Here is a 57,671-nt window from a genome sequence, read left to right on the forward strand (position 1 = left end):
CTCCGTCGATGCGGCGCAGAACCTCACGGTCGCGCTCCGGCATAGCCTCACTTATGCGCCGAAGTTCGTCGCGGTCGATCCGGCGGCGTCGCTTGTCCGGTTGCAGGACTCGGGCGCTCTCCGTCGACATCGTCGGCGGAGTATTCGTCCCCTGAGCGCGTACAGATTCACGACTGACCTGAGATGTCGGCGAAACGGCGGATGAGCCGGCCGGAATGGCGGGTGGAATGCCCTGTCCTGGGGTGTAACTAGTCATGACGTACCCCCTTCCGTGTCGGATCGCTTGGTGCGACCGAAGGATTCACGGACGGTGCGGCGTTCGGTCAGTGACAGCAAATCGGCTTCGACCTCGCTGAGCGGCTGGCCGTAGCGCTCGCGGGAGCGCCGTCGGATTGATGCGGCTGACCGGACAGGGTCGGGCATCTTCGTGGTGGTGACACTCACCCACGGGCCAGGCGTGTTCTGGTGCAGGATCTGGGCGTACGCCTGGAAGGCCGGGAGCGTCTCGAAGTCGGCGGGTTCGAGCTGACCGCTGGTGAGACTGGCGAACTCGCGGGCGTCAGGGTGACTTAGCTGGAAGGGCGATGCGCGTTCTGGCGTTTGCAGTAACGGCTTCGCGAATCGACTTGGGAAGTTGACCGAGGTGCTGGTGCGCCAGGGTGTAGCCGATGCCGAGCCCGCATGCTTGCGCCAGTGCGTCACCGATGTCGCCTGGGAGCCGAAGGTAGTCTTGGACTTCGTCGATCAAGATGGTGACCGGGTGCCGAGACTGCGGTGACTGAGCGGCTCGAGCGAGGGTCGCGGTCCACAGTTGCGAGACGATCAGGGACCCGAGCAGTGCGGCAGCTTCGGGGCCGATCTTGCCCTTCTCCAGACTGACCAGCAGGATGCGGCGCTTAGTGAACACGTCGGACAGATCGAATTTGGGACGGCGCTGGCCGAGGATGCCCCGCAGGCCGGGACGGAGCAGGATCGGTCGCACTCGGCGCAGCAGCGGCGCGGTGGCCTGAGCCTGCTCGTTGTCGCTGAGGCTCTCCCACCATGCCCAGAACCCACCGAGCCCCATCGGGTCCTCGCGGGCCACTCGACCGACGATCGAACGCCGAAAGCCGGGATTGGTGAGTAGCAGCGGCAACATGGCGATCGAGGCGTCACCACGTCGGGCGAGCGTCAGGAGGCTGGCGTGTAGGACATCTTGCGTGCGTGGTCCCCACGCGTCGGCCCACAGCGAGTGGAAGACGCCGAGGATGGTGTCGGCCGCGAGGTCTGGATCGGTCGCACCGACCAGGCCGTTAATGCCGATGGGCGCCGGGTCGGTGGCGTCGACGACGGCGATGTCGTCGAGACGTGATTCGTCGGCACGCTGCAATATGTCGTCGATCAGGTCGCCCTTGGGGTCGATCACGACAAGTCCGCGTCCTGCCGCAATATCTGCCAGCGCAAATTGGCCGAGCAGGTTTGATTTACCCACGCCGGTCGGGCCGGTGATGGCGATGCCGGACAGCGAGTCACGAACCGAGATAGCAATTGGTCGCTCCGGCCGTGCGGTCGATACCCCGACGGCGCGGCCCTCCTTCGGCGTGCTGGCGGAGGTGGGAAGTAGCTTCGGATGTCGCGACGGCACTCCGGGAAGCGGCGCGGCGTCGCGGTGCGCGATGGGCCACGCGGTCAGCGCCACGACCTCACTGACGCTCAGCGTCGTCGTCCAGAACCACGGTGCACGCGCGCGGTCGAATGACGTAGTGGCCATACGGCTGGCAGTGAGCTGGGCGGACGGGGCGTTGAGTCCGCGAATTGCGGCGATGACGCGTTCCGCCAGGTGTCGGGCTCGGTCGTCGTCTGCGGCTGTTGCCGCGACGCGGATGGCGCAGCCGAACCGGAACTCGCGGAGCTTGGCGACGGCGAGCGTGCGGTCTCCGCCGCGGAGCTGCTGAGGCGGCAGCTGGGGGGTCTTGCGCGGTCCGAGTATCACCTGGAGGTAGACGCTTTCATGCCGACCGGCGACCGCCAGCGCACCGAGGACTCCCCGCGTCACCGATTCAGTGGATTCATGTGCGAGTGAGCCCTCGATCGCAGACCGTGACCGGACGCGGACCTTCGTGGCCACATCGGCGCGCGGCCCGGCTGGGAGGGGATGTGGCTCGTCGACGACGAGGCCGGGAAGATGGGTGCGCAACACCTCGATCACCTGGTGGCGGTGGCGCACCGGCATCCCGATCCGCCACCGCACGTGTCGATTGCTGCCGAACGTCTCGATGACGATCTGCGGCTGCCCGCTGAGTCCTGCCAGAGCGACCACGGCGGCGTGGGCGGCCTCGATCGATAGCGGAGCGGGGATCGACAAGGTGACAAAGACCAGCCGGGTGGCCTCATTCATGGTCGGTCTCCTGGCGCTCCGCGCGTCGTTCGACCTGTTCCTGTGCTTCTTTCTCGGCCTGTGCGACGGCAATAGCAACTACCGTGCGGGCGATCCGTCCCAGGTCGGGGTCGGATCGAAGTTGGCCGCGAATCCGTAGCTGCCGATTTCTCCCACGCTTTAGCGGTTGCGATGTGCGCGAGTGTTTTTTGGACATAGTGAATACACCCTCCTTTCGGTGGTTAGCTGATAAATTTGAATGGCGATTGGTGTGCTGCATTTATGCAGCGGCCATGGCCTTACTATGAGCTGCACGAATGCAGCAGTCAATATGCCCGGCGCATTCCACAACACCGGCTGGAACTCGTTCGGACCTGAATTACCAGCGGCGAAAATGTCGATAAATGAGCGTGAAAGATCCGCCGATAATCGCAACGGTTGCGATGGTGATGCAGAGCGGTACCCAGATCGCTTGCAGGATGTAGATCGCACCGTAGAGCGCCATGGCGCTGACGAATACAGCGAGACAGGCGTTGAGCAGCCGGCCCCCGAGCCCACCGGGATCGCCACTCACGACGACCCCCGGCGGATCTCACGCAGGATGCCCTGCTCGAACCCGTAGCGCTGACACTCCAGATCGAACAGTTCCTGATCGGCCGGAAACCGACGGGCCACCGCGTTGATAATCACCTGGCCGAGTGTGTCGGCCTTCAGGAAGGCGTACTCCAGGCTGTGCGGGCCGAATCCCTCTCGCTCCAGTTCGGACAGGTGCCACAAGGCCAGCTCATACTCATCAGGGAGCGAGAAGCTGAGGCCGCGTTCGACATGCGTCACGTCGTGCACGAATCGCCAGGCGAAGTTGGCGTCGGGTGACGTCAGGATCACCGAGGCCGAGTTCTCCGACGACACCGGCAACGACTCGCCCGACTCCACAGAACGGGCGTGCGCGGCGCACAGGTCCGGATACGTTGACGGCGCGTCCGGCTGTGGCGTCCATGCGAAGCCGCACTCCCGAGCTATAGCCTTCGCGGTAGTGCACACCCAGCGAGTCAGGCTCCGCCTAGCCTGATCGATCTGCTCTGTCGAGATGTAGTCGGACTGAACTCCGAGCGTTACGACCTCGAGATCAGCTGTCGTCATGGCTGGCCTCCTCGCCCGACGCACTGTGCGCACTGGCAGAAGATGCCGTGCGGTGCGGCCGCTTCGGTCATCTGCTGGATTGCGGACGAGGTGAGACGGTTCATCCGCGCCTCGGCTTGGCGGCGCTCTCGCCTGACGCGGGCAATCTCGATCTGGCGGTCGGACTCGTCGCAGATGTCGATGAGGAATCCGACGAGATACAGCGTCGCTAGGATCGCGGCTGCGGCCACCAGAATGATCACGAACGTGGTCATCGCCGGTTCACCGCCCGACCCGTGTCAGCGACGATCTGGCCGATACCGACGGCGGTCATGGTCTTGATGAAGTCGAGATCGCCGGACGCTGCCGGTGCCGCCAGTGCGAGCTGTTGCTGCATCTGTGACACCAGTGCGACCTGCTGCATGGCGTACGCGCCAGCTCGAGCGACGGCATCGATCCGTGCCTGCTGAACCTCACCGGCCGCCGCTACACGAGCGGTACTCACCTCGGTCGAGTGATTGATGGCCGCGAGGTCGCGGGCAACCTGGCGCGACAGTGCTCGGCCACCCAACCAGGTATTGCTGACGCCTGTAGCCGAAGTTGTGAAACGGTCAATCTCAGTCATGCTGTCTCCGTTCGGGTTTGGGGCAAATCCGCTGACCACCCTCTACCTCTAGGTTTGCGCAAAACGCGCCGTACTTTTCGGCTGAGAACTGGGCAGTTGCCGGGCAAAATGGGGTCATGCCGGAATCGAGCCTTCGTGATCGCCTCGTCGTTGACTTGAAGGTCGTGCGGCGGCGTGGATTGCACAGGCTGGTGGACTACATCGACGACGTGCCCGCACTACGCGAAGTGGCCGTGCAGACCACCGGTGCAGACAACGCGGAGCATGTCGAGAACCTGCTCCGCAGCGTGTACAAGATGCGGAGTGAAGGAGCGCAGGGAACGGCAATCGGCATCTTGCTTGGGCTTGAGCAGGGACGCAGAGGAGCCAATCCGACGGTTCTCCGCGAAGCCGCAGCCACGCGATTGGGCTATCACTCGGTCGACACGTTTCGGAAACAGCCCGAAGCGAACGCGCTGCTTACCTTTGCGAGTTTGATTGAGACATATAGCCTCGAGTATCAAAATTCGTCACAACCTGAGGATTACAAAATCAATATCGCGTTGAATGCGATTAAGGAGCTCACACTGACTGAATACGCCGAGTTGATTCGGCGACTACAGGCGTGGTTCAAGGAAAACGGTCGTGGGTTCTACGACACCTAGGGCTGCGCTCAGTGCCTGGCCAGGCAGTGTCCTCCGAGTGACGGAATGAGGCTGATCACGCCGTGTCCGCTCCGTGGTGTCCGACTGGTTTGACATGCTATCCGTGCGGCGGCGAACCACTCAGTGATTCTTCGCACATTTGTTCGAACTAGTGGTAAAATGGCATCAGATGCCTGGAAGAAGCGAAGGTAGACCAGCTGTGGCACTCAAGAAGTCGGACCTCTACTCATCCCTGTGGGCAAGTTGCGACCAGCTTCGAGGCGGCATGGATGCCTCGCAGTACAAGGATTACATCCTGACCTTGCTGTTCGTGAAGTACGTCTCCGACAAGGCGAAGGCTGATTCGGCCAGCCTGATCGACGTGCCAGAAGGCGGATCGTTCGACGACATGCTGGCCGCGAAGAACGACAAGGAGATTGGCGACAAGTTCAACAAGATTATCGCCAAGCTCGCCGACGCCAACGATCTGCGTAACGTCATCGATCTAGCCGACTTCAACGACGAGGAGAAGCTTGGCAAGGGCAAGGAGATGGTGGATCGCCTCTCCAAGCTTGTCACGATCTTCAATGACCTCGATTTCCGAGGCTCACGTGCTGAGGGTGACGACCTGCTCGGTGACGCCTACGAGTACCTCATGCGCCACTTCGCCACAGAGTCCGGCAAGAGCAAAGGCCAGTTCTATACCCCAGCCGAAGTGTCGCGCATCCTCGCCAAGGTCGTCGGCATCGGTGCAAGCACCCGACAGGATCAGACGGTCTACGACCCGGCCTGTGGGTCCGGCTCGCTCCTGCTCAAGGCAGCAGCCGAGGCACCGCGAGGCATGTCGATCTACGGCCAGGAGAAGGACAACGCCACCTGGGCACTGTCCAAGATGAACATGATCCTGCACGGTAACGAGATTGCCGAAATCTACAAGGGCGACACCATCACGAGTCCGCAGACGGTCGCGGGTAGTCACCTCAAGACCTTCGACTTCGTGGTCATGAACCCGCCGTTCTCGGTGAAATCATGGAACAACGGCCTCGAACACGACTACAACCGCTTCGAGTACGGCCGCCCGCCAGAGAAGAACGGCGACTACGCGTTCCTGCTCCACGCACTGACATCACTCAAGAGCGCCGGCAAGGGGGCGATCATCCTCCCGCATGGTGTCCTGTTCCGCGGCCACGCCGAAGCTGGCATCCGTAAGCGCCTACTGCAGCACGGGTTCATCAAGGGCATCATCGGCTTGCCCGCCAACCTGTTTTATGGCACGGGCATCCCCGCCTGCATCGTGATCCTCGATAAGGAAAACGCGGTCGGACGTACCGGTGTGTTCATGATCGACGCGTCCAAAGGCTTCATCAAGGACGGCAACAAAAACCGCCTCCGGAGCCAAGACATCCACAAAATCGTCGACACCTTCAACAACCAACGGGAGGACGATCGCTACTCGCGCATGGTGCCGATGAGCGAGATCGCTGATCCGAAGAACGACTACAACCTCAACATTCCGCGCTACATCGACTCCTCTGAGCCAGAAGACCTACAGGACCTGCACGCACACCTCCACGGCGGCATCCCAGATCGCGACCTTGACCTACTCGATGACTACTGGAAGGCATTCCCGCAGCTCCGCGCGCAGCTTTTCCGGCCGAATCGCCCTGGCTACTGGGATCTGACCATCGACGTCAGCGCCGTGCAGCAGGCCATCCTCGACGCCCCCGGCTTCCACAAGCTGCGTGACGAGGCCAGAGGCATCGTCGACGACTGGTTCGCTTCGCATCGCGACGCATTGGCCGGCATCACCGCCGACACGAAACCGAATGAACTCATCACTACCATCGGCGACGACCTACTGGCACGCTTCAAATCGATGCCACTGCTCGACGAGTACGACGTTTACGAGCAGCTCATGAACTACTGGCACGACACGATGCACGACGACGTCTACCTAATCATGGCCGACGGCTGGCTGAACGCCGCCAAGCCGCGCAAGACCATCGAGGACAAGGAGCGCAAGCTCTCCGAAACCCCCGATCTTGTTGTCGGCTCCGGTCGCAGCGCAACCAAGTACAAGATGGACCTCATCCCGCCAGCGCTCATCGTGGCCCGCTACTTTTCCGACGAGCAGGCCAAGGTCGATGAACTCACCGCTGCCGCCGAAGAAACCACCCGCGCCGTCGATGAGTATGTCGAGGAACATACTGTCGAAGACGGACTCCTCGCCGACGCCATGGAAGACGACAAGATCACCAAGGCGCTCGTCGCCGCGCGACTGAAGGCCATCAAGACCAGCGGCGATCCCGCCGAAATCAAGGCACTCCAGCACGCCACCAGGCTGTACAACGCCGAAGCTGCAGCCAAGAAGGCCGTCAAGGACGCACAAGGCGACCTCGACCTCGCCACGCTCAAGAAGTACGGCAACCTCACCGAGAAGGACGTCAAGACACTTGTTCTCGGCGACAAGTGGCGGGAGACAGTTGTGCGCCGTGTTGCCGCTGAGGCCGAATCACTGACGCTTCACCTGGTCGCACGTATCCGGCAACTCGGAGAGAGATACGACGACACTGTAAATCGGCTAGATATCGAGCTAGAAAGACTAGATGCCAAAATCATTGGGCACCTTGCAGCCATGGGGGTTCAGGCGTGATGACTTCAGCCTGGCGGCAGGTGGGCCTTGGTGATGCTGTCGAATTCCTTGATTCAAAACGTCGACCCGTTAGGGTCGGAGATCGCGCCAAGATGCGAGGGTCGATTCCATACTACGGAGCATCGGGAGTTGTCGATCATGTAAACCAGTATCTATTCGATGAGGATCTCATCCTCCTCGGTGAAGACGGGGAGAATATCCTCAGTCGAGTGGTTCCATTAGCTTTCAAGGTCTCCGGTAAATGCTGGGTTAATAACCATGCCCACGTACTGCGTCCGCGTAGCGACTTCGATATCGACTTCTTAACGGCGTACCTGGAAAGCCTCGACTACTCGGGATTGAATACGGGAACGGCTCAACCAAAACTCAATAAACAGTCGTGCCTGTCCGTCCAGGTTGCAAAACCTCCCCTGGAAGAGCAGAGACGTATTGCCGAGGCACTGTCGGATACCGACGGTCAAATCACCGCTCTCGAACGCCTCATTACCAAGAAGCAGGCGATCAAGCGGGGCATGATGCAGCAACTCCTCACCGGCCGCACCCGCCTGCCAGGATTCGCTGACGAGTGGACTGACATTCGACTGGGCGACCACGTGAGCTACGTGAAAACTGTTGCACTCTCGCGAGCTCAACTTGACGCGAAGTCGCCACTAAAGTATCTCCACTATGGCGACATTCATACTCGGTCTTCTGTACTGCTTGACGCGGTAGCGGAAGAGATGCCGCGTGCAAGCGCCCTCCTTGCTGGACGTGCAGGTCAATTACGATGCGGTGACCTCGTATTTGCGGACGCTTCGGAGGATCCGGCAGGAGTCGGCAAGTCGGTCGAGATCGTGGACGTTCCCAGTGGTGGCGTTGTTCCGGGTCTCCACACAATCGCCGCACGTTTCGATAAGTCCGTGCTTGCCGACGGGTTTAAGGCATACTTGCAGTTCATTCCAGCATTTCGTGAGCAGTTGCTACGTCTAGCAGCCGGAACGAAGGTGCTCGCAACTACTCGATCGTATATTTCGAGCGTCATTTTGACGCTCCCCGACGTTACTGAGCAGAAGGCAATCGCCGAGGTACTGCATGACTCCGAGCGAGAGATCGACGCCCTCCGCATTCGGCTCTCCAAAGCTCGCGACATGAAGACCGGCATGATGCAGCAGCTCCTGACCGGCCGCACCCGGCTGCCTGTCGAGGTCTCGTCATGAGTGATGTGGGTCAGATCGAGCGCAAAGCGCAGGATCGCGTAGTCAGACTGTTCCGCGAACAGCTCGGCTATGAGTATCTTGGCAACTGGGAAGGCCGCGCTGGAAACTCGAACATCGAGCGGCAGTTGTTGATCCAGAATCTTAAGGCTCGTGATTACGACGACAATCTGATTAACCGCGCCGTCGAGAAGCTCGATAAGGCTGCCGCTGTGGGCGCTGGTCACGACCTGTACGAAGCCAACAAGGATGTCTATAGCCTGCTTCGCTACGGGGTAAAGGTACAGCCGGGCGCCGGTGAGAGGTCTGAGACAGTCTGGCTCGTCGACTGGGCCACGCCTGAGGCGAACCATTTCGCCCTCGCCGAAGAGGTCACGATCACCGGGGAGCACACCAAGCGCCCCGACATCGTGCTCTACGTCAACGGTCTCGCGCTGGGCACGCTCGAACTCAAGCGGTCGAAAGTCGCAGTCTCCGAGGGCATTCGGCAGACAATTGGCAACCAAGACAAGCAGTTCATCCGCTCATTCTTCTCAACCGTCCAGTTCGTCTTCGCCGGCAATGACGTCGAGGGACTGCGCTACGGCGTGATCGACACGCCCGAGAAGTACTGGCTGGAGTGGAAGGAGCCCTCTGACGTCGAGGACCCGCTCGATCGAGCGCTACTGCAACTGTGCAGCAAGGATCGGTTCCTGGAACTCGTTCACGACTTCATCGTCTTCGATGCGGGTGTCAAGAAAGGTCCGCGCCACAACCAATACTTCGGCGTGAGGGCTGCGCAGGAGCGTATCGCCAAGCGCGAGGGCGGCATCATCTGGCACACCCAGGGCTCGGGTAAGAGCCTAACGATGGTGTGGCTGGCCAAGTGGATTCGGGAGCATCAGGACGATGCGAGGGTTCTGCTGATCACCGACCGCACCGAGTTGGACGACCAGATCGAGGGCGTCTTCAACGGTGTCAGTGAGCAGATCTATCGCACCAAGAGCGGCTCAGACCTGATCGGGACTCTCAACACCTCCGAGGAATGGCTGATCTGCTCGCTGGTGCACAAGTTCCGCGGCGCAGATACAGACGCCTCGGACGACGACGCGACCACAGACTTCATCAAAGAGCTGAATGCCAAGCTACCGAAGGACTTCAAGGCCAAGGGCAACATCTTCGTCTTTGTCGATGAGGCGCACCGCACCCAGTCGGGCAAGATGCACACCGCCATGAAGGAACTGCTCCCGGGCGCGATGTTCATCGGCTTCACCGGCACGCCACTACTGAAGGCAGACAAGGCCACCAGTATCGAGACCTTCGGCTCGTTCATCCACACCTACAAGTTCGACGACGCAGTAAAAGACGGCGTGGTACTCGATTTGCAGTACGAGGCTCGCAACATCGATCAAGACCTCACGTCGCCCGACAAGGTCGACAAGTGGTTCGAAGCCAAGACCAAAGGTATGACCGACCTGTCGAAGGCCGAGCTCAAGAAGCGCTGGGGCACAATGCAAAAGGTTGTATCTAGCGAGCCGCGTGCTCGTCAGATCGTTGACGACATCCTGATGGACATGGAGACTAAGCCCCGCCTGATGGACAAGCGTGGCAACGCCATGCTAGTCGGTTCGTCGATCTACCAGGCGTGCAAGTTCTATGAGCTGTTCAACGCCACCGACCTCAAAGGCAAGTGCGCGATCGTCACCAGCTACATCCCGAACGCCAGCGACATCTCTAAAGAAGACTCCGGCGAAGGCAAGACCGAGAAGCTACGCCAGTATGACATCTACCGTCGCATGCTGGCTGACTACTTCGGTGAGTCCGAAGACGCTGCGATGGGCAAAGTCGAGCAGTTCGAAAAAGAAGTCAAAGAACAGTTCGTCAAGCACCCTGGTCAGATGCGCCTGCTGATCGTGGTCGACAAGCTCCTGACAGGCTTCGACGCACCGAGCGCCACCTATCTCTACATCGACAAGAAGATGCGCGACCACGGCCTGTTCCAAGCGATTTGCCGCGTCAACCGCCTCGACGGCGAAGACAAAGACTACGGCTACATCGTCGACTACCAGGACCTCTTCAACTCACTCGAAGATGCCATCACCGACTACACGTCTGGTGCGCTGGACGGCTACGAGAAGAAGGACATCGACGGCCTGCTGAGCGACCGCATCGAGAAGTCGCGCGACGACCTCGACGATGCCCTTGAGCGCATCCGGGCACTCGTCGAGCCCGTGGCACCGCCGAAGGGCACCTTGCAGTATCAGCAGTACTTCTGTGCCAAGGACCAGGGCGACGCCGAGCAGCTTAAAGCCAACGAGCCGAAGCGCGTCGAGCTGTACAAAGCGGTGTCGGCGGTGTCCCGTGCCTACAGCAACCTCGCCAACGAGATGGCCGACGCCGGCTATAGCGAGGCCGAGGCTGCCGCGATCAAGACGGAGATCGCGCACTACGTCGACGTGCGTGCCGAGGTGAAGCTGGGCGCAGGCGAAGACATTGACTTCAAGCAGTACGAAGCTGGTATGCGCTACCTACTCGACACCTACATCCGGGCCGATGCCAGCGAAGTCGTATCCGAGTTCGAAAACACTGGCTTGGTCGATTTGATCGTCAAGCTCGGCGCAGGGGCAATCGACAAGCTGCCGCCAGGCATCAAGAAGGATCCCGAGGCGGTCGCTGAGACGATCACCAACAACATGCGCAAGGTGATCATCGACGAGCACGCCATGAACCCGAAGTACTACGACAAGATGAGCGAGCTACTCGACGCCATCATCGAACAGCGCCGCCAACAGGCCATCGATTACCAGGCGTACCTGGCAAAACTGCTGGAAGCCGCCAAGAAGCTTGGCACCGGTGAAGGTACCGGACACGACTACCCAGATTGGGTCAACGACGGCGCACGCAAGGCGCTCGTCGACTTCACCTGGCCCGACGTCGAGATCGCGCGCAGCCTGGATGAAGCTGTGCGGACGACGAAGCCCGATGCCTGGGTCGGTAACCCGCTCAAGGAGAAAGTCGTCAAGCGTGCGCTGCGCCGTACCCTGCCCAACGACTACGACGATGACAAGCTCGATGAGGTATTCAACCTAGTGAAGGCTCAAGATGAGTACCGCTAGCGCCTACCTCAGCATCCGAGGCATCGATGTCGACGTGATCTACAAAGACATCAAGAACCTGCACATCGGCGTCTACCCGCCGCTTGGTCGTGTCCGCGTCGCAGCACCGAAACGGCTCGACGACGACCAGGTGCGCCTCGCCGTAATTCAGAGACTTCCGTGGATCAAGCGCCAGCGTGAGCAGCTCAAAGCAGCACCGCGCCAGAGTGAGCGTGAGATGACGACCGGTGAGAGCCACTACGTATGGGGTGTTCGTAAGCGTCTGAAGGTTGTTGAGCGGCCCGGTCGTGCTCACTTCGAGCCAGATGGTGATCGACTCGTCCTCTACGTGCCACCTGGGACGGATGCCGAAAAGCGGCGCAGCTACCTCGACCAGTGGTACCGCGAACAGCTGCGACATGCCCTACCCGATGTGATCACCACCTGGGAGGGCAAGCTCGGCGTGACCGTCCCCAAGTGGTCGATTCGACGCATGAAGACCAAGTGGGGGTCATGCAACCGCGAAACCAGGCACATCTGGTTCAATGTCGAACTCGCCAAGAAGCACCCCGACTGCCTCGAATACATCGTCGTCCATGAAATGACGCACTACTTCGAGCGGAACCACGGGGAGCGGTTCACGACGCTGATGGATCAGCATCTGCCGGATTGGCGAAGTCGCCGAGATCAACTAAACGCTGCACCGCTTGGTGCGGAGGAGTGGGAATAGGTGCCAGTGACTGATCCATTGCCGGGTGCTCGTTGGGTGCGGGCGGCGCTTCAGGTAAATCCGTACGAATACAAAGGCAAGAATCAGCCATCGACGTCTTTTAGTTCGGAGGCTGATTACAACAATGCGCTGCTCGACGAATGTGAAGCGCTCGGGATCGGATTGATCGCAGTCACTGATCACTGGTGCGCTGAGAGCGCAGCGGGGCTAATTGTGGCTGCGGCCGAGCGTGGAATTGTTGCTCTCCCTGGATTCGAAGCCAACTCGTCAGAGGGGGTTCATATTCTGGTCATATTCGACGCCGGGACAAGTTGGGCAGAGATCAATGCTGCCATCGGAGTATGTGGATCGAAGCCCGGAACAGGGTCCGGCCCTGGATCGTGTAGTTACAAACATATTCTTGAGAAGATGGCGGAGCTGGGGGCGCTGGTTGTGCCCGCACACGCCAACGCAGATCCGAGTGGCCTCTTGTGCAGGATGAGTGGCCAATCTCTGGAGCAAATGATACTGCACCCGGAACTGAATGCTATCGGAATAAGTCCTGACCTTGCTGACGCAGTAAATCAAAACAAGATCACTTCAAATCAAAAGCCGTTCGAGCGAAAACATCGATTGGCGATCCTTCATGCTGACGATGTAATGGGTCCTTCTGATCTCAAGAAGCTTGGCGCGACGAGCTGGTACAAGATGAGCACGGATTCGCTGGAGAGCTTGAAGCACGCAATCCGGACACCCGAGACTCGGGTGAAGCTCAACGACCCCACGGCAGTTCCTCGCACGCTACTACGGGAGATCTCCTGGACGGGCGGATTTCTCGACGGGGTTACACTTCCGCTGTCGGAGGATTTGACTACGTTCATTGGTGGACGTGGTACGGGCAAGTCGACGGCGATCGAGAGTCTTCGATTTGCGCTCGGAATCGATCCGATTGGAAAGAAGGTTTCTGACGATTTCGAACTAATCGTACGAGATGTATTGAAATCGGGGACCATTGTTCGGGTTGTTGTCGAAACATCGGTGCCGACGCCGCAGAGGTACACCATCGAGCGGGTTGTGAACGAGCCGTCTGTTGTCAAGGATGCGAGCGGGACCGCCACTAATCAGAGGCCTCAGGACGTACTTCCGATAGTCGAAATCTATGGCCAACATGAGCTTGCCGAACTTGCGACGGATTCTGAACGTGTTGCCACAATGCTGCAGCGCTTTACCGGGTCAGATGGCCCTGATGAAGCGCATCAGAAGACACTGGCCGATCTTGCGGAAAATCGCGAGAAGCTGAACAAAGCTGACAACTCGAAGATGTTGCTCGAGGAGGAGTTGTCAGCGATGACGCGTCTCGAGGAGCAAGTTCGCCAGTACGACTCGACTGACGTGCCTACTAAGCTTGCTGATCAACAGAGGCTTGCCCATGATGAGGCGGTATTCACGGAGGCGTCGTCGCGACTTGGTGACATCCGAGCTGTCGTGGACACCATTGCTGACCCGCAGCTGGAAAACGGTCTAAATGCTCCGTATGAGGGAATTAACGACTCATCCCATAAGGCGATTTTGGATCGCGCAACAGCGGCAACATCGGAGCTTGCGTCGAAGCTTGCTGCGCTCGCGGCGCAGACTAAAATTGCGGTGAATGATGCTGAAGAAGCTGTACTGAAGGCGAAGGAAGACTGGATCAAGGCAGCTGCCGGGAAGCGCGAGGAGTACCAGGAGGTGCTTCGAGTCCTTCATGAGCAAGGTTTGGAGCCAGACAAGTTCGTCACTACGAAACAGAACCTTCAGACACTGAAGGCAAAAGTTCCACGACGGGAACAGATCGATGCGAGTATTCGTGATCTTAAGGCTGAGCGAGTTGTATTGCTGGGTGAGCTCCATGATCATGAGCAACGACAGAGGGAGCGACTCCGTGAGGCCGTTCGCTCCGCGAACAAAGCCACCGCAGGAGTCGTGATAGTGCAACCGGTACCGACACAACACCGGGATCACATCAAAGCTGTCGTGAACAAGTCCGTCACCGGTCAGCGCAACAACATCATGGCAGCCATCGATTCCGAAGACTTCTCGCCTAGGTCGTTTGTTGCAGCAGCACGCAAGGGTGCCGAAGATCTGGCCCACTTTGGAGTGAAAGGGGCCCAGGCGCATAGCGTGATCGATGGAGGAGAAGCGCTATTGCGCGAGCTGGAAGAGCTGAGTGTTGGCCTCGCTGTTGATGTGAAGCTAGACGTAGGCTTCGGCAGTGGGACACGTGACTACAAGAGCATGAGTCGGCTCTCGAAAGGTCAGAAGGCGACAGCTCTGCTGCTTCTGCTGCTCACGGGTTCGGAAGCCCCGCTCATCATCGACCAGCCGGAGGACGACCTAGACAACCGGTTCGTATATGACGGTATCGTCACGAATCTTCGGAGTCTAAAGGGCAAACGCCAGATCATCGCGAGTACGCACAATGCGAACGTTCCGGTTCTCGGTGACGCTGAGTTGATTGTGACTCTCGAAGGCGACGGCTATCACGGTTGGCCAGCCGAAGGCGGGATCGGATCACTTGACGACAAGAAGATTCGGTCCTATGCGGAAAACCTACTGGAGGGAGGCCCGGACGCATTCAACGCGCGACAGCACCTCTACGGGTTCTAGAGAGGCTTGGTTAGTATCGAGCACCGCGCGGCCGTAGCTCAGCGCCTTCGGTTCTTAATATGTTCAGGACGGTTGTGCGCCCAATTCCGAGTTCGCTTGCGACCGCCCTGCTCGGCAAGCCTCCCTCATAGAGCCGCACGACATCACGCCGCATCTGCTCGGTGATCCGCGATCGGAGACGTTGGTGTACCGATTGTTCCTGATCAGGGCGATGTTCGGCGGTTCCTGGGGTGTTGGCCTTGGCCCCAGCGAGGACTACGAGAACACCGACCCCCACCCGGGTGATCACATCACCGGGTGGGGGTCGGTGTATTCGGCCCGGTCCGCGTTGGCCGCGAGGACGGTCATTTCATCTGATGCGGCGGAACCTCGTCGTAGCTGACGGCATGGCCGCCGGACCGCTTGTGCCACCAGTACGTCAGCGCCCACAGGACCACGCCGAGCAACAGGAGCCAGCCGGCGATCACATACTGTTCGGGGTCACGGCCGGTGAACGGCAGGGTGAGGTAGCCGCACGTGATCGCGCCGACCACCGCGACGGGTGTGGAGGTCCGGAAGTGCTTGTGCTCCACCTTGTCCCGCCGCAGGACGAGGACCGATACGTTGACCACGGTGAACACCGCCAGCAACAGCAGCGCGGTGGTGCCACCGAGCAGTCCCACGACCGAACTATTCGGATCGGAGCTCACATAGGTGAGTAGTAGCAGGGCGATGACCGTGGTGAAGAGGACGGCCGCGAACGGCGTCCGGCGACCCGGGTGCACGTACGACAGGACCTTGGGCAGCACGCCTCGTTTGGCCATGCCGTAGAGCAACCGGCTGGCCATCATCATGTTGATCAGTGCGGTGTTGGCGACGGCGAACATCGAGATCCACGGCAGCAGGTCCGACATCGGGAAGTCCGGTGCCGCTGCCTGCACGACGTCGACGAGCGGCGTCTCGCTCTCGGCCAGCACGCCCACCGGCACGATCGCCACCGCGCAGATCGCGATGAGGACGTAGACGAGTGCGGTGATGCCGAGGCCGCTCAGCATCACCTTCGGGAAGATACGGGTCGGCTCCTTGCACTCCTCGGCCATGTTGACCGAATCCTCGAAACCGACGAGCGCGAAGAAGGCCAGCGAGGTCGCCGCGGTGACGGCGACGAAGGCGGTCTTGTCATCGGGACTCTCGAAGGCCACCACCGCATCCCAGTGTTCGGCGTTGCCGCCGACGATGAACCAGTACCCGATGAACAGCACGAGCAGCAGACCGGAGAGCTCCACCAGCGTCAGCACCACGTTGGTGCCGACGCCCTCGGCGACGCCGCGGAAGTTGATGAACATGACGAGCAGCAGGAAGCCGATGGCCACCGCGTACAGGGCCGGATTCGTGGCGTCGGGGGTGTCGCCGCTGAACGCGGTCAGCATGTTGACCGCGAAGGCACGAGACGCCGTCGTCGCCGATGTGATGCCCGAGCACATCACCGTGAACAGGACGATGAAGGTGACGAAGTGGATACCGAAGGCCTTGTGCACGTACAGCGCTGCGCCTGCGGCCTCCGGATACTTCGTCACGAGCTCGAGATACGAGAACGCGGTGAGCGTCGCGACGGTGAAGGCGATGAGGAAAGGTAGCCACGCCGCGCCCCCGACCTCGCCGGCCACCTGTCCGGTCAGCGCGTAGATGCCGGTGCCCAGGATGTCGCCGATGATGAACAGGAGCAGCAGCTTCGGACCGAGTACGCGTTTGAGTTCGGGCTGCTGTTCGGCATTCTTGCCGGTCTCCCCGGCATTTGTGCTGGCAGTCATGGGATCACGCTAGCCCTCGGATACCAGGGCCGCCGAGCGAATTGCGCCGGTCACCGCCGATTCGTCGGACGGGCCGATCCGGGGGTGGGAGGGGTCGGGGCGACGGGAGAGGGCGGGGTCGGGGGCGGTGGGAAGTGGGCCCAGCGCGTCTGTGCGAAACTATCGCCCATGAGCAACGGCACCCTGATCCTGATGCGTCACGGCGAGAGCGAATGGAATGCGTCCAACCAGTTCACCGGATGGGTGGACGTGGCGCTCACGGACAAGGGAAAGGCCGAGGCCGAGCGGGCCGGCGAACTGCTCGTCGAGCATGACCTCCTGCCCGACGTCCTGTACACCTCGGTTCTGCGACGCGCGATCTCGACGGCGCAGATCGCCCTCGACCGCGCCGACCGCCACTGGATTCCGGTGGTCCGCGACTGGCGTCTCAACGAGCGTCACTACGGTGCGCTCCAGGGCCTGAACAAGGCCGACACCCTGGAGAAGTACGGCCAGGAGCAGTTCATGCTGTGGCGTCGCAGCTACGACACCCCGCCGCCGGCCATCGAGCCCGACGCGAAGTACAGCCAGGTCGGCGATCCGCGGTACGCCGACCTCGACCAGGTGCCGCTGACCGAGTGCCTCAAGGACGTCGTGGCGCGCATGATCCCGTACTTCACCGAGACGATCGCCGCCGATCTCCGGGCGGGCAAGACCGTGCTCATCGCCGCACACGGCAACTCGCTGCGGGCGCTCGTGAAGTACCTCGACGACATCTCCGACGAGGACATCGCGGGCCTGAACATCCCGACCGGCAACCCGCTGCGCTACGACCTCGACGAGAACCTCAAGCCGCTGAATCCGGGTGGCACCTACCTGGACCCCGAGGCGGCTGCCGCCGGCGCGGCTGCCGTCGCGGCCCAGGGTCAGAAGTAGGCCTTCACGGCGGCGCGCCCGCCGTCCGGGAGGCCGTGCGAGGAGCGTGTAACATAATCGCGATAGCTTCTTTGGTGTGACCCGCGCTACATTAGACGCTATGGCGGATGTGGGCACCCTGCGGATCGATCATTCCCCCGCTCAGGAAAGGTATGAGGCGGTTCTCGTCTCTGATTCCTTCGGCGAGGACGAGGTCGTCGGCTATCTCGACTATGTCTCCGAGTACTACCAGGTCGTGCTGACCCACACCGTGATCCGTGAGCAGTACAGCGGGCATGGCTATGCGGGACAACTCGTTCGGTTCGTCCTCGAGGACATCCGGGCGAGCGGCAAGCAGGTGGTCCCGGTGTGTTCGTACGTTCAGCGTTTCATCGAGCGCCACCCGGAGTTCGCGGACATGGCGGTCCCGGTCCCGCAGTGACCTCGCGCCGGCGGCGGGGTCATCACCCGTCGACGGTCATCCGCGCCGACCGCCACCTCTTCGGCCAACGGCGCGTGAACAGCTGCCGAACAGCTGCGACCTATGTGCGACCGGAGTTGGTTCGGCCGTAAGCTGAGCGGGTGGCCGCCGCAATCTCAGCCGCGACGATCGCGTTCGTACTCGCGCTCATCCTCGGAGTCATGCTGGGCCGTCGACTCGACGCACCCCGGCGGTCCCGACGCCTCGCGCTCCGCTCATCGTCCAGCCGGGGACGTGCACCCGCGGAATTCCAGTGCTCTCCAGACGCTGCCCTGCCGGTTCCGGCCACCGACCGCGCGCTGGTGCCGCGGGCCGTGTCGGCATCCGCCGAGATCCGCGATTCCGACGTCGCGTCGACGACCGCCGACGGCCGCATGACCAAGGCCGGCCTGTTGAGCATGGTGGTCCGCCATTCGTCGACCGCCGTCGCGGTGGTCGACGAGTTCCGGGATGTCGTGATGTTCAACCAGCGGGCCGTCGAACTGGGCATCGTCCGCGAGATGCTGCTCGCCGACCCCGTCTGGGATGCGGTCAAGGACGTCCTCGACTCCCACGTCGATCACCACTTCGAGTTCAACCCGCCCACCTCGACCCTCGGCTTCGTCTCCACCGGCCGCACCCCGCGACCCATCGTCGAACACGTGCGGTGCCTCGCCAAGGTGGTGGCACAGGACGACGAGCGCTACGCCGTGGTCTACGGCCTCGACGACACCGAACACAAGCGTCTGGAGGCCACCCGGCGCGACTTCGTGGCGAACGTGTCGCACGAACTCAAGACGCCGGTCGGAGCCATCGGATTGCTGGCCGAGGCCCTCCTGGAATCAGCCGACGACGTCGAGTCGGTCCGGCACTTCGGGCAACGGGTGGTCGGGGAGACCAAACGCATGGGCAGGCTGGTGAGCGAGCTGCTGGCCCTGTCCCGCCTGCAGGAGGGCGACACCCCCGAGTTCACCCCGGTCGGTGTCGACGAACTGATCGACGACGCCCTCTCGGCGGCGACGCTGACGGCGGAGGCGGCGGCGATCGAACTGCGGTCCGACGACCCGATCGGCGCGACGATCCGCGGCGACCGGCTCCTGCTGCTGACCGCTCTCAACAACCTGATCACCAACGCCATCGCCTATTCGCCTCCGGACACCGTCGTCTCGATCAGCCGCCGCATCATCAAGATCGACGGCCGGCCCATGGTGGCGATCGCCGTGACCGACCGGGGCATCGGCATCGCGCGCGCCGACCAGCAGCGTGTCTTCGAACGGTTCTTCCGCGTCGACCAGGCGAGGTCGCGGATGACCGGTGGTACCGGACTGGGCCTGGCCATCGTCAAACACGTGGCCGCCAATCACGGCGGCACGATCAACCTGTGGAGCGAACCCGGTACGGGCTCCACCTTCACGCTGTGCATCCCCGAGGACCTCTCCGACATGGACTGGTCCACCGAGGATGGGGGGTCCAGGTGAGTCCCCACCATCTGCCGATCCGATCGGCCACCCCTGCGGTGACGACAACGAAGGAATCTGAGAGTTGACCCACGTGCTGATCGTCGAGGACGAGGAATCGCTGGCTGATCCGCTGGCGTTCCTACTGCGCAAGGAAGGGTTCGAGGCCAGCATCGTCAACGACGGTGCGCAGGCGCTGCCGACCTTCGACCGCGTGAGCCCCGACATCGTGCTCCTCGACCTGATGCTGCCCGGGATGTCGGGGACAGAGATCTGCAAGGCCCTACGGGCCCGGTCGAATGTGCCGGTGATCATGGTGACAGCCCGCGACACCGAGATCGACAAGGTCGTCGGCCTGGAACTCGGTGCCGACGACTACGTGACCAAGCCGTACTCGGCACGGGAACTCATCGCCCGCATCCGGGCGGTCCTGCGACGCGGGGGCGACACCGCCGAGGAGGACCTCGATCTCGGTGTCCTCGAGGCGGGCCCGGTCCGGATGGACGTCGAGCGTCATACCGTCGCGGTCAACGGTGAATCGATCACCATGCCGCTCAAGGAATTCGATCTCCTCGAATACCTTCTGCGCAATGCCGGCCGTGTGCTGACGCGCGGGCAGCTGATCGATCGCGTCTGGGGTGCCGACTACGTCGGCGACACCAAGACCCTGGACGTGCACGTGAAGCGCCTGCGCTCCAAGATCGAGCCGGACCCGGCCAACCCGAAACACCTCATCACCGTTCGCGGACTCGGATACAAACTGGAGGCCTGAGCCGGGTGCGCGGGGTGTCCCCGCGCACCCGTGTCACTCCGGCGGCTGCAGCTCGTATTTGACGTCGGTCTCGCGACGCGCGGTCGCGGCTGTTGTTGCCGGGTGAACGGCGATGAGCCCCAACCCGTTCCGGCGCCGGCATGCGGCCGCGAGGGCCTCGTAGGCGGCGGCGCCGATGAGCTCGGTCAGCTCGGGCGCATAGGACTCCCAGACCTGCTTCGCGCCGACGTGTGCGTCGGGCGATCCCGAGCAGTACCACTTGAGATCGTGCCCGCCCTCGCCCCAGCCACGGCGGTCGAACTCGGTGATCGTGGTCTGCAACACCTGGGTGCCGTCGGGACGTTCCACCCAGTCCTGCTCACGGCGCACCGGCAGCTGCCAGCACACGTCGGGCTTGACGGTGAGCGGCTCGAGGCCCTTGCGCAAGGCCATCGAGTGCAGTGCACAACCCACGCCGCCGGCGAAGCCCGGACGGTTCAGGAAGATGCACGCGCCCTTGTGAAGTCGCGTCTTCAGCGCGGGCTCGTCATCGAGGTCACCCTCCTCGAGGTAGCCCTTGGGGCCGAGTGGGTTCTTGCCGGAACCCTTGTTGTGGAACTGCCAGTCCTCGGGGGTGAGCATCGAGACGCCGTGGGCGAGACGTTTGCGGTCGTCGGAGTCGGACAGGTAGGCGCCGTGGCTACAGCAGCCGTCGGTCTCGCGTCCGGGCAGGATGCCCTGGCAGGCCGGGGTGCCGAAGACGCACGTCCAGTGCGACAGCAGCCAGGTCAGGTCGGCTCTGATGTGGTGTTCGGGATCGGCCGGATCGACGAATTCGTACCATTCGCGCGGAAAGTCGAGTTCGACCTCCGGGGCGGGGGTGATTCGTGGCGCGGACGGCGAGATGGCGGTCACGACCACAACGGTAGCCGGGATCGTGCCGCCACGACGCCTGCACTACCGTTGACGCGTGCGCTTAGGAGTTCTGGATGTGGGTAGCAACACTGTCCACCTCCTGGTGGTCGACGCCCATCGGGGCGGTCACCCGACCCCCATGAGTTCGACCAAGGCGGTTCTACGGCTGGCCGAACAGATCGACGACGACGGCCGGATGAGTGACAAGGCCGTGGCGAAGCTGATCGACTCGGTTGAGGAGTTCACCCACATCGCGGCCACCTCCGGATGCGAGCAGATGATGGCCTTCGCGACGTCGGCCGTCCGGGACGCCACCAACTCCGACGATCTGCTCGACGAGGTCGAGAGGTGCACCGGTGTGCGCATCGCGGTCCTGTCCGGCCGTGACGAGGCGCGGCTCACCTCACTTGCCGTCCGCCGCTGGCGCGGGTGGAGCGCGGGACGCATCCTCGCCCTCGACATCGGCGGCGGGTCCCTGGAGATGTCCAACGGCGTCGACGAGGAGCCCGATGTCGCGCTGTCGCTGCCCCTGGGCGCCGGCCGGCTGACGCGTGAGTGGCTGCCGGACGATCCACCGGACCGGCGTCGGATCGGTGTCCTGAGGGACTGGCTCGACGCGGAGTTGCGTGGACCGGCCAAGGAACTCCTCGGGCCCGGTTCACCAGACCTCTGTGTGGGCACCTCGAAGACCTTCCGCAGCCTCGCCCGACTCACCGGGGCCGCGCCGTCGAGCGCGGGACCCCGCGTTCGTCGCGAACTGACCACAGGTGGCCTTCGTCAGCTGATCTCCTTCATCTCCCGGATGACCCGCTCCGACCGCGCCGAGCTCGAAGGCGTCAGCGCCGATCGTGCCGGTCAGCTGGTTGCGGGGGCGCTCGTGGCGGAGGCGGCTATGCGGGCCTTCCAAGTCGATACACTGGAAATCTGTCCGTGGGCTCTGCGGGAGGGCGTCATCCTGCGTCGACTTGACGCGGAACCGGCCGACTCGTTCGAGCCCTCACAGACGACTGGCGCCCGTGGCGGCGTCGGCTGATCCGGTCTGCGATGCCCACGGGTGCGCGGGATGGGGGAGAAGGTCGACGGTGTGGTCCACGAGCGCCGAGAGTTACCCAAGCGGATGCGCTCGACCGGCATCCGGTGACGTTCGAGGACGGAGAGCCACTTCATGTCGAAGGATTCGGAACCCGAATCTCGACCCATTTCGGTATCGGAACTACTCGCCCGGTCGCAGGCGGCCGGCGGTACGACGCCGACCCGGCGTGACGGTCGGGGACGGCGGCGTGCGGGTCGCGACGGCTCGGTCTCGGTTTCCGAACTGACCGGAGAGATCCCGAAGATCAACGACGCGTCCGCACCGCAGGCCGACGAGAAGATCGCGCCCGCAGACAAGGGTGCGTCCGCGGAGGCCCGGGAGGCCGAGGCTCCGACGGTCGAGGCCCCGGAGGCCGAGCCCACCGAGGCGACCACCACCGAGGCCGAGGCCACCGAGACCACCGAGGCCGAGGCCACCGAGACCGCGACCCCGGCTGCGCCCGAATCCGCCGCGCCCGACGCGTCCGAGGCGAAGCCGACCGAGGCGAAGGCCTCGGAGCCGAAGGACACCGGGACCTCCGCCGACAAGACCGCATCCGGGCCCGCGACCCGCGGATGGAGCCCCACGGGCCGGTCGGGGACCGAGACCCCGGGCGGTCCGTTCCCACGGTCGGGGAATCCCGTTGCGCGTCGCGCCGCCGACGACCGCCCGGTCGCCGATCGGCCGCGCCCGGACCGGCCGTTCGCGCCGGGAGGTCGCACCGCCAGCGGGATGCCCGGCTTCGGCGCGACGCCGCCGGCCACCCGTGACTTCAGCTCGGACGCCGTGGCCCGCCGCATGAGTCCGCCGCGCGATTCGGAGCCCGTCGACGAGGAGTCGGCGAACGCGGTCACCGGGATCATCCCGATGGTGGACGGGGCCGATGGCGGCACCGACGAAGGTCTCGTCGTCGTCGAATCCGATGATGTGGTGACCCACGACCTGACCGAGGTCGACTCCGGTTCCGGACCGCGTGAGCGCGGTGACAGCGGGTTCTCCGACGTCATGGACTTCGACGCCTACCGCAACTTCGCCGACGTGGAAGGCGACGCCGGCCCCGGTGCACAGCCGACCGGTACGAGCAGGCTCAAAGGCGCCAAGGCGCTCGGCGGGCTCGCACGCAAGCTCTTCGGCCGGAAGGGGGCCGCCGCTGCCGTCGGTTCCGGGACCCAGGCCGGCACGTCGGCGGCCGAGGACACCGGCACGCGGTCCGTTCCGGGTGGCCGTGCGCGAGCCGCCGCGGCACGGGCACGCCGTGACGACGACAACCCGACCGAGATCATCGAGCCCATCGCGCCCCCGGAAGACGACTCCACGCGCGAGGACACCGCGCGGGACGAGACCCGGCCGGAGGAGACCCGACCCGAGGAAACAGAGGCCTGGCAGGCGTCGGCCCAGTGGTACGACACCGAGGCGTGGTCGGCGCCGGTCGTGGACGAAGAGGACAACCAGCAGGACGAGACGACCCCCGAACCGGCCGAGGGCTCCGAGGCGGTGGTCCTGTCCAAGCACGAGACCGCACGCGTGGAGGAGACCACTGATCTCGACGAGACCCCCGACGTCGTCGCCGACGGGTCGTCGGAGGAGACCGCCGCCATCTCGGCGGGCGCCGCGGACTCCGAGCAGGGCAAGGTCGAGAAGCCCGCGGTCGCCGGCAGCGAGGTCGGCGAACCGGAGGCTGGGGAGGAGCGGTCACCGGCCCTCGCCTGGCTCCTGATCCTCGGTCAGGCAGTCGTGGGTCTGCTGGTCGGCATCGGTCTGTTCTGGGGATTCACCGAGCTGTGGCGCTGGAACCCGTACTTCGCGCTGGTCCTCGCGGTGCTGGTGATCTTCGGGATCGTCACGCTCTCGCACGTCGTGCGGCGCACCAAGGACCTGGCGACGACGCTGCTCGCATTGGGCGTCGGGCTGTTGGTGACCATCGGTCCACTTGTGTTGCTGGCAACGTGACGTCGTCCGAGCCACCCCTTCTCCCCAGACCAGAGATACCCATCGGTCTGTCCACCGCCTCGGTCTACCCGCAGAACACCGAGGCGGCCTTCGCCTACGCGGCGGATCTCGGTTACGACGGGGTCGAGCTGATGGTCTGGGGCGACCCGGTCAGCCAGGACATTCGCCGCGTCGGATATCTGTCGGACCACTACCAGGTCCCGGTGTTGTCGATCCATGCCCCGTGCCTGCTGATCTCACAGCGCGTCTGGGGCCGGGACCCGGTGGTGAAACTGGCCCGATCGGTGCAGGCGGCCGAGGATCTGGGTGCCCCGACCGTGGTGGTGCACCCACCGTTCCGCTGGCAGCGCGGCTATGTGTCGGCCTTCGACGACCTCGTCGGCGAGCTCGAGGACGACAGCGGGGTCGCGATAGCCGTGGAGAACATGTTCCCGATGCGTGCCGACCGTTTCTTCGGATCACGTGAACCATCCGTGCGACGACTCCAGAAGCGGGGCGGTGGGCCCGGTCTCGCCGCGTCCGCATTCGGCAAGTCGATCGATCCCACCGACGACGGATACGCGAACTACACCCTCGACCTCTCGCACACCGCGACGGCCGGGGTGGACGCCCTCGATCTCCTCGATCGCATGGGACGCAACCTCAACCACCTCCATCTCGCCGACGGGCACGGTGCGGCGACCGACGAACACCTCATCCCCGGCGACGGTGGACAACCGTGTGCCGAGGTGTGCCGCCGGATCGCGGCGAGCGACTTCGCCGGTGCCGTGGTGCTGGAGGTCAGCACCGGCAGCGCCCGGACCAAGCCCGAGCGCGGTGCACTCCTGGCCCGTTCGCTAGATTTTGCGCGGCAGCATCTCAAACGGGAGCTGCACCCCGAGAGCGCCGGCCGGCGCAACAACTGACGCCGGAGATCGTCGCGTTGCGGTCTTCGCCGGCGTCGGGGTCGGCACGACGAAAGCGGGGACCATGACCAGCAAGATCACCGAGGTGCAGATCCTGACCGAGGTGGACCGCGGTGGTCCCGACGCCATCACGCTGCGTGCGCACATCGACGAGACCTTCACCATCGGACCCAAGGTGCACGGCGGCACCCTGCAGATGGTCGTGGCGAAGGCGGCGCGCACCGCACTCACCGCCCTCACCCCGTCCGACGACCCGAAAGTCGCGGATGCGTCCGCCGCGATGATCCCGGTCGCCATCGCCAGTGACTACCTGACCGCCCCGGACGCCGCGGACATCGATTTCGCGATCACCGTGCGCAAACGCGGCCGGACCGTGACGGTCCTGCACGTCGACGCGGTCCAGCAGGGTCGTACGGTCGTCTCCTCGTCGGTGACGATGGCGCGTCCCGACTCCGGGACCCCGCACCACTCCGGTCCGAACGTGCTCGACGGCACGCCAGTCGAACCGCCGTCGACCGGCATCCCCCTCGACGGTTCGCCGATCGCCGAGGTCAACCACCTCGGCGCGGCGATCGACCTGGTCCTCGACCCGGAGACGTTCCCGATCGTCCGCGGTGAGACCGGTGAGCCGCTCGTGCGCGGGTGGATCCGTCCGAAGGACGTCGATCCCGACGAATACTTCTCGGTCCTCGTCTGCGACATCTCGCCGCCGGTGGTCATGAATCTCGCGTTGTTCGGTTGGGCGCCGACCGTGCAGCTGACCACCTATGTCCGACGGCATCCGGCGCCCGGGTGGCTGCGCTTCGCCGCGACGAGTACCGAGGTCGGGCCCGGAATGTTCGAGGAGGATCATCTCGTGGTGGACTCGACCGGGACGGTTGTCGCCCAGTCCCGCCAATTGGCACTCATTCCCGCAGGAAGGTAGACATTCGTGACCGAACGCATCGCCATCATCGGTGGAGGCAAGATCGGGGAGGCGCTCCTGGCCGGCCTGATCGGCGCCGGAACCCCGACGAAGGATCTCGTCGTCGCGGAGAAACTCGAATCCCGGGCGTCCGAGATCGCCGACGAGTACGGGGTCCTGGTCACCGACGTGAAGACGGCCGCCGAATCCGCGCACTACGTCTTCCTGGCCATCAAGCCGGACGACGTCGACTCGGTGCTCCACATCCTCGCCTCGGCGGAGGACAACGCCGAGAGCGAACGCGTCACCGTGACCCTGGTGGCCGGCATCCCGCTGGAGCGCTACGAAAGCGCCCTACAGGCCGGTTCGCCGGTCATCCGTGTCATGCCCAACACCCCGATGCTGGTCAACGAGGCCATGTCCGCGGTCGCTGCCGGCCGCTACGTCGGCGAGGAGCAACTCCAGGCGGTCGTCAGACTCCTCAAGACCGTGGGGCGGGTGGCCGTGGTACCGGAGAAGCAGATGGACGCGGTCACCGCCGTGTCCGGGTCCGGACCCGCCTACGTCTTCCTGCTCGCCGAGGCGATGATCGACGCCGGTGTCGGGCTCGGACTCACCCGCGCCCAGGCGTCCGAGATGGCCATCCAGACCATCCGCGGTGCGGGGGTCCTGCTCAGCGATTCGGGTATGTCACCCGTCGACCTGCGGGCCGCGGTGACCTCTCCGGGCGGGACCACCGCCGAGGCGATCCGCGAGTTCGAGGCGAACGGTCTACGGCACGCCGTCTACCAGGCGACTCGCGCGTGCGCGGCCGCCAGCGCACGAGGCGGACGTCGAGTGGAAGTCGAGGGTTTGGCGTCGGGACACGCGGTTTCCGACACCCCATGAGTAGTGGTCGACAGGCAGCTAAACCCCAGCATGTTGGGGTCGAGTCACAGAAATCTCAGGAATCACGGCCCCTCACGTCGCTTTTTTCACATCTGCCACGCTAAGCTGCTTTAAGCACGTGCGTGTCTGATGTCCGCAGGAGGGGAAGCCTGCGGCCGCGACGCGTGCACCGGAGGTATGAGTGATCAATGGCACCTGCAGACACTCCTGGTGACAGGACGGCCTCGGTGAGCAACGCGACCTCTGGGTCGCAGTTCCTCACCGTCGCCGAGGTTGCGTCGCTGATGCGCGTTTCGAAGATGACCGTCTACCGTCTCGTCCACAACGGCGAACTGCCTGCGGTTCGGGTCGGACGCTCGTTCCGTGTGCACGCGAAAGCGGTGCACGACTACCTGGAGACGTCGTACTTCGACGCCGGATAGGTTCGGTCTCGGCTGACGCGCCGATCAGCAGTTTCACACAGCACTCCCGAGGGTGGCCCCGTCGCCGCCCCGGGAGTGTTGTGTCTGGAGCGGCTGTTCGCCTGTGCCGGCAGCCGGTTTCGCGCCGTCATTTCGGACACCGCGATTTCCTGATCCGACACACGGCCCGGTAGGCTCAGTGGTCGCGTACCTGGATGTACCGGTGAGCTCCTCGACCCGGGTCGTCGACGCCAGTCGACGATCACTGACGAAGCCGATCGAGTGCAGGCCAGGGTCGGTCAAGTTCATCAGTGTCAATCGTGAGGAAGCGCCCCGATGGGTTCAGTGATCAAGAAGCGCCGCAAGCGCATGTCGAAGAAGAAGCACCGCAAGCTGCTGCGTCGAACCCGGGTGCAGCGCCGCAAACTCGGCAAATAAGCACTCGCATGGCACCAGGACCCGCCTCGGCGGGTCCTTTTGCTGTTGCAGACCCGCCTCGGCGGGTCCTTTTGCTGTTGCAGACCTGCCTCGGCGGGTCCTTTTGCTGTTGCAGACCCGCCTCGGCGGGTCCTTGTGGTGTCCGGGGCTGTTGCCGCTGGGGTCTTTTGTCACACGAATGATGTGGTTTCGGGGTCGTTCGTCACCGATGACGCCGATCTCCGCCCCTCGGCGGGCTGAAACGGGTTGATGCCGTTAGCCTCGACGCCATGGCCGAATCCTCCGCAGTGCTACCTCGGGTCGTCCTGGTCACGGGAGCGTCGACTTTCCTGGGCGGGTATCTGGTCGCGCGGCTCGCAGCCAACCCACAGATCGAACGTGTGCTGGCCGTCGACTCCCGGGTGCCGCGCAAGGACCTGCTGCGCCGGATGGGGCGGGCGGAGTTCCTGCGCCTGGACATCCGGCGTCCCACGATCGCGAAGGCCCTGGCGTCGTATGGGGTCGACACGGTGGTGCACGCCGCCACGTCGATCGCCGACACCGCGCCGCACTCGGCGGCGATCAAGGAATTCAACGTTCTCGGCGCGATGCAGGTCTGCGCCGCCTGTCAGCGGACGCCGTCGGTGAAGCGTCTCGTGCTGCGGTCCACGGCGATGGTCTACGGGGCCAGTGCACACGACCCGTCGCACTTCTCGGAGGAGACCCGCGCGCGCCGCGAGCCCAAGCGCGGCTATGGCCGCGACCTCCTGGACGTGGAGGGCTACGTGCGCGGTCTCGGGCGCCGGCGCCAGGACATCGACATCACGATCGTGCGTCCGCAGGCGATGTTGGGTCCGCGGATCACCACGCGTATGGGTTCGTATCTGTCGGCGCCGGTGGTGCCGACGGTCCTCGGCTACCAGCCGCGTCTGCAGTTCCTGCACGAGGAGGATGCGCTCGCGGCGATGGAGCATGTCACCCTGGCGGGCAAGCCGGGCACGTTCAATCTCGCGGGCGAGGGCGTGGTGACGCTGACGCAGGCGATCCGTCGGCTCGGGCACATCGAACTACCGGTCCCGAGCGGTCTCCTCGCGCCGATCTCCGGCGTCTTCCAGGATCCGCGTTCGGCGAAGCTGCGTTCGTCGCAGACCGAATTCCTGACCTATGGCCGGGTGCTGGACACCACCAGGATGCGCACCGAACTGGGTTTCGTGCCGCGGTACACGACCATGGAAACCCTCGATGACTTCGTCGAACGCAGCGGCGTGACACCGGTGATCGGGTCCGACGCGTGGCGTGCGTTCGATCAGCGAGTCGTGTCTGCCGCACATCAACTCCAGTGAAATGCGAGACGAGATTTGTACGACGAGTTCCGGTCAAGGTGCGCAACGTCACTGCTACCTCTAGACTGGGTCATCAGACCCACACTGCGCGCAGGGGCAGCCACTCCACCGCGGGCGAGGGTGAGGACTTCGGGAACATGCCGGCGATCACGCGGGGAAGATCGTGGCCGTTCCCAGGTCCCGTTTCATGTCATCGACAACGCGGCGCTGCGTCTGTAGATCCGAAGGAATGGCCTGTGACGGAACGATTGCCAGTAGTTCAGGCAGCCCCGGTTCAAACCGTCGAGCGGGGGTTCGCCGACACACGGACGATCCTAGGAACAGGAACAAGGGGTGAGCGCCTTGGCAGGTAGCGGAGCGACAGATGCACGTACCGCGAAAGTCATACAGCTCTATGCGTCATCGTCGGGACCAGACGCCACCGCGGATCGCCGCGGTGCACGTGATTCCGGCCGTCGCCGACATCCGAGCCAGCAGACGCCCGAGCGGCGTGTGAAACACGGTGTCACGCAGGGAGATTCGACGGGCCTCGGTCATCCCAACACCGATGGATTCGGACGTCCGCCCGCGCGGGTGACCCCGATCAGCAGCGAGATCGCCCTGTCGGACGAGGCGCTCGGTGTCGAACACCGAGGGCCGTCGAAGTCGAGCCCGCTGTTCAGTCTCGGTGGCATTCGGAACGCCGTCGCCGACACCTTGACCTCCACCGCCGGCTTCATCCGCGAGCGGATGACAGGCGAGTACGAGGTCGACGAGTTCGGATTCGATCCCCATTTCACCGAATCGGTGTGGTTTCCGGCAGTTCGGCAGGTCTATGAGAAGTGGTTCCGCGTCGAAGTGACCGGAATCGAGAACCTGCCCCTCGAGGGCGGTGCGCTCCTCGTCGCCAACCACGCCGGCACCATCCCGGTCGACGCGATCATCACCTCGCTCGCCGTCCGCGACAACCATCCCGACCATCGGTACCTGCGTGTCCTCGCCGCCGACATGGCCTTCGACTCGCCGGGCATCAGTGAGGTCGCGCGCCGGATCGGTGCGACGCTCGCCTGCAACAGCGACGCCGACCGGTTGCTGCGTGCCGGGGAGCTCACCGCCGTCTGGCCGGAGGGGTTCAAGGGCATCGGCAAACTCCACAAGGACCGCTACAAGCTGCAGCGGTTCGGCCGGGGCGGCTTCGTGACCACCGCACTGCGCAACGCGGCGCCGATCATCCCGGTGTCGATCGTGGGCTCGGAGGAGATCTATCCGATGCTCGCCGACCTCAAGCCGCTCGCCAAGGTGCTCGGCCTTCCGTACTTCCCGATCACGCCGCTGTTCCCGTTGCTGGGCCCGCTGGGCATGGTGCCGTTGCCGTCGAAGTGGCACATCCACTTCGGCCGCCCGATCGAGACCGGTTCCTACGACGAATCGTCGGCCGACGACCCGATGGTGGTCTTCGACCTCACCGACCATGTCCGCGAGGAGATCCAGCAGACCCTGTTCCGGATGCTGAGCCGGCGGGGGAGTGTCTACTTCGGCTGACGGGATCCCCGTGCGGCTGATACTCATGAGGCATGCGTGCAGTCGTGTGTCGAGCCGGTGAGCTGACCGTCCAAGACGTCCCCATGCCCGTTCCGGAGACCGGACAGGTGCTCCTGCGGGTCCTGCGGGCGGGGATCTGCGGGTCTGACCTCCATGCCCGCGTGCACTGCGACGCGACCGCGGACGTGTCCGACGAGGTCGGCTATGGCGCGTTCATGCGTTCGGACCAGTCGGTGGTGTTGGGCCACGAATTCGCCGGCGAGGTGGTGTCCTACGGGCCCGGATGCCGCAAGCGGTGGGCGCCGGGGACGCCGGTGGTGTCGGTGCCGATGATCCGGCACGGCGACGAGGCGCATCTGACCGGGCTGACGGCGTCGGCTTCGGGCGCCTACGCGCAGTTCGTGCTGGTGTCCGAGGACATGACTTTTGAGATTCCCCACGGCCTGTCGGTCGAACTCGCGGCCCTCACCGAACCCCTGGCCGTCGCCCATCACGCGGTCCGCCGCGGCGAGGTCGGCCGGCGCGACGTGGCCGTGGTGATCGGCTGCGGACCCATCGGGCTCGCGGTCGTCGCGATGCTCAAGGCGTCGGGCGTGCGCACCGTGATCGCGAGCGATCTGTCCGCGGGGCGCCGGGCCCTGGCCGGGCGCGTCGGCGCCGACATCGTCATCGATCCGGCCGTGGAGTCACCGTTCGACCGGTGTGCGCGCGAGGGCAAATACGTCACCGCGGCGCAGGACCTGCTGGGCACCGCCTTCGATGCGATGCACACTCTGCGTCGAATCCCGTTGGCGCCGTGGGACTCCCTGTTCCGAATCGCCGATCGGCTCGGCGCGACGCCGAAGGGGCCGGTGATCTTCGAATGCGTGGGCACTCCGGGCATGATCGAGCACGTCGTGTCGAATGCCCCGTTCCGCTCACGTGTCGTCGTGGTCGGTGTGTGCATGGAACCGGACACGTTCCGCCCGGCGATGGCGCTCAACAAGGAGATCGAGCTGCGGTTCGTGTTCGTCTACGATCCGGCCGAATTCCACGAGACCCTGCAGATGATCGCCGAGGGCAAGGTCGACGTCGGGCCGATGATCACCGCGACCGTCGGGCTCGAGGGGGTGGCGCCGGCGTTCGACGCGCTCGGCGCGGCCGCTCACCATGCGAAGGTGCTGATCGACCCGATGAGTGAGATCGACTCGCTCTGACGAGGTTTCAGAGGGTGAGGTCGAGCGCGGCGCGGACGATCGAGTCGGTGTCGATGCCGTGGAGGCGGTACACGTCCTCGAGCGAGCCGACCTGACCGAATCGCCTGACGCCGAGCGCCGCGCCGGGCACGTTGTTGACACCCGTCAGGAAGGCCAGCGTGTGCGGGTGCCCGTCGAGGACGGTGACCATCGGTGCCGCGCGGCCGGCCGGGAACACCTGGTCGAGAATCCACGACGGTCCGTCGGCGAGTCCGCGGCGGGCCTGCAGTGCCTCGAAGATCAGTCCGGGACTCGTCACGCACACGACGTCGGCGGCCACACCCTGTGCACCCAGTCGGTCGGCGGCGGCGAGGGTCTCGGTGATCACCGCCCCCATCCCGACCAGTGTGACCTGTGGGGATTCGCTCCGGCGCAACAGGTATCCGCCGGCGACCACCTGGCGTCGACGACGTTCGCGGGCCGCCGCGTCGGTGGGGACCGCGGCGAGTCGCTGATCGACCGGGCGGGTGGACAGGCGCAGATAAGACGAGGTCCCGTCCGGACGTCCGAGCTTTCCGATGCACGACAACAGCGTCCATTCGACGTCGACCGCGAAGGCGGGTTCGTAGCTGACGCAGCCGGGTTGCTCCAGGCCGATCGATGGCGTCGTGATCGATTGGTGCGCTCCGCCTTCCGCGGCCAGGGTGACGCCGGACGGCGTGCCCACCAGGATCGACTGCCCGCCGGCGTAGATCCCGTACGACCAGGGCTCGAGGGTGCGTTCCACGAACGGGTCGTAGAGCACGCCGATCGGGAACAGCGGTTCGCCCCAACGACTCCAGGTGGCGCCGAGCTCGCCGATCAGGCCCGCCAGATTCGTCTCGGCGATACCGAGTTCCATGTGCTGGCCGGTCGGGCGTTCCCGCCAGTGCATGATCGTCTCCGCGTCGTCGGCGAACCAGTCGCGCCGCTCGTCCGGCGACCACACCCCGACCTTGTTCAACCAGCCGGCCAGGTTGGTCGTCGAACTGACGTCGGGGCTCACCGTGACCACCCGGGCCGACGCCTCGGGAGCCTCGCGGGACAGGGCCAACAGCGTACGGCCCAGTGCCGCTTGCGTCGTCGACGTTCCCGACGGTGTCTTTCCGGTGTCGACCGGAACGGCGGGCGGTGTGGTGAGCGGAACGGGCCGGCGCCGGAGTCGCTCGGCCACCTGTGCGCACAGCAGGGCCTCGTCGGTGCCCTCGTCGAACCGGCCCCACGGGTGTGCCGGGTCGAGCCCCAGTGATGCCGCCAGCTCGTCGTACTGATCGACGGTGAGCAGTGAGGAATGGTTCTGCGGGTGGCCTTCGATCGGCAGGCCGTTGCCCTTGATGGTGTAGGCGAGGATGACCGTCGGACGGGTGTCGTCGATCTGCGCGTAGGCGCCCATCAGGGCATCGAGGTCGTGTCCGCCGAGATTGCGGATCGCCTTCAGGAGCGTCTCGTCGTCGACGTCGGCGATCAGCGTCGCGACGGCATTCGCGTCGGGACCCGATCCGGGCAGACGTACACGGACCTCGTCGGCGTCGCATCGCAACAGCCGCTGATACTCCGGATTCGGCATGTCGAGGATGCGCGCGCGCAGCGCCGTCCCACCCGGGCGGTCGAACAGTTCCTCCAGCAGCCGGCCGAATTTCACCATGATCACCTGCCATCCGGCGGCGGCGAACATGGCCTCGAGGCGCCCGGCGGCGATGTTGGGGACCACCCGGTCCAGCGACTGGCGGTTGAGGTCGACGATCCAGACGATCTCACCGAGCTCGGCCACCGAGGGGTCGAGGATCGCCTCCCAGACCGCGCCCTCGTCGAGTTCGGCATCACCGACGAGCGAGTACTGCCGGGCGAGCACGGTGGGTGAACGGCGGTCGGCGGCAACCGCATCGGGGCCACCGATCGTCGTGTCGAGATAGCGGCGGGCCACTGCGCCCCAGATCGGTGCGGTCGCACCGATTCCCACCGATCCGGTCGAATAGTCCACTGCATCGGGATCTTTGGTGCGGCTCGGATACGACTGCAGTCCACCGAACTCCCGCAGCGTCGTCAGGTACGACTCGTCGAGCCCACCGAGCAGATAGTTGATGCCGTGCAGGACCGGTGACGCATGCGGTTTCACCGAGACCCGGTCGCCCGGCCGCAACTGGGAGAACCACAGCGAGGTCATGATCGACACCATCGAGGCACACGACGCCTGGTGTCCACCGACCTTGAGTCCAGACGGATTCGGCCGAACCCGGTTGGCGTGGTGGATCATCGACGTCGCGAGCCACAACACGCGCTGCTCGAGCGTGCGGAGCGTGTCGGGTGTCCCGGTCTCGACTGCGCTGCTTCGGAGATCGGTGAGGGTCTCGTCGGTCATGGGGGTCCTCTCCGGGGTGGGGGTCTCTCCGGGTGCGGTCACCGGCGCCGCGACGAGGCTCGGTCAGCGGTGCCGCAGCAATCGTGCGGCGGCCGCGGCACCGCCACCGGCGGCTCCCAGCACGATGGCGGTACCGGCACCGTACTTCGCCGCCTTGCGCGCTGTCCGGAAGTCGTACATCTCCCATCCGCGGACCTTTGCGACGTCGCGCAGGTCGGTGTCGGGATTGATGGCGACGGCCTTGCCCACCAGCGACAGCATCGGGACGTCGTTGTGTGAATCCGAGTAAGCGGTACAGCGTTTGAGGTTCAGGCCCTCGCGGATGGCGAGTGCGCGCACCGCGTGGGCCTTGCCGGGCCCGTGCAGGATGTCGCCGACGAGGCGTCCGGTGAACACGCCGTCGACGCTCTCGGCGACCGTGCCCAGCGCACCCGTGAGTCCGAGTCGGCCGGCGATGGTCTGCGCGAGCTCGACGGGTGTCGCGGTGACCAGCCACACCTGCTGGCCGGCGTCGAGATGTCGCTGTGCGAGAGCGCGTGTGCCGGGCCAGATCTTGTCGGCGATGTAGTCGTCGAAGATCTCCTCGCCGAGTTCGGCGAGCTCGGAGGTCTGCCGGCCGGCGATGAACGACAGCGCCTTGTCCCGGCCCTCGGCGACGTCGCGGGCGTTCTCCTTGCCGGTGATCCGGAACTTCGCCTGGGTCCACGCGAATTCCATGATGTCGCTGTACGTGAAGTACTTCCGTGCGGCGAGACCGCGGGCGAAGTGCACGATCGACGCGCCTTGGACGAGGGTGTTGTCGACGTCGAAGAAGGCGGCCGCGGTCAGGTCCCGCGGGGTCTCGGTGGGCTCGACGTCGGACGGTTCGCGCAGCCGGAGCGAATCGACGGCGGCCTTCGCGCTCGCCTCGCCGGCGAGGGTCTGGCGGAGCTCGTGCGCGGTCTGGCGGAATCGGCCGGTGGCCGCGGAGGCACGCTGCGAGATCCACGTGGTGACCCGGTTGGACTCGTCGTCGGTGAGGTCGTGGAGTTCGGCGTCCTCGTCGAAGTCGTCGTCGAAATCGATGCGCGCGGCCTGCGACTCCCAGTCGTCACCGGTGTCGAGCGGGGTGGCGGCGAAGCTCTCGTCACCCAGGGCATCCGGTCCGGTGGTGTCGTGCGCAGGACCATCTGGTGTGTTGTCGGGTTGCTCGTCTCCCGGGCTCGGGGTCTTGCCCACTGCCCACCTCCCACGCTTGGCGCCAGCACTGCCTGCGCGGACCAGCCTAGCCGGACCGCCCCTCGTCGCCGGTGAGGTGGATGCCCGGCGTCTCAGGTCCTCGGGGAACCGCCGGAAATCGCCTCGAGGCGAGCGTGGCCGGCCCCTCGGAGGCGTCTCACACGGACCAGTCGGACAGCGTGCAGTCGTGTGGGTACGGCCGGGCGTGGGCGATCGGGGTCGCGTCGTGGGCGACAGGCAGCGCTGGGAGGATGGTCGGCATGACCGTCGAACTGCTGACCCGTGAGGGATGCCAGATGTGTGCGACTGCTCGTCGCGATCTGACGCGGATCTGTGGCGAGCTCGGAGTGGAGTTCACCGAGGTCGACGTCGACCGCGCCGCGGCCGACGGCCGCCCCGAGATCCGTGCGGAATTCGGGGACCGGCTGCCGGTGGTGTTGCTCGACGGCGACGAGCACAGCTACTGGGAGGTCGACGAGCCCCGACTACGCGCCGACCTCACCCGTCAGGGCTGAACCGGCCGGTCCGGCGACGATCCGCCATCGCGTAGAAACGATGATGTCTAACACAGCCCGGCGAATCATGAGGGTCCATGTGAAGAGTTTCACAGGGGGTTGTATCCTCGATGGGTCGTGGTGTGTGAAGGGGAGTGGAGGTGAGCGTGGGCGCCGATCGTCAGAAGCCGGGCGACGCCGAGCCTCCCGCGTCCGCACTGCCACCGCCGGCCCCGGAGGTCGCAACGGACATTCCGGCGCCCACAGTGGCCCGGCTGGCCACCTATCTGCACGTCCTGCGCTCGTTCAGTCAGCGCGGCATCCTGGTGGCCTCCAGCGGGGAACTGGCCACCGCGGCCGGCGTGAACCCGGCCATCCTCCGCAAGGACCTCTCCTACGTCGCCGCGAACGGTGTGCGCGGCGTCGGATATGACGTCGGTCGTCTCACCGCACGGATCTCGATGACCTTGCACACGGACAGCATCCACACGGTCGCCCTCGCCGGTGCGGGGCAGCTCGGACGTGCCCTGCTCGCCCACACCGGCTTCGGTCGTGGGTTCCGCGTGGCGGCGATGTTCGACGCCGATCCGGCCCTCGCGGGCACATCGTTCGAGGTCGGCGGGCCGCGGATCGCCCCGCTCACCGAGATCGCGTCGGTCTGCGCCGAGGTCGAGCCCGCGGTGGAGATCGGTGTCGTGGCCACCGCCGACGAGGACGCCCGAAGTGCCTTCGATGCCTTCGTCGGCGCCGGGATCCGGCAGGTGCTCAACGTCACCCCGGTGGCCCTGACGACGGAGGCGGATGTCGTCGTCAGACAAGTTGATCTAGCCTTGGAACTACAGGTGTTGGCGTTCCAGGCATCCCGTGGCACGACACAGGCCCCACGGAACGACCTCAAGATCTCCTCACGCAGCGACGTCGGTGCGCCTCGCGAGGTGAAGGCGGCCGATGGGCGCCGCGGAAACGCAATGGGTGAAGAAACGGTGACAGCGTGAGTGTTCTGTTGTTCGGGGTGTCGCACCGCAGTGCGCCGGTCGAGGTGCTCGAGCGGTTGGCGGTCTCCGACCACGACCGTCCGAAGCTGGTCGACGAGCTGCTCTCGTCACGGGCGATCTCCGAGGCCATGGTCGTGTCGACGTGCAACCGCGTCGAGATCTACGCGGTCGTCGACGCGTTCCACCCGGCTCTCGAGGCGGTCGGCGAGGTCCTCGGCGACCACTCGGGCATGACCGTCAACGACATGACCCGGCACGCCTACGTGCGTTACTCCGAGGCCGCTGTCGAGCACCTCTTCACGGTGGCTGCGGGCCTGGACTCGCTCGTCGTCGGCGAGCAGCAGATCCTCGGCCAGATCCGCAACGCCTACCTGAGCGCGGACGCCAACGACTCGGCCGGACGTGTCCTGCACGAACTGGCCCAGCAGGCGCTGCGGGTGGGCAAGCGGGTGCACACCGAGACCGGCATCGACCGTGCCGGCGCGTCGGTGGTGTCGGTGGCCCTGCATCGCGCCAAGTCGCTGCTGACCGATCCCGCGACCGGGGCGCACCGCCTGCGCACCGCGGTGGTCGTCGGTGCGGGCGCCATGGGTGGTCTCGCGACCGCCCAGCTGGCCCGTGAGGGCGTCACCGAGATGTCCGTGGTGAACCGCACGGTCGAGAATGCGCGCCACCTGGCCGACAACATCGCCGCCAACCACGGCATCACCGTGCACGGCGTGGGCCTCGACCAGTTGCCGGCCGCCATGGCCGCCGCCGACGTCGTGGTGAGCTGTACCGGTTCGGTCGGCTCCGTGGTCAGTGTGGGTGCCGTGCATTCGGCTCTCGCCGAGCGAAACCTCCGCGGGGATACCACGCCGATGGTGATCTGCGACCTCGGGCTGCCACGCAACGTCGATCCGGCCGCGGCCCGCCTGCCCGGTGTGCACGTCGTCGACATCGAGGGTCTGCGCGGCGACTCGGAGACCCAGGCCGCCGAGAACGACACGCTCGCGGCCCGGTCGATCGTCGCCGCCGAGCTCGCCGACTACCTGACCCATCAGCGTCAGGCCGAGGTCACGCCGACCGTCGCAGCGCTCCGTCAGCGCGCCGCCGACGTCGTCGAGGCCGAGATCCTGCGTCTCGAGACCCGGCTCCCGAACCTCGAGAACAATCAGCGCGACGAGGTCGCCAAGACCGTCCGACGCGTCGTCGACAAGCTCCTGCACGCACCGACGGTGCGTGTGAAGCAGCTGGCGTCGACTCCCAACGGTGACCACTACGCGGAGGCGCTGCGCGAATTGTTCGAGCTCAAACCAGGTGCTGCAGAGTCGGTCTCGGCGCCCGATCGGCTGGGGACCACGGACTCGGCCGGCGAGCAGGGTGACCGATGAGCGAAACTCGAACCGCGCCGATCCGGGTCGGTACGCGGGGTTCCCTGCTGGCCACCACCCAGGCCCAGACCATCGCCGACGGGCTGACCGACGCCGGGCACCCGGCCGAGCTGGTGATCATCAAGACCGCCGGTGACGCGTCGGCCGCACCGGTCGCCGAGATCGGCGTCGGGGTCTTCACCACCGCCATCCGCGTCGCACTCCGCAACGACGAGGTCGACGTCGCGGTGCACTCCTACAAGGACCTCCCGACCGCTCCCGAGGACGACCTCACGATCGCGGCCGTCCCGACCCGCGTGGACCCGCGAGATGCGCTGGTCAGCCGGGACGGGCTGGTGCTCGGGGAGCTACCGCCGGGGTCGGTGGTCGGCACCTCGGCGCCCCGCCGGGCGGCACAGCTTAAAGCATTGGGTCTCGGTTTGGAAATCCGCCCCCTAAGAGGCAACCTAGATTCTCGGTTGGGCAAAGTCGCCAGCGGCGAACTCGACGCAGTCGTGGTCGCCCGCGCCGGCCTCGTGCGGATCGGACGGACCGAAGTGGTCTCCGAAGCGCTCGATCCGGTCGTCATGCTGCCGGCTCCGGCGCAGGGTGCTCTCGCTGTGGAGTGCCGCTCAGACGATGCCGAACTGGTGAGAATACTCGCCGAGTTGGACGACCCGTCCACCCGGGCGGCCATCGAGGCCGAACGGTCGGTGCTCGCGGCTCTCGAAGCCGGATGTACCGCACCGGTCGGAGCGATCGCCGAGGTGGTCGAGTCGATCGACGAGGACGGGCGCATCTTCGCCGAACTGTCGCTGCGTGCGGCGGTGGCGGCCGAGGACGGATCCGATGTGATCCGCGCTTCGGTGGTGGGCCCGGTCGATCGGGCCGTCCAACTGGGTAATGATCTCGCCGCCGAACTGCTGGAGCTGGGAGCGGGCGAACTCGTCAACTCTCCCTAGCAGAGAACGAACTGCAGCCCTCCACGCGAGGGCAGGAGAGTGCGAACCCATGAGCCGTACGAAGAAGGCAAATCCCGGACGGATCCTGTTCGTGGGGTCGGGTCCAGGTGATCCCGATCTGCTCACCGTGCGGGCGCGCACCGTGATCATCAATGCGACCACGGCCTACATCGATCCCGATGTGCCGGCTGCCGTGGTGTCGCTGATCGGCAGCGCACACCGCGAAGAACCCGCACCGAACACCCGCCGGTCGGCCAAGAAGGCAGACAAGGCGGACGAGAAAGCCGATACCGACGCCGCCGGCACCGCGTCGTCCGACGGCACCACCGCCGCGGCCGCACCCGAGGCCGGCCAGTCCGACGAGGAGTCGGTGGTTCGTCCGGCGCTGGGCGACCCGACCGAGGTCGCCAAGACCCTCGTGGCCGCCGCTCGCAACGGTGACGACGTGGTCCGCGTCGTCGCCGGCGATCCGCTGACCACCGATTCGGTGCTCGCCGAGGTCAACGCCGTGGCCCGGCACTCGGTCACCTTCGAGGTGCTGCCCGGCCTGCCCGCCGCCTCGGTCGTCCCGAGCTACGCCGGCATGCCGCTGGGTTCGACCCACACCGAGGCCGACGTGCGCGGCGAGGTCGACTGGGCCGCCCTGGCCGCCGCCCCGGGCCCGCTGGTCCTGCACGCCACCTCCGGCCACCTGGCCGAGACGGCGAGCGCGCTGACCGAGCACGGGATGGCGCCGCAGACCCCTGCGGCCATCACCATCAACGGCACCACCTGCGCTCAGCGCACCATCGAGGCCACCCTCGCCACCCTCAACGAGCAGGGCAACGCACTGACCGGACCGCTGGTCGTGACCGTCGGCAAGGTCGTCGGTTCGCGTGGCAAGCTCTCGTGGTGGGAGTCGCGTTCCCTCTACGGCTGGACCGTGTTGGTGCCGCGCACCAAGGATCAGGCCGGTGACATGAGCGACCGCCTCGTCAGCCACGGCGCCATGCCCAAGGAAGTGCCCACGATCGCAGTCGAGCCGCCGCGCAGTCCCGCGCAGATGGAGCGCGCGGTCAAGGGACTCGTCGACGGTCGCTACCAGTGGGTGGTGTTCACCTCCACCAACTCGGTCCGCGCCGTGTGGGAGAAGTTCGCCGAGTTCGGACTCGACGCCCGTGCGTTCTCCGGTGTGAAGATCGCCTGCGTCGGCGAGGCCACCGCGGACAAGGTGCGTTCCTTCGGTATCAACCCCGAACTCGTGCCGTCGGGTGAGCAGAGCTCGCTGGGCCTGCTCGAAGAGTTCCCGCCCTACGACGACGTGTTCGATCCGGTCAACCGAATCCTGTTGCCGCGCGCCGACATCGCCACCGAGACCCTCTCCGAGGGGCTGCGCGACCGCGGCTGGGAGATCGACGACGTGACCGCGTACCGCACCGTGCGCGCCGCACCGCCGCCCGCCGAGACCCGCGAGATGATCAAGACTGGCGGCTTCGACGCGGTCTGCTTCACCTCGAGCTCGACGGTCCGCAACCTCGTCGGCATCGCCGGAAAGCCGCACGCGCGCACCATCGTTGCGTGCATCGGCCCCAAGACCGCCGAGACTGCAACGGAATTCGGTCTGCGCGTGGACGTCCAGCCGGAGAACGCCTCGGTCCTCGAACTGGTCGACGCGCTCGCCGAGCACGCCGCCCGGCTCCGTGCCGAGGGCGCACTGCCCCCGCCGCGCAAGAAGTCCCGTCGATCGCGTTCGTGACCGCCCTGCTCCCTGAGGTGTGAGGAGCGATAGCCGCCGGGCTGAGTGAGCGACGAAGGAGTGAATCGAAGTCGACGAGCCTCGAAGGGCCCGGGAGACGAAGGAGACGACATGCCGCCCGTGATCCGTCCCCGCCGGTTGCGCACCACGCCGGCGATGCGTCGGCTGGTCGCCGAGACCACCCTCGCGCCAAGGCAACTCGTATTGCCGATGTTCGTCGCCGACGGCATCGACGAGCCGAAGCCGATCTCGTCGATGCCCGGCGTCGTGCAGCACACGTTGGACTCGCTGCGCGCCGCCGCGGCGGAGGCGGTCGAGGCCGGCGTCGGCGGTCTGATGCTGTTCGGCGTGCCCCGTCCGGAGGACAAGGACGCGGCCGGCTCGTGTGCCGACGCCGAGGACGGAGTCCTCAACCGGGCACTGCGCGCGCTGACCGACGACCTCGGTGACTCGACGGTCCTCATGGCCGACACCTGCCTCGACGAGTTCACCGACCACGGGCACTGCGGCGTGCTCGACGGCCGTGGACGCGTCGACAACGACGTGACCCTCGACCGCTACGTGTCGATGTCGCTGGCGCAGGCCCGCGCCGGGGCCCAGCTCCTCGGGCCGAGCGGGATGATGGACGGCCAGGTCGCCACCATCCGCGACGCACTCGACGCCGAGGGCTTCACCGACACCGGGATCCTGGCCTATTCCGCCAAGTACGCGTCGGCCTTCTACGGGCCGTTCCGGGAGGCGGTCGGCTCGTCGTTGCAGGGCGACCGACGCACCTATCAGCAGGACGCGGCCAATCGGATCGAGTCGCTGCGGGAGGTGCGCCTCGATCTCGAGGAGGGCGCCGACATGGTGATGGTCAAGCCCGCGATGAGCTATCTCGACATCGTGCTCGATGTCGCCGAGATGAGCGACGTCCCCGTCGCCGCCTATCAGATCAGCGGTGAGTACGCGATGATCACGGCCGCCGCGGAGCGGGGCTGGATCGACCGCGACGCCGCGATCCTGGAGTCGCTGACCTCGATCCGCCGTGCCGGAGCGTCGGTCATCCTGACCTACTGGGCCACCGAGGTCGCGAACCGGCTGTCCTGACCCTTCCGCACGGGACCTCGCCGGACGTGTGCGCGGGCCGGTGACGCGTCCCACTAGGCTGGTGCCATGTCCGCACCGTTCGACCCGATGCGCGCCTCGTCAGAGTCCGACGCGGAGCTGCGCCCGAGGATCCCGGATTCGATCTCGATCGCCGTCGAACTGTGGGCGGTGGTCGTCGTCGGACAGGTCGTCGCGCTGTTCGCGCAGACGGGCACCTTCGTCGACCTCGTCCGTGATCAGGTCCGCGACAACCCGCCGAACGGCGTCTCCGAGGACCAGCTGCAGTTCATGACGTCGTCGGGTTTCGTCATCGGGATCCTCGTCGCGATGTCGGTGTTCCTGACCGCGATCACCGCGCTGGTCGTGTGGTTCACGCGCAAGGGTTACAACTGGGCCCGCATCGTGCTGGGTGCGATGGGTGTCTACATCGTCGTCAACCTGGTCTTCTCCCTGTTCGGCGACACCGACCCGGCGTGGGCGATGGTGCCCCTGGTCATCAGCGGCGTCGCCGCACTCGGCGCGACCGTGCTGTTGATGCGCGCCGACTCCGAGAAGTACTGCCGGCGCATGGCGGAAGAGCGCAAGCCCCGGCCGGTGCCGCCGCCCGCACCGCCGTATCCGTACGGCCAGAACCCCTACGGCCAGAACCCGTACGGCCAGTACCCCTACGGCCAGAACCCGTCACAGCCGGGGACGCAGCCCGGTGACACACCGTATGGTGACAGTTCACCCGAGGCCGCCGCCCGCGGCGGGTCATCCGAGGCCGGCGGCGCCGGAACACCCGACCTCCGCAAGCCCGAGAGCCCAAACCCCGAGAACACCGACTCCGACAGCGAAGGACCGAAGAAGCAGTGACAAGTCCCGACCCGGCGAAGCGTCCGAAACTCGTCGTCTGGGCCTACCGGTGCTGGGTGGTGTCGGGAGCGCTCCTGGCCCTTCTCGGTGTCCTCGTCGTGGTGCTGTCCGCGGTCGACGACTCCGGGTCGATGGCCTCGGCGATGCTCGGCATACTCGTCCTGCTCGTCGGTGTCGCCTACATCCTGCTCGGCAGCAAGGCGTTCACCGGTGATGCCCGGTGGCGGTCGTCCCTGTCGGCGCTGACGCTCGTCGTCGTTGCCATGCTGCTGTTCCTCAGCGTCGGCCTCGGATCGCCGGTGTTCGCCCTGGCACTGCTGGCCGCCATCATCGGTCTCTTCGGGTCGCTGCTGGCCTACCGGCCGGACTCGGAGACCTGGTACACGGGCAAGGCGCCCGAACCCAAGAAGCAGCGCACACAGCGCAAGAAGAAGCCGTGACCGACGAGGCGCCAGACCCGGTCGACGGAACCGAACCCGGCGAATCCGATCCGGGAACGGATCCGGGTGAGGTCCTGTTCTACGAACCCGGCGGGAGCAGGTGGGTGGTCCTCATCGGTCCCGCGCTCGTCCTCGCGGTCCTCGTCATGGAGATCGTCGGACCTGGACAGGTGCACTGGCCGGTCCTGATCATCTTCCTCGTGATCCTGTTCGGTTTCTCGCTCGTCCAGGTGACCGCGGCGCGACGACACGTCAGCGTCGAACTCACGGAGACGACGCTGCGTCAGGGCGCGGTGACGACCCCGCTCGCCGACATCGAGGAGATCTACCCGCCCAACAACTCGCCGACGCCCGAGGACTGGGAGAGTGCTCCGGCGCTCGGTGAACTCCACGGTGTGTCGCGACGCCGGAAAGGTGTGGGGGTGCGGCTGACCTCCGGGAAACTCGCGCAGGCCTGGGCCCGGGACGTCGAGGTGTTCCGCAGTGAACTCGCGCAGGCCCACGCCGCCGTGCGGATGGGGCTACCGCCCTCTGGCCGGAAAGCGGACGCCGGCGAGCCCGAGTCCGGAAGATCCGAGGAGAAGGATCAGGACACCACCGAGTGACGTCCCTTCCGGCTGTCGCGGTAGGCGCGTCGACGCAGGTCACCCAGCCATGACGGCGCGAACTCGACCCCGTCGGGACGGTGGAGGATCGGATCGAAGTCGATGTCGAGCCCGGTCAGCACGTGGTCGAGTTCGATCCGGGCCAGGGGAACGAATCGCCTGCACCCGGCTTCGAGGATGATCACGACCGGCCGCTTGGTGCGCAGGCACGCGGCGAGATTCTCGACATCCAGACCGGACGGCCCGGTCGGCTCGATGATGCGGGCACGAATCCAGTACAGCTCGCCGTCGTATCGGTAGGGCGTGAGGCTCGAGACGGCGGTCGGGGCCCAGTGCGTGGCCGGGAGCGGGACGGGGAGGCGGCCGGACAGCGGTGCCGGTCCGGCCAGCAACAGGTCCCATGCGCCGGACGCGGCGTGGCCGGTGCCCTTCGCCGGCGTCGGGGCGTCGGCCGGGACGTTCGTCGGGGCCGAGGCGGGGAACCGCACGGCCACGCCGACGATGTCGGGCAGGCCGCCCGGGGTGCCGATTCCCTTCGACAGACGGACCGTGACCGGCCCGGAGCGGAAGGGCAGCGGGTGGTCCCCGGAGACCGACGCCTGGCCCCCGCACAGCAGACCGTCGGGATGGAACACCCGCGCGTGCCGCAGCGCACCGAGCCAGCGGAACGGCGTCGTGATGAGGTCGGGCAGGTCGGTCATGGCACCTCCGTAGATCGGGCGACACCGCCGTCGGCACGGCAGGCCGCGAACGCTCGGGGAGTCCGCGGGCTGCCGCACCGGCGACGGGTCTCTATCCGGTCGGATCGGGATCGACGACGTCCTTGATCTTGCCCATGACACCCTTCTCAGTGCCGAACTTCGGCTTCTGCGGGGTCCCCATGGCGCCATCGTAGGTCGCATAGAGCTTCGGATCCGGCGGCGGGCCGGATTGGCGGTCGCCGAGGGGCTGCGGATCGGCGAGGAACTTGAACTCGTGCTTCCCGTCAGGGGTGGGACCGCTCGCCCAGCCGCCCTTGTCCGAGTCCGCACCGTCCGACAGATGCCACAGCGTGCTCGCGTGCTCGCTGAACTCCTCGTCGAACAGGTCGTCGGGGGCGATGGTGCCCTCGAGGCCGTCCGCCTTGAGTTCCTCGATGGCCTTCAGCCACAGGTTCTGGTGATAGGTGTCGCGGGCCAGGTTGAACCGCAGCATGTCCTTCACGCCCGGGTCGTCGGTCATGTGCCACAGTCGCGCGGTCTGGACGCGACCCTGCGCCTCGGCCGTGACGTTCGCGTGGAAGTCGGCGAGCAGGTTGCCGCTGTGCACGATGTAGCCCGCGTTCCACGGCACGCCGTTGCTGTCGGCGAGGCGCGGGCCGCCACCGGAGAAGACGGCCTGGGTGGGATCGCTGCCGCCGAGGACCGCGGCGACCACAGGATCGCCGAGGGCGTTGGCGGTGGAGTCGGTCACCGGAGCGCCCTCGAGGAGGCGGGCGACCATCGTGGCGATCATCTCCACGTGACCGATCTCCTCGGTCGCGATGTCCATGATCAGGTCTTTGTACTTGCCCTTCATGCGGCAGTTCCAGCCCTGCATGAGGTACTGCATCGTCACGGTCATCTCGCCGAAGGCGCCGCCGAGCAGCTCCTGCAGCTTGCGCGCGTAAACGGGGTCGGGCTTCTCGGGTTTGACGTCGAACTGCATGTAATCGGTGTGGCGGAACATGATTCCCCTGACAGTCGTGTTGGGTGGGCGGCGAGCCAGCGAGAGGCGTCGACGACGACGGGCTTTCTGCGGGCAGTGTTGATCGCAGTGGCCGCGCGAAGCAGCGAACCCCTGTCGGCGACGAGTGTGCTCTGTTCCCAGGACGATTCGCGTCCACGTCCTGGGCCGAGTCGACCCAGCGGCGCAGTGCGAGACCGTCCGGGTCACGTCGCGGCGGGTGTTTTCACAGCGGCGTCGGGAGCAGTGTGCCCGGGTTGTGACAATTCAAACCCGAACATCGAAGAAACCGCGCCCGGCCTGTGCGGGTACAGGCCGGACGCGGTGGGGTCGGATCGATGCAGGGTCGCGCAGGTGGTCGGGTCAGCCGTTCTCGAGCATCGGCGCACGCAGCAGTTCCTCGGGAACGCCGAACGCGTCGACCAGCGAACGTGCGTGCGGGCGCAGTTCCTGACACAGCTCGTTCACGCCGCGCCGGACCGCCTTGGCCCGCTCCACCGAGATGTGCCGGTGCATCATGAACCAGGCCAGGTCGGCTTCGAGCGCGGAGTACACGAACAGGTCGCACACCTTGCCCAACAGTTCTGCAGCAGAACGGGAATCACAGTTCTCGATCGCCTCGACGAACGCTTCGAGCACTACCCGCTCGATGTGCGCGTGCCCGACCTTCAGCAGGTGGTCCTGCGCGTTGTTGAAGACGTCGAAGGCGTCGTTCTCGTCGTCGAGCGCACGTCGCAACCGCTGTGCACACGTGCGCACCAGGTGGTCCTCGCGGTTGCGGAACAACCGGATCTGCGTGCTCCGGTCGGTGAGCGCCGACTTCTCGGTGTCCTCGTCGGAGCTGTCGAGCAGCGTCTGCACCACCTGGCGGACGGCGGTCTTCTCGGCGACCACGTCGCGCGCCATCCCGGCGATGAAACGGACCCATCCGCCCGCCGAAAGGCCCTGCACGTCATCGGAATACGACGACAGCAGTTCCTTGGCGATGAGCTGCATCATGATCGTGTTGTCACCCTCGAAGGTGGTGAACACGTCGATGTCGCCGCGGATGATCGAAAGCTGGTTCTCGTCCAGGTATCCTGCGCCGCCGCAGGCCTCGCGGCTGACGTTGATCGAATGTGAGGCGTGCCAGGTCGCGTAGGCCTTGAGGCCTGCGGCCTGTCCTTCCAACTGGCGTTGCCGGCCGGCGTCGGAATCGTCCGGCGCCACCGACTGGACCTCGTGCAGTTCGGCCACGATCTCGTTCTGGGTGAATGCGATGGCGTACGACTTCGCGATGAGCGGCAACAGCTTTCGCTGGTGGCCCAGGTAGTCCAGAACGGTGATCTCGTCGGTGGCGTCGGGCGCCTCGAACTGCTTGCGGATCAGGCCGTAACGGGTGGCGAGGGTCAATGCCTTGCGGCCCGCGGCACCCGCGGTTGCGGCCACGCTCACGCGCCCACGGATGAGGGTGCCGAGCATCGTGAAGAAGCGACGGTTGGTGTTATCGATCGGCGAGCTGTAGCTGCCGTCCTCGGCCACGTCGGCGTAGCGGTTGAGCAGGTTCTCCGCCGGGACCCGCACGTTGTCGAACATGATGCGGCCGTTGTCGACACCGTCGAGACCGCCCTTGTGGCCGCAGTCGCTGGTGGTGATGCCGGGCAGATCGTTGCCGTCCTCGTCGCGGATCGGCACGACGAAGCAGTGCACGCCCCGTCCCTCGGGCTCCTCGTCGGGACCGCCGGTGATCAACTGGGCGAAGACCGCGGCGAAGCGGGCGTGTTCGGCCGCCCCACCGATGTAGTCCTTGCGCGACGACGGGGTGGGGGAGTGGATGACGAATTCGCGGGTGTCGCGGTCGTAGGTGGCCGTGGTCTCGATGGCCTGCACGTTGGAGCCGTGACCGGTCTCGGTCATCGCGAAGCAGCCCAGGACGTCCATGTTGATGATGCCCGGGACGTACTTGTCGTGGTGGCGCTTGGTGCCCAGGTTCTCCACGGCACCGCCGAACAGCCCCCACTGCACGCCGGCCTTCACCATCAGCGACAGGTCGGCATATCCGAGCATCTCGATGGCGGTGATCGAGGCGCCGATGTCGCCGGTGCCGCCGTGGTCGGACGCGAAGCCGGCCGCAGCAAAGCCCTGCGACGCGAGTTCGCGCATCACCTCGAGGGTGTGGGCACGCGATTCGCCGAGGGTGCGGGAGGAGTCGGGCAGCAGATCGGCTCGGTTGGAGTTCTCGCGGACCGTTTCCCTGGTGGCACGCCAGCGTCCGTCGAGGACGAACCGGAGGTTGTCGACGAGCAACGCCCGTTCGTCGGCCGACAGTTCGTCGTCGGCGGAGACTTCGGCCGGGGCGACCGGATCATCGACGGTTGGTTCCTTGGCGATCGGAGTGGGTCGCGACGGGGTGAGACTCTCAGTGGGAGTTGCCATGGATCCACCGTACGTAGTGCGCAGGGCTCCGTCCCATATTTTGTGGTGCCCGCTACGGGCCCGGTGCGTGCACCAATCCGGTCACGGTGTCGGGCTCGAACCCCCTCTTCGGAGGGTGCAGGCGTTTCGATGTGATCAGTACCCTAGATCGCCGTCGCACGTATGGGCCGTCACAACCTCGGGCCCGGTCACACGGTCGCGAGAAAACGGAGGAACGATGTCGGTCTCCACGCCCGATGCATTTGCGACGGGCGCTGGCCCGTCGACCACGGAATGGGGCGGGGCCAACCGCTCCGAACTGAGCCCGCTGCGCTTCCTGGAACGTTCGGCGGCGGTCTTCCCCGACCGCGCGGCGATCCTCTACGGGCAGCGTCGACTCACCTACGCCGAGTTCGCCGACCACGTGCAGCGCCTCGCTCGCGTCCTCGCCACGAAGATCCACTCGGGGGACCGCGTGGCCTACCTGGCCCCCAACATCCCCGAGATGCTGATCGCGCACTACGCGGTGCCGCTCGCCGGGGGCGTCCTCGTCGCACTCAACTCGCGGCTCGCCGGACCCGAGCTGGTCTACATCCTCCAGCACTCCGGGGCCAAGGCCCTCTACTTCGACGCGGAGTTCCGCGACACCGTCTCCGCGATCATCGGTCAGGTGCCCGAGGTCGAGACGGTCGTCGAGATCGCCGACCCCGAGTTCGGTGTGACCCCCGGTCCCGTCGCCGACGCCGGCATCGACGGCCTCGTCTCCTACGACGACCACCTGACCGCCGCCGACGACCTCGATCCGGCGCCGATCGCCTGGACGGTCGACGACGAGAACGCGATCATCTCGATCAACTACACGTCGGGAACCACCGGTAAACCCAAGGGCGTCATGTACACCCACCGAGGTGCCTACCTGAACTCCTTCGGGGAGACCTTCCACAACCAGTTCACCGGGTCGTCGCGCTACCTGTGGACGTTGCCGATGTTCCACTGCAACGGCTGGTGTACGCCGTGGGCGGTGACCCATGCCGGCGCCACCCACGTCTGCCTGCGGGCCGTCCGCGCGGACGCCATCTGGGACGCCATCGACGATCTCGGCGTCACCCACATGTGTGGTGCGCCGACGGTCTGCACCACCATCGTCGGCTCGCCGCGGGCGCATCTTCTGAACCGTCCGCTGCACATCACCACCGCGGGGGCGCCGCCGTCGCCGACCGTGATCGGTGCCCTCGAGGCGATCGGCGTGACCGTGGTCCACGTGTACGGCCTCACCGAGGTGTACGGCCCGTACACCATCTGTGAGCATCAAGAAGCCTGGAGCGCACTGGAACCCGCCGACCGCGCTGCGAAGCTCGCCCGCCAGGGCGTGGGGATGGTGCAGGCCGAGACGGCCCGCGTGGTGGTGCCCGAGCAGGTGCCGCTGGTCGATGTACCCGCCGACGGCGAGACCATGGGCGAGATCGTGCTGCGCGGCAACAACGTGATGGCCGGATACTTCCGCGACGCGGACGAGACCCGAAAGGCCTTCGCGGGCGGCTGGTTCCACACCGGCGACCTCGGCGTCATGCATCCCGACGGTTACATCCAGCTCCGCGACCGCGCCAAGGACATCATCATCTCGGGCGGTGAGAACATCTCCACCATCGAGGTCGAGCAGGCGCTGGTGAGTCACGACGCCGTCGTCGACGTCGCGGTGATCGGTGTACCGGACGAGAAGTGGGGAGAGCGGCCGCGTGCCTACGTCCTGTTGCAGCCGGGTGCGACGCTGACCGGCGAGGAGCTCATCGAGCACGGTCGTCGACTGCTCGCCGGCTACAAGGTGCCGCGCGACATCATCTTCGCCGACGAACTCCCCCGTACCCCCACCGGCAAGGTCCTGAAGGGCGAGCTGCGTGACCGTGCCCGCGCCGAATGAGGCGTCGCAGCAACCCAATCCGAGTCGAGAACCGGTCACTGCTCGAGACCTCGCGGGCAAACGGTCGCGTCTCGGGCCGCGTCGTGGATTCCGGGCGGACGCCGGCCTCGACGTGAGCCCGCGGCCGACCGGTGCATTCGGGCGCCGGGAACATCGTTCCGCCGGCTACTGATTCGGGTGGTGCGCCCGTGCGGGCGCTCATGTGGTGATACTTGACCCATGTCAGTTGCCGATGTCGACAGCGCGGGTTTCCGCATGCGCGTCGTCGCCGAGTCGATCCGGCTGTTCAGCGAACACGGCTACGAGTCGACGACGGTCGAGCAGATCGCGTCGGCCGCCGGGATGTCCCGTCGCACCTTCTTCCGGCAGTTCGGGTCCAAGGAGGACGTGATCTTCGCCGATCACGAGTCCCTGCTGGGTCAGGTCGACGACACCCTGGCGTCGTACGTCGGGGATCCCTGGTCGGCGGTGTGTGCTGCGGCCGAGGTGGTGTTCCGGCACTTCGAACGGGACCGCGATCTGGCCGTCCGACGCGCCCAGGTGGTGCAGGAGGTCCCGGCGCTGCGTGATCGCGAGCTCGTCACCACCTACCGCTACCAGGGCGCCTTCGAGGAGTTCCTGCGTCGGCGACTGCCCGACGAGCCGCCGGTGCACATCGTGGCCTACGTCGCGGCGATCACCGGCACCCACAACTATCTGCTCCGGCAGATGATCCGCGGTGACGCCGACGCGACCCTCGAACGCCTGCGCCGCGAGCTCGCCCGGATCGCGGTGGCACTCGGTGCCCGAGGCTCGGAGGGCGGTGCCGTGGGCGATCCCGAGTTGCTGCAGCAGCAGGTCACCGTTGTGACCTATCCGGCCGGGACGTCGCCGGACGAGGTGGCCCGTCGTGTGGCCGATGAGCTGCGAAAACCCTGAGCATCTGGGGCAGGTTCGGGACAACGCCGGACCCGGCGAGGAGAATCGATGACGTGGGTGGCATTCCCGCTGTGTCGCGGCGCGTTGACATGGCACTGAGTGCCGTGATGCACTGGTAAGTAACCACCAATTTGGCACCCCGTGCCGTGAGGAGTTGTCATGGGTTTCGGAAATCCCGACTTCGACGTCTTCCAGCTTCCGGAGGAGCACGTCGCTCTGCGTGAGGCGATCCGCGCGCTCTCCGAGAAGGAGATCGAGCCGCACGCCGCCGACGTCGACGAGAACTCGCGCTTCCCGCAGGAGGCCCTCGACGCGCTGAACGCATCGGGCTTCAACGCCATCCACGTCCCCGAGCAGTTCGGCGGCCAGGGCGGCGACTCGATCGCAGCCTGCATCGTCATCGAAGAGGTCGCCCGCGTGTGTGCCTCGTCGTCGCTGATCCCCGCCGTCAACAAGCTCGGCACCATGGGCCTGATCCTCAACGGCTCGGACGAGCTGAAGCAGCAGGTGCTGCCCGGCATCGCCTCCGGCGAGGCCATGGCCTCGTACGCGCTGAGTGAGCGCGAGGCCGGTTCCGACGCCGCCGGCATGAAGACCCGCGCCCGCAAGGACGGCAACAACTGGGTCCTCAACGGCTCCAAGTGCTGGATCACCAACGGCGGCAAGTCGACCTGGTACACCGTCATGGCCGTGACCGACCCGGAGAAGAAGGCCAACGGCATCTCCGCGTTCATGGTCCACAAGGACGACCCCGGCTTCACCGTCGGCCCGCTCGAGAAGAAGCTCGGCATCAAGGGTTCGCCCACCGCGGAGCTGTACTTCGAGGACTGCACCATCCCGCTCGACCGCATCATCGGCGACGAGGGCACCGGCTTCAAGACCGCCCTGCAGACCCTCGACCACACCCGCCCGACCATCGGCGCCCAGGCCGTCGGCATCGCCCAGGGTGCGCTCGACAAGGCCATCGAATACGTCAAGGACCGCAAGCAGTTCGGCAAGCCGATCAGCTCGTTCCAGGGCGTCGAGTTCATGATCGCCGACATGGCGATGAAGGTCGAGGCCGCGCGCCTCATGGTCTACACCTCGGCCGCCCGCGCCGAGCGCGGTGAGAAGAACCTCGGCTTCATCAGCTCGGCGTCGAAGTGCTTCGCCTCCGACGTCGCCATGGAGGTCACCACCGATGCCGTCCAGCTCTTCGGCGGCGCCGGCTACACCCGCGACTTCCCGGTCGAGCGCATGATGCGCGACGCCAAGATCACCCAGATCTACGAGGGCACCAACCAGATCCAGCGCGTCGTCATGAGCCGCGCGCTGCTTCGCTGATCACCCACACCGCTGGTTGAGCCGCGTCGAAACCAACGCGATTCGCCCCGTCGGCTTGTGCCGGCGGGGCGTTTTCGTTCCCGCGGAGCCGTTTCCCTTCCGCTGATTAGATCCGAAAAGCGGAAGGGAAACAGGTTGGGCGGGAGGGAAACCTGCACGCGGAGAGTGGTCGCGGCTTGGCTCACACCGCGGCGAGACTCACGGCCGGGGTGTACTTTTCCCGCCGAATACGACGCGGCGGAATGCGCCGGCGCTTGAGTGCCTTGACCCCCGCCTCGACCATCGCGGGTGGGCCGCAGAGATAGGCGGCGTGATTCCGGCAGGACGGAAGGTCCTCCATCATCGCGTCACCGACGTATCCGGTTCGCCCGGGCCACTGTTCGCGACTCAGGCACGGGATGTACCGGACAGCGGGATAGGTGGTCGCAAGTCCTTCCCAGAAGTCGACGTCATAGAGCTCGGCCCGGGTGCGGACGCCGTGGTAGACGTGGATCTCACGTTCGGGGTCGTCCTGAAGCGCTGCCCGGGCGATGGCCTTCAGCGGAGCCAGGCCGGTCCCGCCGACCAGCAGGACCAACCCGACGCCGGACTCCTCCGGCTCGTAGCAGAAATCGCCCCACGGGCCGGACATTCGTGACCGGGTCGCCGACGTCCAGAGACTCGAAGATCCAGCCCTCCGTCGCCAACCCGCCGGGCTGTCGCCGGATGTGGAACTCGAGCTTGTCGGGTTCGCTCGGCGGATTGGCCATCGAATACGGCCGTGTCTCAACGGTTCCCGGCACCGTCAGCTCGACGTACTGGCCGGCCGTGAACTCCAGCGGCTCGTCGAAGAGTACCGTCACCGACACGGTGTCGTCGGCAATCGAAGTGACGGCACCGACGGTTCCGGCGATGTCGCGCAACACATGTCGTGGTGAGCCCGTTTCTTCGGCCGGCGGGTCGATGACGACGTCGGAGGCGGGCGTGGTCTGGCAGGAGAGCACGAAACCCTGTTCCTGCTCGGCGATCGACAGCACCGTGTCCGGGGCCGGTGGGTGGTCGACGGTTCCGCGCACGACGCGCACCTTGCAGGTGCCGCAGGTTCCCTGGTTGCACGAGTTCGGGACCCACACCCCGTTGCGCAGGAACGCATCGAGCATCTTCTGGTCCGGTCCGCACTGCACCGACGACTTCCCGGCCTCGACCGTGAAGGTGTCTGAGCTGCACATGATGATCACACCTCCCAGGTGGTGTGCAGCGAGGTCGGGCCGCGGAAGCCCCAGCCCCAGAACTCGACGTCGGAGCCGGTGTCGCGCTCGAGGTTGGGGATTGCCTCGAGCAGTTCTTCGAGCCCGATCCGGCAGACCTGATTGGCGAAGTAGATACCCGCACATGCGTGGTTGCCGGCGCCGAATGCCAGGTGCCGCAGCGGGGGTCGGGTGAGGTCGAATTCCGAGGGGGCGTCGTAGACGGCGTGGTCGTGGTTGGCCGAGCCGTAGGACATCAGCACCACTGATCCCTCGGGGAGTTCGACCCCGGCCACCTCCACGTCCTTCGTGCTGATGCGGGCGGTCGCCGACCAGATCGGCGAGGTCCACCGCATGCCCTCCGAGATGGCGCGGGGGATCAGGGCGGGCTCGTCGATGACTCGCTCGAACTGGTCCGGTGGATTGAACAGCCCGACGAGCGTCGAGCCCATCGCGTGCCCGGGCTCCTGCATGGCGCCGAGGAGATAGACGTAGAGGGTCGGGTAGATGTACTCGCGGTCGCGGGTCTGACCTTCGGGCATGCCGTCGTGCAGCCAGTGGGAGATCGCGCTGTCGTCGGGGTTGACGATCCAGTTGTCGAGCAGGGGGTCGACGATGGAGCGGATCTCCTCCTTGGCGGCATCGGCCTCGGCGAATCCCTCGGGGTTGGTGAACGCGCCGTTCTCGTCGACGCCCGCATTGGTGAACGAGTTCGACAGCTTGTGGAACCATTCGCGCAGCTTGTCCGAGCTGACCGAGTGCAGTCCGAGCAGGTCGCCGAGAGCGCGGACGCTGACGGGCTCGCAGTACTGGGCGATGAGTTCGGCACGCCCGGTGTCCTCGAACTCGCTCAGGTAGCGGCGCGCGATCGGGCGGACCAGATCGTCGATCCAGCGGTCGACCTCCTGTGGCTGCAGGGCGGGATCGACCATGGAACGGAGGTCGTCGTGGATCGGTCCGTTGACACCGATGACGGCAGGGTGGCCGAATGTGCGTCCGCCGGCCTTGGTGATGACGGCCTCGAAGTCGGGGCTGGTGGCGATCGAGCGGCAGATGTCGGCCGTGGTGGCACGCAGACCAGTGATTGGGAGGCGGCACACCGGGCCATCGAGCAGGTGTACTTCCCGCATGAGCTGACCGCGCTGTCGTCGCCCGACCACCTCGAGCTGGATCTGCAGACCGTCGACCTGGGCCCGGTCACAATCGGCCGGCTGAACTGGGGAACCGAGGTGTCGATCGCCTGCGACTACCCCGACGCCTACGAGATCAACATCCCCGTCAGTGGCGTCCTGGAGTCACGCGCCGGGTCGGTCCGCACGACGTCGGAGGCCGGGCAGGCCACCGTGTTCGCCGCCGACCGGCCGTCCCTCATCACCCGATGGTCTGCCGACTGCCAGGTCGTCGGGGTGAAGTTCGACGCCGAATACCTCGAGCGTGAGGCCGATCGGGTCCGGGCCGCCCCACTTCGCTCGAGACTTCTCCTCCCGGACCAGATCGACCTCAGCGGGCCCGACGAGAAGTCGTGGTTCGCGCTCGTCCGCGCGCTCACAGCGCAGCTTCGGGAACCGGCCGACCTGCTTGCGAACCCCCTGCTTGCGAACCCCCCTCGTCGGTCCGCAACTCGCCAGTGCGGTCAGCAGCGCGTTTATCCTGGCGGTCTCACCGGAGGAGGCCGGTACCGGCCTGCGACCGCGGATGGTGAAGCGGGTCCTCGACGCGTTGCACGACGATCCGGCTCGCGACTGGCGGCTGGCAGACATGGCCGAGGTCGACGGATCGAGCCTGCGGCGACTGCAGGAGGGTTTCGCCGAGCATGTCGGCGCCACCCCCACGGAGACGCTGCGCGACATTCGTCTGAGTCGGGCACGCGCCGACCTGACGTCGTCGGATGATTCCGGAACTGTCGCCGAAGTCGCTGCGCGGTGGGGATTCTCGAGTGCGAGCAGGTTCGCTGCCGCTTACCGGAAGAGGTATGGGATCGCGCCGTCGGAGCATCGTCGTCGGTGAGCCGGACGCCCAGTTCGGCACGAATCCCGTTCCCGCGGAGCCGTTTCCCTCCCGCTTATTGGATCCGCTGACTGCCAGCCTGGTCGTGAGACAGAAGGTCGGTGTCGGTGGGGAGACGGTACGTCGGTGGGCCGTGCAGCGCAGGTCGATGCCGGCGCCCGCTCCGGGACCACCTCGAAGGAGTCCGCCGAGATCAAGCGACTCAAGGCGGAGAACAAGCTGTTGCGAGAGGACGTTGCCATTCTGAAAGCGGCGACAACTTTCTTCGCGGGGGAACTCGACCCCCGCAACCGACGATCGTGACGTTCATAGATCAGATGCGCGCCAACGGTTTTGCGGTCGAGTCGATCTGCCGGGTTCTGCGCGAGCAGGGCTGCATGATTGCCGCACGAACCTACCGGGCATGGCGCACTCGCGCTCCCGCCACTCGTACCGTCTCCGATGCCCACGTCGTCGATGCGGTGCGCAACGTAGTCTGGCGCACCGATGACGACGGCCGGCGGAAGATGACTCCGGAGGGCCTCTATGGGCGGGTTAAGATGCACGCCCATAGACACCCGACAACACTGCCTGGGGTGTCCTATGGCGCGGTCGATCGAGCGATGAAGGTGTTAGGCCACAATGGAATTCGAAGGCCCAGGGGAGTTCGGACGACGGTCAGGTCCGCCGATGGTGTACGCGCGGAGGATCTGGTGAACCGACAGTTCAGTGCCGCCGAACCGAACCGGGTCTGGGTGACCGATTTCACGTACTGCCGGACATGGGCTGGGTGGGTGTACGTGGTGTTCATCATCGACGTGTTCTCCCGTCGAATCGTGGCGTGGTACGCATCGACATCGAAGACGGTGGAGCTGGTGACGGTCCCGCTTCGGATGGCACTGTGGCAGCGGAAACGAGAGGGACATCCGGTGAAAGCTGCTGAGCTGATACATCATTCAGATGCCGGAAGTCAGTACACATCGGCTACACTGACCGAGCGGTTGCGGCTCGAAGACATCGCCGCGTCGATCGGGTCGGGCGGGGACGCCTACGACAACGCTCTGGCCGAGTCGGTAAGCGGGTTGTACAAGACCGACTGCATCCGGACCACGATCTTCCACTCCAGCCCGTACAAGACCGTCTCCGACGTCGAGTTCGCGACCGCTGGTTGGGTCGACTGGTACAACAACAGCAGGCTGCACTCGAGTATCGGCCAGATCCCCCGACCGAGTTCGAAACGCTCCACTACTCTGGCCTCGGCCCCGAGGACCAGCCCACAATGGAGGCGGCACAAAACCTGGGGTGATTCATCTTGTTGGTGTGCAGCACTTCGGCGAGGTAGTCGGCGACATCGGCCGCGCCGGTGATGTCGTGGCGGGCAGCGATTTGGACCTTCTCGGCGGTGATGCCGATGAGCAGGATGGATTCGGTGGGCACGAATCCGATCAGGCCGGGGATCGCGGCGATGAGGTCGGGGGTGGTGATGATGGGGTGCATGGTCGCTCCTTTGGGTCTGCGGGTTCGCTTTGCTACCGGAGGACTTTGGCTGGAGACCGCGAACACCAACGAGGCAAGCGACAATTGTTTTCGGGGCGCTCGCCCTGTAACCGCCTGCGGCGAAATGAATTTCGCGCCTTGGTGGCGCGGGTGGAAGCCATGGGCTCGGAAGTGCAAAGCGAACCGAGGTCAGGGCTGTTCACCGTGCGGCGTAGCCGCTTCCGATCAGGTGACGGCGCAGCCGGCAGTCTCACTGCCGCACTGACGAACAGCCAGCAAGGCGGCTCGACGCAACCACACCGGCCGCAACCCCGCAGTCGGGGATCTCAATGCGGGAATGCAAACTGACATGCGGAGCGCGGCGAGGCTGCCGTGCGCTGGTGTAGCGACTCAGCTGGCGGCCGCTGCTGTCCCAGCATGAACACGATGACCACGTGCAGCAATTCAAGGTCGTCGGCCGCGTACCGCGGCAGCTTTGGCGTGCTGGGGAGCGTGATATGTCTTGCGTCGTCACGGCGCAGTCGATGATCGCGGGGCACTTGTCCTTGGCTTCATCGACAGGCGGTGTTGTCGTGCGACCATTGGTCGTGGCTGCACTCGTCTAGCCATGCTCTTAGCCGACCCTGGATACGATCTCAGCCGAACTGGATACGACGAGTTTGCCCTAGTCCCAGACACTTTGACGCGGTCTAGACATCGCCTTCCCCGGCAACGATCAACT

The 57,671-nt window shown here is 65.7% G+C and carries 48 protein-coding genes and 3 pseudogenes; 36 read left to right on the plus strand and 15 right to left on the minus strand.

Going from position 1 to position 57,671, the window contains the following annotated elements:
* Positions 1-559: 559 nt before the first annotated feature.
* Entirely contained in the window at positions 560-1,678 is a 1,119-nt protein-coding gene (locus GOAMI_RS23050; protein ID WP_157228330.1) for a type IV secretory system conjugative DNA transfer family protein, read from the minus strand.
* 456 nt (positions 1,679-2,134) lie between these two features.
* Between GOAMI_RS23050 and GOAMI_RS23055 the strand changes: the two genes are divergently transcribed.
* Both GOAMI_RS23055 and GOAMI_RS23060 read left to right on the plus strand, forming a co-directional pair.
* Positions 2,135-2,326 (plus strand): hypothetical protein, encoded by a 192-nt coding sequence (locus GOAMI_RS23055; RefSeq protein WP_157228331.1) that lies wholly within the window; start codon positions 2,135-2,137, stop codon positions 2,324-2,326.
* A 19-nt stretch (positions 2,327-2,345) separates the two neighbouring features.
* On the plus strand, positions 2,346-2,516 hold the full coding sequence (locus GOAMI_RS23060; RefSeq protein ID WP_157228332.1) for a hypothetical protein: 171 nt from the start codon (positions 2,346-2,348) through the stop codon (positions 2,514-2,516).
* A gap of 219 nt (positions 2,517-2,735) precedes the next feature.
* On the opposite strand, the gene GOAMI_RS15680 is transcribed toward GOAMI_RS23060, so the two are convergent.
* From GOAMI_RS15680 to GOAMI_RS15695, 4 genes are all read right to left on the minus strand, one after another.
* Entirely contained in the window at positions 2,736-2,930 is a 195-nt protein-coding gene (locus GOAMI_RS15680) for a hypothetical protein (RefSeq protein ID WP_006437530.1), read from the minus strand.
* A complete protein-coding gene (locus GOAMI_RS23550) occupies positions 2,927-3,289 on the minus strand; it encodes a hypothetical protein (protein WP_255219200.1) in 363 nt (120 codons plus the stop codon). The genes GOAMI_RS15680 and GOAMI_RS23550 overlap by 4 nt, the downstream gene beginning before the upstream one ends.
* A 203-nt stretch (positions 3,290-3,492) precedes the next feature.
* On the minus strand, positions 3,493-3,750 hold the full coding sequence (locus GOAMI_RS15690; protein WP_006437532.1) for a hypothetical protein: 258 nt from the start codon (positions 3,748-3,750) through the stop codon (positions 3,493-3,495).
* Entirely contained in the window at positions 3,747-4,139 is a 393-nt protein-coding gene (locus GOAMI_RS15695; protein WP_255219201.1) for a hypothetical protein, read from the minus strand. The genes GOAMI_RS15690 and GOAMI_RS15695 overlap by 4 nt, the downstream gene beginning before the upstream one ends.
* A 77-nt stretch (positions 4,140-4,216) precedes the next feature.
* Here GOAMI_RS15695 and GOAMI_RS15700 point away from each other — a divergent pair, with 77 nt between their 5' ends.
* From GOAMI_RS15700 to GOAMI_RS15725, 6 genes are all read left to right on the plus strand, one after another.
* Entirely contained in the window at positions 4,217-4,744 is a 528-nt protein-coding gene (locus tag GOAMI_RS15700) for a hypothetical protein (protein WP_040004901.1), read from the plus strand.
* Positions 4,745-4,943: 199 nt separating this feature from the next.
* Positions 4,944-7,376 (plus strand): type I restriction-modification system subunit M, encoded by a 2,433-nt coding sequence (locus GOAMI_RS15705; RefSeq protein WP_006437535.1) that lies wholly within the window; start codon positions 4,944-4,946, stop codon positions 7,374-7,376.
* The gene (locus GOAMI_RS15710) at positions 7,376-8,572 is read left to right on the plus strand and encodes a restriction endonuclease subunit S (protein ID WP_081598261.1); all 1,197 of its coding nucleotides are present in this window, start codon (positions 7,376-7,378) and stop codon (positions 8,570-8,572) included. Before GOAMI_RS15705 ends, GOAMI_RS15710 begins: the two co-directional genes overlap by 1 nt.
* Positions 8,569-11,664 carry a type I restriction endonuclease subunit R gene (locus GOAMI_RS15715; protein ID WP_006437537.1) on the plus strand — a complete coding sequence of 1,032 codons (3,096 nt, stop codon included), beginning with the start codon at positions 8,569-8,571 and terminating at the stop codon, positions 11,662-11,664. Before GOAMI_RS15710 ends, GOAMI_RS15715 begins: the two co-directional genes overlap by 4 nt.
* Positions 11,651-12,373, plus strand: coding sequence for a M48 family metallopeptidase (locus GOAMI_RS15720; RefSeq protein WP_006437538.1), 723 nt, complete (start codon positions 11,651-11,653; stop codon positions 12,371-12,373). Before GOAMI_RS15715 ends, GOAMI_RS15720 begins: the two co-directional genes overlap by 14 nt.
* A 6-nt stretch (positions 12,374-12,379) precedes the next feature.
* On the plus strand, positions 12,380-14,998 hold the full coding sequence (locus GOAMI_RS15725) for a TrlF family AAA-like ATPase (RefSeq protein WP_157228333.1): 2,619 nt from the start codon (positions 12,380-12,382) through the stop codon (positions 14,996-14,998).
* A gap of 344 nt (positions 14,999-15,342) precedes the next feature.
* On the opposite strand, the gene GOAMI_RS15730 is transcribed toward GOAMI_RS15725, so the two are convergent.
* Positions 15,343-16,788 carry an APC family permease gene (locus tag GOAMI_RS15730; RefSeq protein WP_006437540.1) on the minus strand — a complete coding sequence of 482 codons (1,446 nt, stop codon included), beginning with the start codon at positions 16,786-16,788 and terminating at the stop codon, positions 15,343-15,345.
* 168 nt (positions 16,789-16,956) lie between these two features.
* On the opposite strand from GOAMI_RS15730, the gene GOAMI_RS15735 reads away from it, so the two are divergent.
* The 4 genes from GOAMI_RS15735 to GOAMI_RS15750 all read left to right on the plus strand — a co-directional run bounded on the left by GOAMI_RS15735 (position 16,957) and on the right by GOAMI_RS15750 (position 20,371).
* Entirely contained in the window at positions 16,957-17,703 is a 747-nt protein-coding gene (locus GOAMI_RS15735; RefSeq protein ID WP_006437541.1) for a phosphoglyceromutase, read from the plus strand.
* A gap of 100 nt (positions 17,704-17,803) precedes the next feature.
* Positions 17,804-18,124 (plus strand): GNAT family N-acetyltransferase, encoded by a 321-nt coding sequence (locus GOAMI_RS15740; protein ID WP_006437542.1) that lies wholly within the window; start codon positions 17,804-17,806, stop codon positions 18,122-18,124.
* Between the two features lie 140 nt (positions 18,125-18,264).
* A complete protein-coding gene (locus tag GOAMI_RS15745; RefSeq protein WP_006437543.1) occupies positions 18,265-19,620 on the plus strand; it encodes a sensor histidine kinase in 1,356 nt (451 codons plus the stop codon).
* A 64-nt stretch (positions 19,621-19,684) separates the two neighbouring features.
* Complete coding sequence (locus tag GOAMI_RS15750) at positions 19,685-20,371, plus strand: winged helix-turn-helix domain-containing protein (protein ID WP_006437544.1); 687 nt, start codon at positions 19,685-19,687, stop codon at positions 20,369-20,371.
* Between the two features lie 33 nt (positions 20,372-20,404).
* Here GOAMI_RS15750 and GOAMI_RS15755 read toward each other — a convergent pair whose 3' ends face one another.
* Positions 20,405-21,265, minus strand: a complete 861-nt coding sequence (locus GOAMI_RS15755; protein WP_024500053.1) for a DUF3109 family protein — start codon at positions 21,263-21,265, stop codon at positions 20,405-20,407.
* A 55-nt stretch (positions 21,266-21,320) separates the two neighbouring features.
* On the opposite strand from GOAMI_RS15755, the gene GOAMI_RS15760 reads away from it, so the two are divergent.
* The 10 genes from GOAMI_RS15760 (at position 21,321) to GOAMI_RS15800 (ending at position 31,862) form a co-directional block, all read left to right on the plus strand.
* Positions 21,321-22,298 (plus strand): Ppx/GppA family phosphatase, encoded by a 978-nt coding sequence (locus GOAMI_RS15760; RefSeq protein ID WP_006437546.1) that lies wholly within the window; start codon positions 21,321-21,323, stop codon positions 22,296-22,298.
* 132 nt (positions 22,299-22,430) lie between these two features.
* The gene (locus tag GOAMI_RS15765) at positions 22,431-24,287 is read left to right on the plus strand and encodes an Rv0497 family membrane protein (protein ID WP_006437547.1); all 1,857 of its coding nucleotides are present in this window, start codon (positions 22,431-22,433) and stop codon (positions 24,285-24,287) included.
* The gene (locus GOAMI_RS15770; protein WP_006437548.1) at positions 24,284-25,192 is read left to right on the plus strand and encodes a sugar phosphate isomerase/epimerase family protein; all 909 of its coding nucleotides are present in this window, start codon (positions 24,284-24,286) and stop codon (positions 25,190-25,192) included. The genes GOAMI_RS15765 and GOAMI_RS15770 overlap by 4 nt, the downstream gene beginning before the upstream one ends.
* A 64-nt stretch (positions 25,193-25,256) precedes the next feature.
* Positions 25,257-26,117, plus strand: a complete 861-nt coding sequence (locus GOAMI_RS15775) for a thioesterase family protein (protein ID WP_006437549.1) — start codon at positions 25,257-25,259, stop codon at positions 26,115-26,117.
* Positions 26,118-26,123: 6 nt separating this feature from the next.
* Positions 26,124-26,984, plus strand: a complete 861-nt coding sequence (gene proC, locus GOAMI_RS15780; protein WP_006437550.1) for a pyrroline-5-carboxylate reductase — start codon at positions 26,124-26,126, stop codon at positions 26,982-26,984.
* A gap of 188 nt (positions 26,985-27,172) precedes the next feature.
* Positions 27,173-27,406: a helix-turn-helix domain-containing protein gene (locus tag GOAMI_RS15785; protein WP_006437551.1), complete on the plus strand. Its 234-nt coding sequence runs from the start codon at positions 27,173-27,175 to the stop codon at positions 27,404-27,406.
* 315 nt (positions 27,407-27,721) lie between these two features.
* Positions 27,722-27,823: a 30S ribosomal protein bS22 gene (locus GOAMI_RS22665; protein ID WP_003402602.1), complete on the plus strand. Its 102-nt coding sequence runs from the start codon at positions 27,722-27,724 to the stop codon at positions 27,821-27,823.
* A gap of 269 nt (positions 27,824-28,092) precedes the next feature.
* The gene (locus tag GOAMI_RS15790; RefSeq protein ID WP_006437552.1) at positions 28,093-29,145 is read left to right on the plus strand and encodes an NAD-dependent epimerase/dehydratase family protein; all 1,053 of its coding nucleotides are present in this window, start codon (positions 28,093-28,095) and stop codon (positions 29,143-29,145) included.
* A 333-nt stretch (positions 29,146-29,478) separates the two neighbouring features.
* Positions 29,479-30,666 carry a lysophospholipid acyltransferase family protein gene (locus GOAMI_RS15795; protein WP_174324748.1) on the plus strand — a complete coding sequence of 396 codons (1,188 nt, stop codon included), beginning with the start codon at positions 29,479-29,481 and terminating at the stop codon, positions 30,664-30,666.
* Positions 30,667-30,698: 32 nt separating this feature from the next.
* Positions 30,699-31,862: a zinc-binding dehydrogenase gene (locus tag GOAMI_RS15800; protein ID WP_006437554.1), complete on the plus strand. Its 1,164-nt coding sequence runs from the start codon at positions 30,699-30,701 to the stop codon at positions 31,860-31,862.
* Between the two features lie 7 nt (positions 31,863-31,869).
* Here the strand turns inward: GOAMI_RS15800 and GOAMI_RS15805 are convergent, their stop codons facing one another.
* Together GOAMI_RS15805 and GOAMI_RS15810 are read right to left on the minus strand one after the other, a co-directional pair.
* Entirely contained in the window at positions 31,870-34,239 is a 2,370-nt protein-coding gene (locus GOAMI_RS15805) for a thiamine pyrophosphate-binding protein (RefSeq protein ID WP_006437555.1), read from the minus strand.
* Positions 34,240-34,302: 63 nt separating this feature from the next.
* On the minus strand, positions 34,303-35,457 hold the full coding sequence (locus GOAMI_RS15810; protein WP_006437556.1) for an HAD family hydrolase: 1,155 nt from the start codon (positions 35,455-35,457) through the stop codon (positions 34,303-34,305).
* Positions 35,458-35,717: 260 nt separating this feature from the next.
* Between GOAMI_RS15810 and GOAMI_RS15815 the strand changes: the two genes are divergently transcribed.
* From GOAMI_RS15815 to mce1N, 9 genes are all read left to right on the plus strand, one after another.
* Positions 35,718-35,972: a glutaredoxin family protein gene (locus GOAMI_RS15815; RefSeq protein ID WP_006437557.1), complete on the plus strand. Its 255-nt coding sequence runs from the start codon at positions 35,718-35,720 to the stop codon at positions 35,970-35,972.
* 146 nt (positions 35,973-36,118) lie between these two features.
* Complete coding sequence (locus GOAMI_RS15820) at positions 36,119-36,946, plus strand: redox-sensing transcriptional repressor Rex (protein WP_006437558.1); 828 nt, start codon at positions 36,119-36,121, stop codon at positions 36,944-36,946.
* Positions 36,943-38,319, plus strand: coding sequence for a glutamyl-tRNA reductase (locus GOAMI_RS15825; RefSeq protein ID WP_006437559.1), 1,377 nt, complete (start codon positions 36,943-36,945; stop codon positions 38,317-38,319). Before GOAMI_RS15820 ends, GOAMI_RS15825 begins: the two co-directional genes overlap by 4 nt.
* Positions 38,316-39,260 (plus strand): hydroxymethylbilane synthase, encoded by a 945-nt coding sequence (gene hemC, locus GOAMI_RS15830; RefSeq protein WP_006437560.1) that lies wholly within the window; start codon positions 38,316-38,318, stop codon positions 39,258-39,260. The genes GOAMI_RS15825 and hemC overlap by 4 nt, the downstream gene beginning before the upstream one ends.
* Positions 39,261-39,309: 49 nt before the next feature.
* On the plus strand, positions 39,310-40,995 hold the full coding sequence (locus tag GOAMI_RS15835) for a bifunctional uroporphyrinogen-III C-methyltransferase/uroporphyrinogen-III synthase (RefSeq protein ID WP_006437561.1): 1,686 nt from the start codon (positions 39,310-39,312) through the stop codon (positions 40,993-40,995).
* Between the two features lie 111 nt (positions 40,996-41,106).
* The gene (gene hemB, locus GOAMI_RS15840) at positions 41,107-42,084 is read left to right on the plus strand and encodes a porphobilinogen synthase (RefSeq protein WP_006437562.1); all 978 of its coding nucleotides are present in this window, start codon (positions 41,107-41,109) and stop codon (positions 42,082-42,084) included.
* A gap of 66 nt (positions 42,085-42,150) precedes the next feature.
* Positions 42,151-42,939: a hypothetical protein gene (locus GOAMI_RS15845; protein ID WP_006437563.1), complete on the plus strand. Its 789-nt coding sequence runs from the start codon at positions 42,151-42,153 to the stop codon at positions 42,937-42,939.
* Positions 42,936-43,379: a hypothetical protein gene (locus GOAMI_RS15850; RefSeq protein WP_006437564.1), complete on the plus strand. Its 444-nt coding sequence runs from the start codon at positions 42,936-42,938 to the stop codon at positions 43,377-43,379. Before GOAMI_RS15845 ends, GOAMI_RS15850 begins: the two co-directional genes overlap by 4 nt.
* Positions 43,376-43,984 carry a transport-regulating membrane protein Mce1N gene (mce1N, locus tag GOAMI_RS15855; RefSeq protein ID WP_006437565.1) on the plus strand — a complete coding sequence of 203 codons (609 nt, stop codon included), beginning with the start codon at positions 43,376-43,378 and terminating at the stop codon, positions 43,982-43,984. Before GOAMI_RS15850 ends, mce1N begins: the two co-directional genes overlap by 4 nt.
* Here mce1N and GOAMI_RS15860 read toward each other — a convergent pair.
* The 3 genes from GOAMI_RS15860 to GOAMI_RS15870 form a co-directional block, all read right to left on the minus strand.
* A complete protein-coding gene (locus GOAMI_RS15860) occupies positions 43,966-44,685 on the minus strand; it encodes a hypothetical protein (RefSeq protein ID WP_006437566.1) in 720 nt (239 codons plus the stop codon). The genes mce1N and GOAMI_RS15860 overlap by 19 nt on opposite strands.
* Positions 44,686-44,776: 91 nt before the next feature.
* A complete protein-coding gene (locus GOAMI_RS15865) occupies positions 44,777-45,691 on the minus strand; it encodes a manganese catalase (RefSeq protein WP_006437567.1) in 915 nt (304 codons plus the stop codon).
* Positions 45,692-46,051: 360 nt separating this feature from the next.
* Positions 46,052-48,103 (minus strand): acyl-CoA dehydrogenase family protein, encoded by a 2,052-nt coding sequence (locus GOAMI_RS15870; protein WP_006437568.1) that lies wholly within the window; start codon positions 48,101-48,103, stop codon positions 46,052-46,054.
* Positions 48,104-48,320: 217 nt separating this feature from the next.
* Here GOAMI_RS15870 and GOAMI_RS15875 point away from each other — a divergent pair, with 217 nt between their 5' ends.
* From GOAMI_RS15875 to GOAMI_RS15885, 3 genes are all read left to right on the plus strand, one after another.
* The gene (locus GOAMI_RS15875; protein WP_006437569.1) at positions 48,321-50,000 is read left to right on the plus strand and encodes an AMP-binding protein; all 1,680 of its coding nucleotides are present in this window, start codon (positions 48,321-48,323) and stop codon (positions 49,998-50,000) included.
* A 219-nt stretch (positions 50,001-50,219) separates the two neighbouring features.
* Positions 50,220-50,918, plus strand: a complete 699-nt coding sequence (locus tag GOAMI_RS15880) for a TetR family transcriptional regulator (protein ID WP_006437570.1) — start codon at positions 50,220-50,222, stop codon at positions 50,916-50,918.
* 159 nt (positions 50,919-51,077) lie between these two features.
* Complete coding sequence (locus GOAMI_RS15885) at positions 51,078-52,241, plus strand: acyl-CoA dehydrogenase (protein WP_006437571.1); 1,164 nt, start codon at positions 51,078-51,080, stop codon at positions 52,239-52,241.
* Positions 52,242-52,422: 181 nt separating this feature from the next.
* On the opposite strand, the pseudogene GOAMI_RS15890 reads toward GOAMI_RS15885, so the two are convergent.
* Both GOAMI_RS15890 and GOAMI_RS15895 read right to left on the minus strand, forming a co-directional pair.
* A pseudogene (locus tag GOAMI_RS15890) lies at positions 52,423-53,449 on the minus strand (2Fe-2S iron-sulfur cluster-binding protein).
* Between the two features lie 5 nt (positions 53,450-53,454).
* Positions 53,455-54,567 carry a cytochrome P450 gene (locus GOAMI_RS15895; RefSeq protein WP_006437574.1) on the minus strand — a complete coding sequence of 371 codons (1,113 nt, stop codon included), beginning with the start codon at positions 54,565-54,567 and terminating at the stop codon, positions 53,455-53,457.
* Positions 54,568-54,573: 6 nt separating this feature from the next.
* On the opposite strand from GOAMI_RS15895, the pseudogene GOAMI_RS15900 reads away from it, so the two are divergent.
* Positions 54,574-55,474, plus strand: a pseudogene (locus GOAMI_RS15900) (AraC family transcriptional regulator).
* A gap of 82 nt (positions 55,475-55,556) precedes the next feature.
* A pseudogene (locus GOAMI_RS23555) lies at positions 55,557-56,759 on the plus strand (IS3 family transposase); the annotation flags it as partial.
* On the opposite strand, the gene GOAMI_RS15915 reads toward GOAMI_RS23555, so the two are convergent.
* The gene (locus GOAMI_RS15915) at positions 56,699-56,950 is read right to left on the minus strand and encodes a DUF4192 family protein (protein WP_006437577.1); all 252 of its coding nucleotides are present in this window, start codon (positions 56,948-56,950) and stop codon (positions 56,699-56,701) included. The pseudogene GOAMI_RS23555 and the gene GOAMI_RS15915 overlap by 61 nt on opposite strands.
* Positions 56,951-57,671: the final 721 nt, after the last annotated feature.

The organism is Gordonia amicalis NBRC 100051 = JCM 11271, assembly GCF_000332995.1.
GTDB classification, from domain to species: domain Bacteria; phylum Actinomycetota; class Actinomycetes; order Mycobacteriales; family Mycobacteriaceae; genus Gordonia; species Gordonia amicalis.

Excerpts from the sequence above, each read along its gene's own strand:
- GOAMI_RS23055 (WP_157228331.1), top strand. The coding sequence starts at position 2,135 with ATGTGGCTCGTCGACGACGAGGCCGGGAAGATGGGTGCGCAACACCTC.
- GOAMI_RS15690 (WP_006437532.1), bottom strand. The coding sequence starts at position 3,750 with ATGACCACGTTCGTGATCATTCTGGTGGCCGCAGCCGCGATCCTAGCG.
- GOAMI_RS15700 (WP_040004901.1), top strand. The coding sequence starts at position 4,217 with ATGCCGGAATCGAGCCTTCGTGATCGCCTCGTCGTTGACTTGAAGGTC.
- GOAMI_RS15710 (WP_081598261.1), top strand. The coding sequence starts at position 7,376 with ATGACTTCAGCCTGGCGGCAGGTGGGCCTTGGTGATGCTGTCGAATTC.
- GOAMI_RS15715 (WP_006437537.1), top strand. The coding sequence starts at position 8,569 with ATGAGTGATGTGGGTCAGATCGAGCGCAAAGCGCAGGATCGCGTAGTC.
- GOAMI_RS15720 (WP_006437538.1), top strand. The coding sequence starts at position 11,651 with ATGAGTACCGCTAGCGCCTACCTCAGCATCCGAGGCATCGATGTCGAC.
- GOAMI_RS15730 (WP_006437540.1), bottom strand. The coding sequence starts at position 16,788 with ATGACTGCCAGCACAAATGCCGGGGAGACCGGCAAGAATGCCGAACAG.
- GOAMI_RS15735 (WP_006437541.1), top strand. The coding sequence starts at position 16,957 with ATGAGCAACGGCACCCTGATCCTGATGCGTCACGGCGAGAGCGAATGG.
- GOAMI_RS15740 (WP_006437542.1), top strand. The coding sequence starts at position 17,804 with ATGGCGGATGTGGGCACCCTGCGGATCGATCATTCCCCCGCTCAGGAA.
- GOAMI_RS15765 (WP_006437547.1), top strand. The coding sequence starts at position 22,431 with ATGTCGAAGGATTCGGAACCCGAATCTCGACCCATTTCGGTATCGGAA.
- GOAMI_RS15775 (WP_006437549.1), top strand. The coding sequence starts at position 25,257 with ATGACCAGCAAGATCACCGAGGTGCAGATCCTGACCGAGGTGGACCGC.
- GOAMI_RS15785 (WP_006437551.1), top strand. The coding sequence starts at position 27,173 with ATGGCACCTGCAGACACTCCTGGTGACAGGACGGCCTCGGTGAGCAAC.
- GOAMI_RS22665 (WP_003402602.1), top strand. The coding sequence starts at position 27,722 with ATGGGTTCAGTGATCAAGAAGCGCCGCAAGCGCATGTCGAAGAAGAAG.
- GOAMI_RS15790 (WP_006437552.1), top strand. The coding sequence starts at position 28,093 with ATGGCCGAATCCTCCGCAGTGCTACCTCGGGTCGTCCTGGTCACGGGA.
- GOAMI_RS15800 (WP_006437554.1), top strand. The coding sequence starts at position 30,699 with ATGCGTGCAGTCGTGTGTCGAGCCGGTGAGCTGACCGTCCAAGACGTC.
- GOAMI_RS15805 (WP_006437555.1), bottom strand. The coding sequence starts at position 34,239 with ATGACCGACGAGACCCTCACCGATCTCCGAAGCAGCGCAGTCGAGACC.
- GOAMI_RS15815 (WP_006437557.1), top strand. The coding sequence starts at position 35,718 with ATGACCGTCGAACTGCTGACCCGTGAGGGATGCCAGATGTGTGCGACT.
- hemC (WP_006437560.1), top strand. The coding sequence starts at position 38,316 with ATGAGCGAAACTCGAACCGCGCCGATCCGGGTCGGTACGCGGGGTTCC.
- GOAMI_RS15835 (WP_006437561.1), top strand. The coding sequence starts at position 39,310 with ATGAGCCGTACGAAGAAGGCAAATCCCGGACGGATCCTGTTCGTGGGG.
- hemB (WP_006437562.1), top strand. The coding sequence starts at position 41,107 with ATGCCGCCCGTGATCCGTCCCCGCCGGTTGCGCACCACGCCGGCGATG.
- GOAMI_RS15845 (WP_006437563.1), top strand. The coding sequence starts at position 42,151 with ATGTCCGCACCGTTCGACCCGATGCGCGCCTCGTCAGAGTCCGACGCG.
- GOAMI_RS15860 (WP_006437566.1), bottom strand. The coding sequence starts at position 44,685 with ATGACCGACCTGCCCGACCTCATCACGACGCCGTTCCGCTGGCTCGGT.
- GOAMI_RS15865 (WP_006437567.1), bottom strand. The coding sequence starts at position 45,691 with ATGTTCCGCCACACCGATTACATGCAGTTCGACGTCAAACCCGAGAAG.
- GOAMI_RS15870 (WP_006437568.1), bottom strand. The coding sequence starts at position 48,103 with ATGGCAACTCCCACTGAGAGTCTCACCCCGTCGCGACCCACTCCGATC.
- GOAMI_RS15875 (WP_006437569.1), top strand. The coding sequence starts at position 48,321 with ATGTCGGTCTCCACGCCCGATGCATTTGCGACGGGCGCTGGCCCGTCG.
- GOAMI_RS15880 (WP_006437570.1), top strand. The coding sequence starts at position 50,220 with ATGTCAGTTGCCGATGTCGACAGCGCGGGTTTCCGCATGCGCGTCGTC.
- GOAMI_RS15885 (WP_006437571.1), top strand. The coding sequence starts at position 51,078 with ATGGGTTTCGGAAATCCCGACTTCGACGTCTTCCAGCTTCCGGAGGAG.
- GOAMI_RS15915 (WP_006437577.1), bottom strand. The coding sequence starts at position 56,950 with ATGCACCCCATCATCACCACCCCCGACCTCATCGCCGCGATCCCCGGC.